Source organism: Noviherbaspirillum pedocola (assembly GCF_016632335.1).
Lineage (GTDB): Bacteria > Pseudomonadota > Gammaproteobacteria > Burkholderiales > Burkholderiaceae_D > Noviherbaspirillum_A > Noviherbaspirillum_A pedocola.
Map to the genome: position 1 here is coordinate 344,556 of NZ_JAEPBG010000004.1, position 55,956 is coordinate 400,511.

At 62.9% G+C, this 55,956-nt stretch carries 53 protein-coding genes and 1 pseudogene (1 of these 54 cut by a window edge); 32 read left to right on the forward strand and 22 right to left on the reverse strand.

Annotated elements, in window-relative coordinates:
* Window positions 1–493, forward strand: partial view of a sensor histidine kinase gene (locus tag JJB74_RS12475; RefSeq protein WP_200592329.1) — the final stretch only. Its footprint begins 1,373 nt before the window's first position; 493 of the gene's 1,866 nt are visible here — the last part of the coding sequence; the start codon falls outside the window, past its left edge; it ends in the stop codon at window positions 491–493.
* A complete protein-coding gene (locus tag JJB74_RS12480; RefSeq protein ID WP_200592190.1) occupies window positions 481–1,818 on the forward strand; it encodes a sigma-54-dependent transcriptional regulator in 1,338 nt (445 codons plus the stop codon). Before JJB74_RS12475 ends, JJB74_RS12480 begins: the two co-directional genes overlap by 13 nt.
* Window positions 1,819–1,851: 33 nt before the next feature.
* Here JJB74_RS12480 and JJB74_RS12485 read toward each other — a convergent pair whose 3' ends face one another.
* Window positions 1,852–2,106, reverse strand: a complete 255-nt coding sequence (locus JJB74_RS12485) for a hypothetical protein (protein WP_200592191.1) — start codon at window positions 2,104–2,106, stop codon at window positions 1,852–1,854.
* A gap of 757 nt (window positions 2,107–2,863) precedes the next feature.
* On the opposite strand from JJB74_RS12485, the gene JJB74_RS12490 reads away from it, so the two are divergent.
* The 3 genes from JJB74_RS12490 to JJB74_RS12500 all read left to right on the forward strand — a co-directional run bounded on the left by JJB74_RS12490 (window position 2,864) and on the right by JJB74_RS12500 (window position 4,618).
* Window positions 2,864–3,436: a phasin family protein gene (locus tag JJB74_RS12490; RefSeq protein ID WP_200592192.1), complete on the forward strand. Its 573-nt coding sequence runs from the start codon at window positions 2,864–2,866 to the stop codon at window positions 3,434–3,436.
* 291 nt (window positions 3,437–3,727) lie between these two features.
* Window positions 3,728–4,159, forward strand: coding sequence for a PRC-barrel domain-containing protein (locus JJB74_RS12495; RefSeq protein ID WP_200592193.1), 432 nt, complete (start codon window positions 3,728–3,730; stop codon window positions 4,157–4,159).
* A gap of 36 nt (window positions 4,160–4,195) precedes the next feature.
* Entirely contained in the window at window positions 4,196–4,618 is a 423-nt protein-coding gene (locus JJB74_RS12500) for a hypothetical protein (protein WP_200592194.1), read from the forward strand.
* 114 nt (window positions 4,619–4,732) lie between these two features.
* Here the strand turns inward: JJB74_RS12500 and JJB74_RS12505 are convergent, their stop codons facing one another.
* From JJB74_RS12505 to ggt, 3 genes are all read right to left on the reverse strand, one after another.
* Window positions 4,733–5,269 carry a DUF1097 domain-containing protein gene (locus JJB74_RS12505; RefSeq protein WP_200592195.1) on the reverse strand — a complete coding sequence of 179 codons (537 nt, stop codon included), beginning with the start codon at window positions 5,267–5,269 and terminating at the stop codon, window positions 4,733–4,735.
* Window positions 5,270–5,337: 68 nt separating this feature from the next.
* The gene (locus JJB74_RS12510; protein ID WP_200592196.1) at window positions 5,338–6,639 is read right to left on the reverse strand and encodes an amidohydrolase family protein; all 1,302 of its coding nucleotides are present in this window, start codon (window positions 6,637–6,639) and stop codon (window positions 5,338–5,340) included.
* Between the two features lie 51 nt (window positions 6,640–6,690).
* Window positions 6,691–8,322, reverse strand: a complete 1,632-nt coding sequence (gene ggt, locus JJB74_RS12515) for a gamma-glutamyltransferase (protein ID WP_407672342.1) — start codon at window positions 8,320–8,322, stop codon at window positions 6,691–6,693.
* 131 nt (window positions 8,323–8,453) lie between these two features.
* On the opposite strand from ggt, the gene JJB74_RS12520 reads away from it, so the two are divergent.
* Window positions 8,454–9,407, forward strand: coding sequence for a LysR family transcriptional regulator (locus JJB74_RS12520; protein WP_200592197.1), 954 nt, complete (start codon window positions 8,454–8,456; stop codon window positions 9,405–9,407).
* A gap of 118 nt (window positions 9,408–9,525) precedes the next feature.
* A complete protein-coding gene (locus JJB74_RS12525) occupies window positions 9,526–10,788 on the forward strand; it encodes a M20/M25/M40 family metallo-hydrolase (RefSeq protein ID WP_200592198.1) in 1,263 nt (420 codons plus the stop codon).
* A gap of 1,178 nt (window positions 10,789–11,966) precedes the next feature.
* Here JJB74_RS12525 and JJB74_RS12530 read toward each other — a convergent pair.
* Window positions 11,967–12,383, reverse strand: coding sequence for a secondary thiamine-phosphate synthase enzyme YjbQ (locus JJB74_RS12530; protein ID WP_200592199.1), 417 nt, complete (start codon window positions 12,381–12,383; stop codon window positions 11,967–11,969).
* 242 nt (window positions 12,384–12,625) lie between these two features.
* Here JJB74_RS12530 and JJB74_RS12535 point away from each other — a divergent pair, with 242 nt between their 5' ends.
* The gene (locus JJB74_RS12535; protein WP_200592331.1) at window positions 12,626–13,861 is read left to right on the forward strand and encodes an MFS transporter; all 1,236 of its coding nucleotides are present in this window, start codon (window positions 12,626–12,628) and stop codon (window positions 13,859–13,861) included.
* 102 nt (window positions 13,862–13,963) lie between these two features.
* On the opposite strand, the gene JJB74_RS12540 is transcribed toward JJB74_RS12535, so the two are convergent.
* Complete coding sequence (locus JJB74_RS12540) at window positions 13,964–16,369, reverse strand: DUF6351 family protein (RefSeq protein ID WP_200592200.1); 2,406 nt, start codon at window positions 16,367–16,369, stop codon at window positions 13,964–13,966.
* 489 nt (window positions 16,370–16,858) lie between these two features.
* On the opposite strand from JJB74_RS12540, the gene JJB74_RS12545 reads away from it, so the two are divergent.
* From JJB74_RS12545 to JJB74_RS12555, 3 genes are all read left to right on the forward strand, one after another.
* The gene (locus tag JJB74_RS12545; RefSeq protein WP_200592201.1) at window positions 16,859–17,635 is read left to right on the forward strand and encodes a PEP-CTERM sorting domain-containing protein; all 777 of its coding nucleotides are present in this window, start codon (window positions 16,859–16,861) and stop codon (window positions 17,633–17,635) included.
* A 262-nt stretch (window positions 17,636–17,897) separates the two neighbouring features.
* Window positions 17,898–18,875, forward strand: coding sequence for an NAD(P)H-dependent flavin oxidoreductase (locus tag JJB74_RS12550; protein WP_200592202.1), 978 nt, complete (start codon window positions 17,898–17,900; stop codon window positions 18,873–18,875).
* A gap of 103 nt (window positions 18,876–18,978) precedes the next feature.
* Entirely contained in the window at window positions 18,979–19,866 is an 888-nt protein-coding gene (locus JJB74_RS12555; RefSeq protein WP_200592203.1) for a crotonase/enoyl-CoA hydratase family protein, read from the forward strand.
* A 6-nt stretch (window positions 19,867–19,872) separates the two neighbouring features.
* Here JJB74_RS12555 and JJB74_RS12560 read toward each other — a convergent pair whose 3' ends face one another.
* Window positions 19,873–20,163 (reverse strand): KTSC domain-containing protein, encoded by a 291-nt coding sequence (locus JJB74_RS12560; protein WP_200592204.1) that lies wholly within the window; start codon window positions 20,161–20,163, stop codon window positions 19,873–19,875.
* 189 nt (window positions 20,164–20,352) lie between these two features.
* Between JJB74_RS12560 and JJB74_RS12565 the strand changes: the two genes are divergently transcribed.
* The gene (locus JJB74_RS12565) at window positions 20,353–21,120 is read left to right on the forward strand and encodes a 5'-methylthioadenosine/adenosylhomocysteine nucleosidase (protein WP_234484135.1); all 768 of its coding nucleotides are present in this window, start codon (window positions 20,353–20,355) and stop codon (window positions 21,118–21,120) included.
* Window positions 21,121–21,243: 123 nt separating this feature from the next.
* Here the strand turns inward: JJB74_RS12565 and JJB74_RS12570 are convergent, their stop codons facing one another.
* Both JJB74_RS12570 and JJB74_RS12575 read right to left on the reverse strand, forming a co-directional pair.
* The gene (locus JJB74_RS12570; protein WP_200592205.1) at window positions 21,244–21,684 is read right to left on the reverse strand and encodes a DUF2147 domain-containing protein; all 441 of its coding nucleotides are present in this window, start codon (window positions 21,682–21,684) and stop codon (window positions 21,244–21,246) included.
* A 23-nt stretch (window positions 21,685–21,707) separates the two neighbouring features.
* Window positions 21,708–22,412, reverse strand: coding sequence for an alpha/beta fold hydrolase (locus JJB74_RS12575; RefSeq protein ID WP_200592206.1), 705 nt, complete (start codon window positions 22,410–22,412; stop codon window positions 21,708–21,710).
* A gap of 235 nt (window positions 22,413–22,647) precedes the next feature.
* Here JJB74_RS12575 and JJB74_RS12580 point away from each other — a divergent pair, with 235 nt between their 5' ends.
* From JJB74_RS12580 to JJB74_RS12605, 6 genes are read left to right on the forward strand one after another with little or no spacing between them, the layout of a single operon-like run.
* On the forward strand, window positions 22,648–23,115 hold the full coding sequence (locus JJB74_RS12580; RefSeq protein WP_200592207.1) for a sterol desaturase family protein: 468 nt from the start codon (window positions 22,648–22,650) through the stop codon (window positions 23,113–23,115).
* A complete protein-coding gene (locus JJB74_RS12585; RefSeq protein WP_200592208.1) occupies window positions 23,112–23,828 on the forward strand; it encodes a fatty acid desaturase in 717 nt (238 codons plus the stop codon). Before JJB74_RS12580 ends, JJB74_RS12585 begins: the two co-directional genes overlap by 4 nt.
* Entirely contained in the window at window positions 23,825–25,099 is a 1,275-nt protein-coding gene (locus tag JJB74_RS12590; RefSeq protein ID WP_200592209.1) for a glycosyltransferase, read from the forward strand. Before JJB74_RS12585 ends, JJB74_RS12590 begins: the two co-directional genes overlap by 4 nt.
* The gene (gene crtY / locus JJB74_RS12595; protein WP_234484136.1) at window positions 25,092–26,237 is read left to right on the forward strand and encodes a lycopene beta-cyclase CrtY; all 1,146 of its coding nucleotides are present in this window, start codon (window positions 25,092–25,094) and stop codon (window positions 26,235–26,237) included. Before JJB74_RS12590 ends, crtY begins: the two co-directional genes overlap by 8 nt.
* Complete coding sequence (locus tag JJB74_RS12600) at window positions 26,234–27,739, forward strand: phytoene desaturase (protein ID WP_200592211.1); 1,506 nt, start codon at window positions 26,234–26,236, stop codon at window positions 27,737–27,739. The genes crtY and JJB74_RS12600 overlap by 4 nt, the downstream gene beginning before the upstream one ends.
* A complete protein-coding gene (locus tag JJB74_RS12605; RefSeq protein ID WP_200592212.1) occupies window positions 27,736–28,671 on the forward strand; it encodes a phytoene/squalene synthase family protein in 936 nt (311 codons plus the stop codon). The genes JJB74_RS12600 and JJB74_RS12605 overlap by 4 nt, the downstream gene beginning before the upstream one ends.
* Before the next feature lie 9 nt (window positions 28,672–28,680).
* On the opposite strand, the gene JJB74_RS12610 is transcribed toward JJB74_RS12605, so the two are convergent.
* The 3 genes from JJB74_RS12610 to JJB74_RS12620 all read right to left on the reverse strand — a co-directional run bounded on the left by JJB74_RS12610 (window position 28,681) and on the right by JJB74_RS12620 (window position 31,942).
* The gene (locus JJB74_RS12610; protein ID WP_200592213.1) at window positions 28,681–29,520 is read right to left on the reverse strand and encodes a polyprenyl synthetase family protein; all 840 of its coding nucleotides are present in this window, start codon (window positions 29,518–29,520) and stop codon (window positions 28,681–28,683) included.
* A gap of 922 nt (window positions 29,521–30,442) precedes the next feature.
* Entirely contained in the window at window positions 30,443–30,721 is a 279-nt protein-coding gene (locus JJB74_RS12615) for an H-NS histone family protein (RefSeq protein ID WP_200592214.1), read from the reverse strand.
* Between the two features lie 456 nt (window positions 30,722–31,177).
* Entirely contained in the window at window positions 31,178–31,942 is a 765-nt protein-coding gene (locus JJB74_RS12620) for a transporter substrate-binding domain-containing protein (protein ID WP_200592215.1), read from the reverse strand.
* A gap of 201 nt (window positions 31,943–32,143) precedes the next feature.
* On the opposite strand from JJB74_RS12620, the gene JJB74_RS12625 reads away from it, so the two are divergent.
* Window positions 32,144–33,052: a pirin family protein gene (locus JJB74_RS12625; RefSeq protein WP_200592216.1), complete on the forward strand. Its 909-nt coding sequence runs from the start codon at window positions 32,144–32,146 to the stop codon at window positions 33,050–33,052.
* Window positions 33,053–33,079: 27 nt separating this feature from the next.
* Here the strand turns inward: JJB74_RS12625 and JJB74_RS12630 are convergent, their stop codons facing one another.
* A complete protein-coding gene (locus JJB74_RS12630; protein WP_234484137.1) occupies window positions 33,080–33,664 on the reverse strand; it encodes a TetR/AcrR family transcriptional regulator in 585 nt (194 codons plus the stop codon).
* 170 nt (window positions 33,665–33,834) lie between these two features.
* Between JJB74_RS12630 and JJB74_RS12635 the strand changes: the two genes are divergently transcribed.
* Window positions 33,835–34,719 carry a sterol desaturase family protein gene (locus tag JJB74_RS12635; RefSeq protein WP_200592218.1) on the forward strand — a complete coding sequence of 295 codons (885 nt, stop codon included), beginning with the start codon at window positions 33,835–33,837 and terminating at the stop codon, window positions 34,717–34,719.
* A gap of 177 nt (window positions 34,720–34,896) precedes the next feature.
* Here the strand turns inward: JJB74_RS12635 and JJB74_RS12640 are convergent, their stop codons facing one another.
* The gene (locus tag JJB74_RS12640; RefSeq protein WP_200592219.1) at window positions 34,897–37,149 is read right to left on the reverse strand and encodes a xanthine dehydrogenase family protein molybdopterin-binding subunit; all 2,253 of its coding nucleotides are present in this window, start codon (window positions 37,147–37,149) and stop codon (window positions 34,897–34,899) included.
* Window positions 37,150–37,151: 2 nt separating this feature from the next.
* The gene (locus JJB74_RS12645) at window positions 37,152–37,622 is read right to left on the reverse strand and encodes a (2Fe-2S)-binding protein (RefSeq protein ID WP_200592220.1); all 471 of its coding nucleotides are present in this window, start codon (window positions 37,620–37,622) and stop codon (window positions 37,152–37,154) included.
* A 219-nt stretch (window positions 37,623–37,841) separates the two neighbouring features.
* Between JJB74_RS12645 and JJB74_RS12650 the strand changes: the two genes are divergently transcribed.
* Complete coding sequence (locus JJB74_RS12650) at window positions 37,842–38,405, forward strand: flavin reductase family protein (protein WP_200592221.1); 564 nt, start codon at window positions 37,842–37,844, stop codon at window positions 38,403–38,405.
* A gap of 6 nt (window positions 38,406–38,411) precedes the next feature.
* Here the strand turns inward: JJB74_RS12650 and JJB74_RS12655 are convergent, their stop codons facing one another.
* Entirely contained in the window at window positions 38,412–39,425 is a 1,014-nt protein-coding gene (locus JJB74_RS12655) for a cyclase family protein (RefSeq protein ID WP_200592222.1), read from the reverse strand.
* A 284-nt stretch (window positions 39,426–39,709) separates the two neighbouring features.
* Between JJB74_RS12655 and glpD the strand changes: the two genes are divergently transcribed.
* Window positions 39,710–41,218 (forward strand): glycerol-3-phosphate dehydrogenase, encoded by a 1,509-nt coding sequence (gene glpD, locus JJB74_RS12660; protein WP_200592223.1) that lies wholly within the window; start codon window positions 39,710–39,712, stop codon window positions 41,216–41,218.
* A 153-nt stretch (window positions 41,219–41,371) separates the two neighbouring features.
* Here the strand turns inward: glpD and JJB74_RS12665 are convergent, their stop codons facing one another.
* Window positions 41,372–42,433 carry a sugar-binding transcriptional regulator gene (locus JJB74_RS12665; protein ID WP_234484158.1) on the reverse strand — a complete coding sequence of 354 codons (1,062 nt, stop codon included), beginning with the start codon at window positions 42,431–42,433 and terminating at the stop codon, window positions 41,372–41,374.
* 53 nt (window positions 42,434–42,486) lie between these two features.
* Window positions 42,487–42,903 (reverse strand): VOC family protein, encoded by a 417-nt coding sequence (locus JJB74_RS12670; protein ID WP_200592224.1) that lies wholly within the window; start codon window positions 42,901–42,903, stop codon window positions 42,487–42,489.
* A gap of 190 nt (window positions 42,904–43,093) precedes the next feature.
* Here JJB74_RS12670 and JJB74_RS12675 point away from each other — a divergent pair, with 190 nt between their 5' ends.
* From JJB74_RS12675 to JJB74_RS12690, 4 genes and pseudogenes are all read left to right on the forward strand, one after another.
* Window positions 43,094–43,819, forward strand: a complete 726-nt coding sequence (locus JJB74_RS12675) for a ribonuclease activity regulator RraA (RefSeq protein WP_200592225.1) — start codon at window positions 43,094–43,096, stop codon at window positions 43,817–43,819.
* 37 nt (window positions 43,820–43,856) lie between these two features.
* Window positions 43,857–44,027: pseudogene (locus tag JJB74_RS33220) on the forward strand (2-hydroxycarboxylate transporter family protein); the annotation flags it as partial.
* A gap of 240 nt (window positions 44,028–44,267) precedes the next feature.
* Complete coding sequence (locus JJB74_RS12685; RefSeq protein ID WP_200592226.1) at window positions 44,268–45,323, forward strand: purine-nucleoside phosphorylase; 1,056 nt, start codon at window positions 44,268–44,270, stop codon at window positions 45,321–45,323.
* Window positions 45,324–45,360: 37 nt separating this feature from the next.
* Window positions 45,361–46,431 carry a purine-nucleoside phosphorylase gene (locus JJB74_RS12690; protein WP_234484138.1) on the forward strand — a complete coding sequence of 357 codons (1,071 nt, stop codon included), beginning with the start codon at window positions 45,361–45,363 and terminating at the stop codon, window positions 46,429–46,431.
* A gap of 60 nt (window positions 46,432–46,491) precedes the next feature.
* Here the strand turns inward: JJB74_RS12690 and JJB74_RS12695 are convergent, their stop codons facing one another.
* Together JJB74_RS12695 and JJB74_RS12700 are read right to left on the reverse strand one after the other, a co-directional pair.
* Window positions 46,492–46,920, reverse strand: a complete 429-nt coding sequence (locus JJB74_RS12695; RefSeq protein ID WP_200592227.1) for an organic hydroperoxide resistance protein — start codon at window positions 46,918–46,920, stop codon at window positions 46,492–46,494.
* Window positions 46,921–47,012: 92 nt separating this feature from the next.
* Window positions 47,013–47,471 (reverse strand): MarR family winged helix-turn-helix transcriptional regulator, encoded by a 459-nt coding sequence (locus tag JJB74_RS12700; RefSeq protein ID WP_200592228.1) that lies wholly within the window; start codon window positions 47,469–47,471, stop codon window positions 47,013–47,015.
* 142 nt (window positions 47,472–47,613) lie between these two features.
* On the opposite strand from JJB74_RS12700, the gene JJB74_RS12705 reads away from it, so the two are divergent.
* Both JJB74_RS12705 and JJB74_RS12710 read left to right on the forward strand, forming a co-directional pair.
* On the forward strand, window positions 47,614–48,846 hold the full coding sequence (locus JJB74_RS12705) for a M20/M25/M40 family metallo-hydrolase (protein ID WP_200592229.1): 1,233 nt from the start codon (window positions 47,614–47,616) through the stop codon (window positions 48,844–48,846).
* A gap of 1,935 nt (window positions 48,847–50,781) precedes the next feature.
* Window positions 50,782–51,090, forward strand: coding sequence for an EthD family reductase (locus tag JJB74_RS12710; protein WP_200592230.1), 309 nt, complete (start codon window positions 50,782–50,784; stop codon window positions 51,088–51,090).
* Window positions 51,091–51,147: 57 nt separating this feature from the next.
* Here JJB74_RS12710 and JJB74_RS12715 read toward each other — a convergent pair whose 3' ends face one another.
* Window positions 51,148–52,383, reverse strand: coding sequence for an ankyrin repeat domain-containing protein (locus tag JJB74_RS12715; protein WP_200592231.1), 1,236 nt, complete (start codon window positions 52,381–52,383; stop codon window positions 51,148–51,150).
* Between the two features lie 657 nt (window positions 52,384–53,040).
* Between JJB74_RS12715 and JJB74_RS33230 the strand changes: the two genes are divergently transcribed.
* From JJB74_RS33230 to JJB74_RS12730, 4 genes are read left to right on the forward strand one after another with little or no spacing between them, the layout of a single operon-like run.
* Window positions 53,041–53,190 (forward strand): hypothetical protein, encoded by a 150-nt coding sequence (locus JJB74_RS33230; protein ID WP_234484139.1) that lies wholly within the window; start codon window positions 53,041–53,043, stop codon window positions 53,188–53,190.
* Window positions 53,187–53,576 (forward strand): hypothetical protein, encoded by a 390-nt coding sequence (locus JJB74_RS12720; protein ID WP_200592232.1) that lies wholly within the window; start codon window positions 53,187–53,189, stop codon window positions 53,574–53,576. The genes JJB74_RS33230 and JJB74_RS12720 overlap by 4 nt, the downstream gene beginning before the upstream one ends.
* Window positions 53,573–53,830: a DUF5985 family protein gene (locus JJB74_RS12725; RefSeq protein WP_234484140.1), complete on the forward strand. Its 258-nt coding sequence runs from the start codon at window positions 53,573–53,575 to the stop codon at window positions 53,828–53,830. Before JJB74_RS12720 ends, JJB74_RS12725 begins: the two co-directional genes overlap by 4 nt.
* Complete coding sequence (locus JJB74_RS12730) at window positions 53,823–54,098, forward strand: DUF5985 family protein (protein ID WP_234484141.1); 276 nt, start codon at window positions 53,823–53,825, stop codon at window positions 54,096–54,098. Before JJB74_RS12725 ends, JJB74_RS12730 begins: the two co-directional genes overlap by 8 nt.
* A gap of 176 nt (window positions 54,099–54,274) precedes the next feature.
* Here JJB74_RS12730 and JJB74_RS12735 read toward each other — a convergent pair whose 3' ends face one another.
* Window positions 54,275–55,438 carry an MFS transporter gene (locus JJB74_RS12735; protein ID WP_234484159.1) on the reverse strand — a complete coding sequence of 388 codons (1,164 nt, stop codon included), beginning with the start codon at window positions 55,436–55,438 and terminating at the stop codon, window positions 54,275–54,277.
* Window positions 55,439–55,956 lie beyond the last annotated feature (518 nt).

Sequence of the window (55,956 nt, forward strand, 5' to 3'; positions counted from 1 at the left end):
TGCGCGCAAGTCTTCCGGCCAGCCGCGCGCCGTGCTGCTGCGGCGTGCGCTGGACAATGCGCTGTTCCTGCTCGAGCAGCGGCTGCGCCAGGCGCATATCGTGCCCTGCATCGACTTGCCGCAGGACGCGGTACAACTCTGGTGCGATCCGAACCGGCTTGAGCAGATCCTGGTCAACCTGGTGAGCAATGCGCTGGACGCGATGGAAGGCAGCCAGGAGCCGTTTCTCGAGATAGGCGCGCGCCTGCGCGAGCATCGCGCCGAGATCTGGGTGCGCGACCGCGGCCCGGGCATCAGCGCCGATGCCGCCGCGCACCTGTTCGAACCCTTTTTCACCACCAAGGACGCCGTCAACGGACTCGGCCTGGGCCTGGCGATTTCGGCCGGCATCGCCGCCGATTTCAACGGCAGCCTGGCCGGCGCCAACCATCCCGACGGCGGCGCGGTATTCACGCTCACCCTACCGATATGCGAGACCACATGCGCGACGTAACGCCGAATCTTGCGGTGCTGCTGGTCGAGGACGATGCCCATGTGCGCCTCGGCTGCGAACAGGCGCTGCAGCTCGAGGATATCGAAGTGCAGAGCTGCGACAGCGCCGAACGCGCGATGCGTCGCATTAGCGCCGACTTCTCGGGCATCATCGTCTCGGACATCCGCCTGCCCGGCATGGATGGCATGGCGCTGCTGGCCGAAGCGCGCGCGGTGGACCCGGAATTGCCGGTGGTATTGATCACTGGGCATGGCGATGTGTCGCTGGCGGTGCGCGCGATGAAGAGTGGCGCGCACGACTTCATCGAAAAACCGTTCTCGCCGGATTACCTGGTCGAAGTCGTGCGCCGCGCGCTGGACAAGCGCCGTCTCACGCTCGAAGTGCGCAGCCTGCGCGCGCAACTGGAAAACCGTGGCCAGCTCGAGGAAAGGCTGATCGGCCGCTCGCCGGCGATGGCGCGGGTGCGCCAGCTGGTGGCGAGCCTGGCTAACAGCGCCGCCGATGTGCTGATCGAAGGGGAAACCGGCACCGGCAAGGAATTGGTAGCGCGCTGCCTGCATGAAGCCGGGCCGCGACGCAGCGGCAATTTCGTCGCGATCAATTGCGGCGGGTTGCCGGAAACCCTGTTCGACAGCGAAATCTTCGGCCATGAAGCCGGCGCCTATACCGGCGCCGGCAAGCGTCGCATCGGCAAGATCGAGCATGCCAGCGGCGGCACGCTGTTTCTCGATGAGATCGAAGCCATGCCGCTGACCATGCAGACCAAGCTGTTGCGGGTGCTGCAGGAGCGCACGCTGGAGCGGCTCGGCTCGAACACGCCGATCCCGGTGGACTGCCGCGTGGTAGCCGCAACCAAGACCGACCTGAAGCTGCTGTCGGATGAAGGCCGCTTTCGCGCCGATCTGTATTACCGCCTCAATGTCGCCACCCTGCCGCTGCCGCCGCTGCGCGAGCGGCGCGAGGATATCGGGCTGCTGTTCGAGCATTTCCTGCTCCAGGCATCGGCACGGCATGCCCGGCCGGCGCCGGCGCCGGATGCGGCCCGGCTGGCGCGACTTGTCGCTTACGACTGGCCGGGCAATGTGCGCGAACTGCGCAATGTGGCTGACCGCTGCGTGCTCGGCATTGAAGCCGGTTATCCGCCGTTTGGCGACGCCACCGCCGCGTCCGCGTCCACACTGGCCGAATCGGTGGCCGCTTTCGAGCGCAATCTGATCGCGGATGCGCTCGCGCGCAATGGCAACAGTCTCGCGCGCGCCGCCGAGGCGCTCGGCGTAGCCAAGACCACGCTGCATGACAAGCTGAAGAAATATCGGCTCGGGTGAAATTGCGGCCTGATTTGAATGTCTCGAAAAGAGTTAATTCATCAAAAAAGCGTGACAGCTTTTACTAGCCATGAACTGAGGAAAATTCCCCTCTTTTTTATGTTCCTGAATTTCTTGGAACTCGACAGAAATCATTCTCTCCCTGCATACCCGATTCGGAAGTTTTCCGAAAAACCTGCGCCGATCTATGGATAGCCAATACGGCGCAATGCCAGCTTTATCTGACGCGCAAGAAATCGGAACAATAGATGCGAGTACCATGGCATAGATGGCTTTCGCTGAAATCATTCATATGTTCGCTCCACGACCTATTTTTCTTTCCCAAGATGCTGGCACCAAGCCGCATACCTGCGAATGAAACGATATTGGCAGGACATCTCTGCTTCCAATGATAAGACAGAGCGCTTCGCGGACTCTATTTCATTCTTCCATTCAAAACCGAAAACACGGCATTGACAGGTCCTGAATAAAGATATTGAAATGTATTAATGCAGGCCTCCTTATTTCCAAAAAAACGGCATGCCTCACCAAGGCCGGGGCGGCCGCATCGTTGTTTGCGACAGGGGCAGTAGTTTCCGCCTGGATTTACTCATTCCCGTTACGAGCTTTAGTTCTGCAATAACGGGCAGACACTGAATCAATAAGCTATTCAACAGCGATGACTTCCAATGAGCTCGGAAACTCCCGGATCACACCTTTCGCAAGCAATTTCAGGCAACAAACAAAGTTGACGAGAGCCTGCATAACAGGGGAAGACATCAACTTTGGCTTAACTCAAATATTTCGCAAACGTCGCTCCAGCCATAGAAATGGACTTCCATATTTTCGATTCAATTCAACGGTGGAATATTTTCCGAAACTCAGCAATTCCGCAGATAAAAATTTTCTTTGCACCGCTTCCATTATTGTAGAAGTGAAATATAAAAATTTGCGGAATCGGTTGCCATCTCATTTTTCATGCCTTAATCTATTTTCTCGGCGCGATACCGGACCGAGAATGTTAATAGCAGTGAATTTCTGAAATCAATTCTTACGGAGAATTAACATGCAGAATATGCCTACCGCTACACCAGCAGCTCGAGAGCACATCCAGGCACAAATGGATTTTTTGACAGACGTTTCCAAAAATTTTTTCCACACAGCTCAACGCTTCAATGAAGCGAATATGAAGGTGATGCAATCCATCTTCGCGGAAACCGTTAGCAAAACTCAACAAATTATGCATAGCAGTCCGCAACAAGCCTTATTGGTTGCATCGGAAATTGCTCAACCAGCCGCTGAAACAATTAATGCCTTTAATGCGAACATTGCGAATATTTTTGCGCAGGCACAGGAAGAGATAGCGAAAACGGCAGAGCAACATGTACCCAAAACAACGCAGGCGGCACGGACGTTGGTTCAGGATGTCAACAAAATGACTGAGGAAGCCAGGAACCAGGCATCCGAACGTGGAAAACAGGCTTATGAGCATATTTCCACACTCATAGACAAGACTTATTCAGCGATGCAGGCTAACGGACAGGCCGGCCAAGCCCGTTCTGCAAGTCAGCCTGTGACTTCCCAACCTGCATCGCACCCTGTCGCGGGTTCTGCTGGCGCAAGCAAAGCGGGAGCATAAATAGAAAAAATCTCCCCGCTTCTGGAGCGCGTTTCTTTATTTTTCTGCCCGCTCGTTTTTGCGGGCTTTTTTTCTTGCGGCGCCAGAACGTCATTATCAAGTTCACCGGATGAAATCCGGAACTTGAGCGCATCTGCCAAACGGACACTATTTTCTGCAACACTCGACCGGCCGCAGGCGCAACGCGAAGCGGCATGATGCTGGCGCAAGAACGCGCGCGCATGCCGGGCGCAGGATGATGGCGAGCGCGGACATCGTCGCCGCGTCCGTTTTCCGCAAAGGACATCTGCCATGAATACCCTTGTTGCTATCGCCGCATCCTTTCTCCTGCTTCTACCCACGGCCAGCGTTTGGGCGCAGGATACGCGCGCCGCTTCGGCCACCCAGTCCCAGGCCGAAGCGCAGAACGGCACCGATGTCGGCGTCATCCAGATCGACGTGATCACCGCTGGCTGGAGCGCACGCAAGGACATCATCGGCAAGCCGGTCTACAACGAGCAGGAGCAGCGCATCGGCAAGATCGACGACATCATCATCACGCCGGACAACGCTGTGTCCTTCGCCATCATCGGCGCCGGCGGCTTTCTCGGCATCGGCAAGCACGACGTGGTGATCCCGATCGACCATATCCGGTCCATCGACAATCGCTATGTGCTGCCGGGCGCGACCAAGGCGGCGCTGAAGGCGCTGCCCGCGTTCAAGTACAAGCGCGCGCAGCCCTGAGGCGTATCAGGACGACCATCCTTCGGGAAGGACGCGATGAAACGCCCGCTGCGCGCTGCCACATCGGTTCTCGCGGCGCTGTCGCTTGCCGCCTGCGGCGGCAGTTCCGTGGCCGTCGTATGGTCATCCGGCTCCGGCTTCATCGTCTGGGTCGGCAACAGCCGCGGCGACCACGTGGTGGATGGCAGGAACGAGAGTTTCGCCTTTACCACCGAAAGCCGCTGCCTCTACAACTTCCAGACCGGCCGCCGCAACGGTGCGTTCTGCCTGCTGCCGAATGACAACGCCTTTGCCTACGGGCCATATCGCGGCGCGATAAGAAATGCGTATGCCGCCGATGGCAGCTGCGTGGCGACGCTGACGGATGCGGGGGGAAACGTGATCGACATCGATCTCGATGCCTACGGCAGGGAAGTCGTGGTCCTTACCCCGCGGCATGCGCAGCAATGCGCGTCCTGATCGGCATGTGCCTGCAGCATCGTGGCTGAGTAGGGTGGGCGCCAGCCCACGCGGTGCGCGACGTGCCGCGTGGGCTGGCGCCCACCCTACGGTTACTTTCGTAGTGCTGCCCTCCTATGCCTGCCCCTGCTCCGCCAGACGCGGCAAGGCTTCGGCATGCGTCTCGGGCGCCGAGTAGCGATGCTTGAGCCACGCATAGACCGGGCCGAGCGCATTCATCGGCAGCACCGCCAGGAGCGCCATCAGCGGATCATGCGGCACCGGTCCGAAACCGCCGAAGACAGTGGCGAAATACGAAGCGAAACCGAAGAACATCCCCGGCAGAAAGCCCAGACCCGGAAGACGGGCCAGGAGCATCATCGTCGCGTTGAGGCAGAACAGGATCACCATCTGCGCGACGATGAAGGCGCCGCCCTCGAAATACTTCGATGCCGCGCCGAAGCCCAGCACGATCAGGAAAGCAAAGAAGGAGCCCACCGGCATGACCGGCCAGATGCGCTTCATGTTCTGCGGCGTCGGCCCGCCCATCGCGTAGGTCGCCGCCCAGCCGATGAAGATGGCCCATGGCGGCAGGTGCAGCGGCGGCAGCGAGATCAGAACGGTGGTAACTGCCAGCAGCGATGCGACGACTTCTCCGGGTAGCTTGCTCATGATGGTCTCCTTTTCCTCTTTCATTGGGATGGTGATGCCTGCTACGGGTGTGACGGGTGTCAAGGGTGCTACGGATGCGTTGAATGCGATGGCTGATGCGCATGCTCATGCGCGCCGCAGCCGCGGTGTATCGTGCAACGGTGCTCGGTGACGACGGTGATGCGTCCGCGCTTGATGACCCACAGCCGCGGCGGAATATCCAGCAGCGCGTCCGCAACCTGGAAGGTGTCGAGGATCACGAAATCGGCATTCCTGCCCACGGCAATGCCATAGTCGGCGCCCAGGCCGATCGCGGCGGCCGCGTTGCGCGTGCCCATGTCGAGAATCGCAGCCTGATGCTCGGGCGTGCCGAACTGCACTACATGCGCCAGCATGTTGCCGATCTGGAGCATGTCGGCCGTGCCGAAGGGTGTGAAGGCATTGCGGATGTTGTTCGACGAATAGGCTACGTTCACGCCGCCCTGGTGCAGCGCGCGCACCGGCGTCAGGCCGCGCCGCGGGTTGGCTTCGTCGCGCCGTCCGCCGAGGTAAAGATCGGTGGCGGGCAAGGTGACGATGCTGATCTGCGCCTCGCGCAGCAATGCGACGATGGGCTCGAGCTCGCTCGGCGGCAGGGCGCCCAGGCTGGTGACATGGCCCAGCGAAACGCGCCCCTGGTAGCCGCATTCGAGGGTTCTCCTGGCGATGTACTCGGTGGCGGCAAAGCGCTGGTCGGCGCGGTCGTCGGCGAAGTCGGCATGCATGTCCACCGGCGCGTCATAACGCAGCGCCATCTCGAAGACCAGGTCGATATGGCGCTGCGTGTCTTCCCAGTTCAGTTCGTTGTAGGGGCAACCGCCGACCACGTCCGCGCCCAGGTCCATCGCCTGTTGCATCAGCGCCAGCGTGCCCTCGGACTTCAGGATGCCTTCCTGCGGAAAGGCGACAATCTGCAGATCAAGCAGATCGGCATAGTCGTTGCGCAGCTCGAGCAGGGTTTCGACGCCGATCAGGCCCTGGATCAGATCGACATCCGGATGCGCGCGGATTGCGGTGGTGCCATTCTTCACCGCGCGATCGAGCACGGCGCGCGAGCGCTCCAGCACATCGCCGCGCTCCTGCTTGCCCTTCAGGATGCCGGTGACGCGGATCGCTTCCTCAAGCGTGCCGAAGCGCGACGGCAGGCGCCGGTGCAGCAAGGCCTTGTCCAGGTGCAGATGCGGCTCGACGAGCCCGGGTATCGCGGCGCGGCCGCCGGCTTCGATGAGCCTATCCGCCTCGACATCGATACCCGGCTCGATCGCGGCGATGCGTCCGTCGCGCACTGCGATGTCCACCAGCGGACCTTCGTCATCGATGCGCACCTGCCTGACCAGTAAATCGACTTTCATGCTTGTCTCCTTCGTTATGCGCCGCTTATCGCGGTCTTGGATCAAGGCGCGCTACAGCCCGAGCGCGCGGCCGTCGCTGCGTGGATCGTGCGCCCCGGTCATCGTGCCGCTGGCGCGATCGATCACGATGGCGCCAGGATGCCCGGCCAGCGGACTCTGCGCCGGCAGCACGCTGGTCTCATGGCCGCGGCTTTCGAGTTCAGCGAAGACATCGGCGCCGGCGTCGCGTTCCAGCTTCAGCGTGTCGCGGCTGTCCGAGAAGGTGCGGCCGAGCAGAAAGCGTGGACGCGACAATGCCGTGAGCGGGTCCATACCGTAGTCGATCATCCGGGTCAGGATGGCGGCAAGCGTCTGCGGCTGCCCATCCGCGCCCTGGGTGCCGTATAGCAAGCGCGGCGCGCCCTCGCGCAGGTAGATGCCGGGATTGAGCGTGTGAAACGGCCGCTTGCCTGGAGCGATGCAATTCGGATGCGCGGGGTTCAGGGAAAATGCCGCGCCGCGGTTGTGCCAGATGACGCCGGTGTCCCCGGCCATCACACCGCTGCCCCAGTCGAAATAAATCGTTTGCAACATCGACACCGCGTTGCCATGCTCATCCGCCGCGGCAACGAAGGCGGTGTCGCCGGGACGGAAGGGATGCGGCCATGGCCGTGCGCGGGCCGGGTCGACGCGCGCGGCGGCGCGATCCAGCGCATCGGCGCCGAGCAGACGCTCGCATGGCACCGCAGCGAAGTCGGGATCAGCCAGGCAGCGGTCACGATCGATGAAGGCAAGTTTCACCGCCTCGACCAGCAGGTGGTAATAGTCGGCGCTGCCTTCCGGCACCGAGGCCAGGTCGAAGCGTTCCAGGATGCCCATGATTTCCAGCGTGGTCACGCCCTGGGTCGGCGGCTGATGCGCCAGCAGCAGGCCGCCGCGATACGGCTGCGCCAGCGGCGGCTCGATGCGTGCACGGGTGGCGGCAAGGTCGGCAGCGGTGAGCGGCGAACCGGCTTCGCGCAAGCCCTGTGCCATGCGCTCGGCAAGCTGACCCTCATAGAAATCACGGTAGCCGCGCTCGGCCAAGGTTTCCAGCGTGCGGGCCAGTCGAGGTTGGCTGAACGCTTCACCGACCCGGGGCGCCGCGCCTTGCCCATGAAAGGCAGTGCGCACGCCGGGCAAGGCATCGAGTTCGCCTGCGCGGTAGCGCAGCCAGAAATCGGCGGAAGGCGTATGCGGGAAGCCGTCGCGGGCCAGCGCAATGGCCGGCGCCAGCAGGTCCGACCAGGAAAGCTTGCCGCCGAGCCGATCCCGGCTGTATTCAAAGGCCTGGCCGAGCGCATCGACATTGCCGGCGGTGGTCAGCATCGATTGCGGCCCGCGTTGCGGTATTGCCTCCATGCCATTCAGCCACGGCGGCAACCTCGATGCGGCCTGGCCGATGCCGGAAATCGTCACGACCTTGCCGGCGGCATCGCTGATGAGCAGAAAGCCGTCGCCGCCCAGGCCGGTGAAATGCGGATACGTCACCGCCAGGCAAGCGGCGATGGCAATCGATGCCTCGACGGCATTGCCGCCAGCGGCCAGCACATCGAGGCCGGCCCGGGACGCCAGCTCGTGCGGGCTGGTCACCATCGCCCGTTGCGAGCGGGCCAGCCGCGGCGCTGCTTCGGACTGCGGCGTCGTTACTGCTGCGCGGTCCATGACTACGTTGTCTTCGATATCGTCGGCTTGCATGGCGTTTTCCATCAGATGCGTGATTGAACGTATGACGCAATGTAGGAAACCGGGCACTATCTGTCTACGCGCGCAGGCATATACGCCGCATTCACCGCATGAATGGGGATACTGCCGCGGCGCGCATTACCGATATCATCGCCATGAACCTCAGTTCCGTAGACCTCAACCTGCTGGCAGCCTTCAATGCGCTGGCCCGGGAACGCAATGTCACGCTGGCAGCCAACCGCCTTGGCCTTTCCCAGCCGGCGATGAGCAATGCGCTGGCACGCCTGCGCAAGCTGTTCAACGATCCGCTGTTCGTGCGCACCGTTGCCGGCATGCAGCCCACGCCTTATGCGCAACAGCTGGAAGACCCGATCGCGCGCGCCTGCGAACTGCTCGAAGCCGCGCTGCAGATCGATGCCGGCTTTGACCCGGCAACGACCACGCGCAAGGCTTTCACCTTCTATCTTTCCGAGATCGGCGAAATCGTGTTCCTGCCGAAGATCCTGATTGGCCTGCAGCAGCGCGCACCGGGCATCAGCGTGAAGGTCAGCCGCGTGCCCGAGCACGGGCCGCAGGCGGCGATGGAAGCCGGTGAGGTCGATCTCGCCATCGGCATCTTTCCCGGCCTCAAGGCCGGCTTTTATCAGCAGCGGCTTTATGGCGATCGCTTCGTGTGCATTGCGCGGCGCGGCAAGACATCGCGCAGGTCGGCGCTGAGTCTGGAGGAATATGTCAGCGCCGCACATGCGGTGGTGGCTTCGACCGGCACCGGGCACGATACCGCGGTGGAGCGCATTCTCTGGAAGCAGCGGCTGCATCGCAGGATCGCGGTGACGGTGCCGCATTTCATGGCGTTGCCAACCATCGTGGCGCAGACCGATGCGATCGCCACCATCCCGTCGCGCATGGCGGCGGCATTGACCGGATTGACGAACATCGAGGTGCTAGAGGCGCCGGTTCCGTTTCCGCGCATGGAGATACGGCAGCACTGGCATGAACGCTTCCATCACGACGCCGCCAACCGCTGGCTGCGCGAACTGATCAACAGCCTGCTCCGCGAATAGCCGATCGCTTGCCCTTCGCCCCGCGCAAGCCGCGCACGAGTTCATTGCGCTGCATTTCATCTACGGGCACTACAATGCCAGCGCCCGTCACAACACATACCGAAAAGGAGATGACCGCATGACCCTGCCCACCGCTTCCCTCGCACGTTTTTCACGCCTGGTACGTACTCTGCCCGCGCTGCTTGCAGCAGGTGTCCTTGTTTCCGCGCATGCCGGCCAGCCGGACGACAAGCTGCTCGGCGCGGCGCGTGCGGCCCAGCCGGCACTGATCGCATCGCTGAAGGACATGGTGATGATCGAATCCGGCAGCAACGATGCGGCCGGCCTGGCGAAGATGGCGGCCTACACCGAGAAGCGCCTGCAGGCTCTGGGCGCGCAGACCGAGACGCGCAAGGCCGGCGAAGGTCCGGGCAGCATTGTCATCGGCCGCTTCACCGGCACCGGCAAGGGACGCATCATGCTGATTGCGCACATGGATACGGTGTACCGCGAAGGCGTGCTGCAGACACAGCCGTGGCGCATCGAAGGCAATCGCATCTACGGTCCCGGCATCGCTGATGACAAGGGCGGGATCGCGGTGATCCTGCATGCGCTGCAAATCCTCAACGATGCCGGCTGGCGCGATTACGCGAAGATCACGGTGCTGTTCAATTCCGATGAAGAAACCGGTTCGCGCGGATCGGGCGAGCTGATCGCCACGCTGGCCGCCGAGCATGACGAGGTGCTGTCCTGCGAGCCTTCGTCGGCGGCGCCGGAATCGCTGCTGCTCGGCGCCAGCGGTACCGGCACCGTGCATCTGAAGGTGCATGGCAAGAGCGCGCATGCCGGCGTGAATCCGCAACTGGGCCGCAACGCGCTGATCGAGTTGTCGCATCAGTTGCTGCAGACCGAGGACGTCGCGAAGTCGGTGCCCGGCACGCAGCTGAACTGGACGCTGTCGCGCGCCGGCAGCGTGGTGAACCAGATTCCCGAGAACGCGTCGGCAGAAGGCGACATGCGCCTGACTGCGCCGGACGGCTTCGACCGCATGGAAACGGCGCTGGCGCAACGCATCAAGAATCGTCGCGTGCCCGATACCGAAACCACCGTCACCATCGATCGCGGCCGGCCGCCCTTCCTCGGCAACGCGGCTTCACGCGCGCTGGCGCAGCAGGGCCAGGCCATCTATGCCGAGCTCGACCGGCCATTGACGCTGGTGGACATGATCGGCGGCGCGACCGATGCCGGCTTCGCCGCGCGCTCGGGCAAGGCGACCGTGCTGGAGAGTTTCGGCCTGCCGGGCGCCGGCTATCATGCGCGTGATGAATACATCGTCACCGACGGCATCGTGCCGCGCCTGTACCTGATGACGCGCATGCTGCAGGAGCTGGGCAAGCGCTGAGGCAGGTACGGCGCATCGCCTCGAAGACTGGAACGATGGAATCATCACCTCGGAGCTTGGGCTGACGAAGGAAGCCCAATATGCTGAAGGCCCGCAGGCGTTTGATGTTGCGCTTGACAGCCAGCCCTTTCAAGGTCCACGCTCGGCAACTGCTGATTGGCTGTAATGGCACTACGCTGCAGGGGCGCGTCGCTACGGCCAGGGTACGGGACATTCAGGTCTAATGCGTTTGGCAGCAGGCAAAGTTCGCAGGTATAGGGAAGCGGCTTACGTACTGATACTGGTCCTGCCTTTGCAGTTGCCGTTGCAGTTGCAGCTGGTTTTGGCTTTTGTCGTTGCTTTCAATCCCGTTGATCGCGCCGTGGCGCCGGGCCCTGAAGCGGATAAGGTGCGGCGTCTGTCTGAGCGAAGCGCAGCGCAGCGTAGCGAGTTTAGCCGCGCCCCGCTTCAGGGTTCGGCGACACGGGTACCCCCGAAGGGGGCGCGATCTCCGGGTCGCCTTTTCTTGGTTACTTCTTTTGGCGAGCAAAAGAAGTAACCCGGCTGCTGGGCCGGGACCCGGCTAGTTCGCCAAGTGCGATGTCCTTTTTGGGTCATCGGGCCTCGGATTTCGACCGGGCGGGCCTTTCAATCCAAGCCTCGACCAACGCGACGACGAGCAAGGCAAGAGCCTGCCCCTTCAACGGCATCACTCCGGTGACGCAAAACGTTCAGCGCCGCCTCGACCTAGCCGGGTCCCGGCCCGGCAGCCGGCCTACTTCTTTTGCGCGCCAAAAGAAATAGGCAAGAAAAGGCGCCCCGGAGATTGCGCCCCGCTGCGCGGGGTTCCCGTGCCGGCGATGCCCGGAGCGGGGCGCGGCTAAACTCGCTACGCTGCGCTTCGCTCAAACAGACGCCGCACCTTTTCCCGCTCCGGGCATCGCCGGCACGGCGCAATCAACGGGGGTTAAAAGCAACGACAACAGCAACAGCAACAGCAACAGCAACGGCAACGGCAACGGCAACGGCAACGGCAACGGCAACGGCAACGGCAACGGCACCATACCCTTACTTCGCCCACCCGCCCTCATGTCGCACTACCGACGTCCTGAAAAACAATTCAAGGTCACTTTGAAAGGACTGGCTTGTCAGCCCAACCTGCGCAGCCTGCAGTGCGAAGGCGTGACGCTGAGGCACGCTCATGCGCCCAGCACCGTCACCACCACGGAGCGCCGCTGCGGCGCGTCGCGATGCTCCCACAGGAAAATGCCCTGCCATGTGCCGAGCATCAGGCGCGCGCCGCCGACGGGCACGACAAGGCCAGTGTCGGACAACACGCTGCGCGCATGCGCGGCCATGTCGTCGGGCCCTTCGAGGTCGTGCCGGTAAGCCGGGTCGCCATCCGGCGCAAGCCGGCCCATGACGGTGTCGAGATCGCGCCGCACATCGGGATCGGCATTCTCGGTGATGGTCAGCGAGCAGCTGGTGTGCTGCACAAAAACATGGGCCAGACCGCATTGCAGCCCAGACTGCGCGACAGCTTTCGCAACTTCGCGGGTGATATCGCGAAAGCCGCGTCCGGTGGTGTTGAACTGGAGTATCGATTGATGTGCCATTGCTGCCATCGCCTTATCTATTGCGCATTCATGCATGCGCTGTTCCCAAGCCGGTGCGGCGCGCTTTGATCAATATCGTGCGCTGCTACCGCGGGTAACATGTCCCGGCCTCTTCCATGGCCCGCGCTTGCCAGCCATAAAACGACAAGGCGCACCATACCGCAGAACCACCAGCCGAAGCGCCGTCCACGCCACCATGCCGCGGTCGCCCGGTGTCGACGGAGCATTTCGTGTATCGATTCATCAAGGGCACCTTCCGTTCCCTGGCCGGCTACAACTACCGGATGTGGGCCGCCGGCGCCCTGATTTCCAACATCGGCACCTGGATGCAGCGCACCGCCCAGGACTGGCTGGTGCTCACGCAGCTCACGCATCAGAACGCCACCGCGGTGGGCATCGTGATGTCGCTGCAGTTCGGACCAGCCTTGCTGCTGCTGCCGTTGACCGGTTATGTCACCGATCGCTTTTCGCGGCGCCGGATACTGTTCGTCACCCAATTCGCGATGAGCCTGCTTGCGCTGGGGCTGGGCCTGCTTACCCTTAGCGGGCATGTGCAGCTTTGGCAGGTTTATGTATTCGCGCTGCTGCTCGGTACCGTTACCGCCTTCGATGCGCCCGCGCGCCAGACCTTCGTCTCCGAGCTGGTCGGCGAAAGCGATCTGGCCAATGCGGTGGCGCTGAACTCCACATCCTTCAACGCCGCGCGCATGATCGGCCCGGCCGCGGCCGGCCTGTTGATCGCCTCCACCGGCACCGGCGCGGTGTTCCTCATCAATGCGGCCTCATATGGAGCGGTGCTGGCCTCGCTGGCGCTGCTGCGGCGCGGCGAGCTGCATCGTCGCGACCGGAGCCAGCGCGCGCAGGGCGGGCTGATGGCCGGGTTCCGTTATGTCGCCGGCAGGCCGGATCTGAAGGTGCTGCTGCTGATGCTGTTCCTGCTCGGCACCTTCGGCCTGAACTTCCCGATCTTCATTTCCACGATGTCGGTATCGGTATTCCATGCCGGCGCGCGTGAATACGGTTTGCTGACTTCGGCCATGGCAGTCGGCTCGGTCACTGGCGCCCTGCTGGCGGCGCGTCCGGGAAAACCCGGCATACCGCGCATCATCGGCGCGGCCGCGATTTTCGGCATCGGCTGCGCCGCGGCGGCCATGGCGAGCGCCTATGCATGGTTCGGCGCAATCCTGGTCGCCATCGGCATCTCGGCGCAGATCTTCACCACCTCGACCAACAGCCTGGTGCAATTGGCTACCGAGCCGGGCATGCGCGGCCGGGTGATGGCAATACTGCTGGCGATCTTCTTCGGCGCGACACCGCTGGGCGCGCCAACAGTTGGCTGGGTCGCGGATCGCTTTGGTCCGCGCTGGGCCTTGGGCGTCGGCGCGGCATCGGGCATTGCGGCAGCCATCGTCGGCCTGCGCTATTTGCGCCTGGTGCGCGAACGCTCGGCCAAGGTACAAGCGCCATCGGGCGAATGAGCGCGGCGTCGATATCCGCAAAAGAAAACCGGCAGCGCAGGGCTGCCGGTTTCACTTACATGTTGAAACGGGCGGGACGGCATGCCATCCCGCCCTGCCGTCTTACTGCGGCTGCGCCACCGGCGCGGCCGGGATCGGCGTGCCGCCCGCAGTGGTAGCGAAGCTCAGCGGGCTGACGGCTTCCTGCTGGCCGACGCCCGGCTTGCTCCAGTCACACACGCCGCTGGCAAACACCGCCTGCAACCGGTTCAGCTGCGTAGAGCTAAAGCTGACTGGCGCATAGTCGGCAGCGGAGAACGGCTTCAACTGGCACTTCAGCACGTTTTCCGACAGTGGTCCGCCAGCGACCTGGCGCGGCGACGAATGCGGCGCCAGGAAGCGATCGGCATTGCAGGCGGCCGGGTCGGTGACCTTGGTGCTCTGCGTGGTGTCGGTGCTGAGGTAGCAGAAGTCGGTGGCGTCTGAAGGCTTGGACTTGGCGATCTTCTGCTCCAGCGACAGGCTGCTGGTGTCGGCCTTGATGTTGCCGACCCATTTGTCGATGGTCAGGAAGGATTGCACCGCCAGGCTCGTGGTCGGGTTCAGCGCATAGCCGAAGCGCCACATGACGTGGTTGTCATGATTGCCGTTGGCCTTGTCCAGGCGATCCCTCAGCGAGAAGCTGCGCCAGGTGTGATGGATGCCGAAGTTCGTGACGTTCTTGATCGAGCCCGGCGGCACGTTGCCCGGCAGCGTCGAATCATCATAGCCGCGCAGATCGAGGATCGCCGTCTTCGCCAGTTGCTTGCCGCTGGAAACGATGCCGGCCTTGTAGGCAATGGCAAGGGCTTCCGTGTCGCCAACCGCGCGTGGCGCGGCGCCGGTGGTGCCGGGGGCGGTGGCATTGTTGTCGAAGTCGAAGGCGCCGATGCGTTCGTTCAATGTCACGAACTCTTCCGGCGTGATGACTCCGGCCATCATCGCCTTCAGGCCATACTGCACGCCGACGTTGTCGCGGGTGTCGCGCGCACGGTTGGTGCCAGGCACCTTGCCCCAGATCGCAACCGCCGCATCCGCGCCGTCACAGCGAATGCCGGTCGGATTGGTGGTCGGGTCGTAGACCAGCGAGGCCGGAAGCTGGCAGTTGTTCCTTGGCGCACCGAATGGCGCAGTCGCTCCCGTGACGTCATCCGTCACGACCACCGGAACGTAGTTGCCCGGACGGTCGATGTTGGAGAACAGGTTGGTCCAGGCATGGCAGCCGGTCTGATCGACGTGGCCGTTGATGGCGGCCTTCTTGTCGTTGATCTGCTGCTGCGTCAGGCCGGCAGTGAGCGTCTTCCACTCGGTCGAGTTGTAGAAGTTCACCAGCAGCGCGCAGTCCTGCACTTCCAGACCGGTGGTCTGCGAATCCGGATAGGTGCAGCTCGGCTGGATACCGTCCACCAGTCCCGGCATGATCGACGCATTGGTCAGCTGGTTGATCGAACCGCCCGAGCAGCCGTTGCCCAGCGTGTAGCGGATCGGACCATAGGTGTCGACGATGTGTTCCTTCATCATCATCACGGTTTCGCTCATCAGCACCCGGTTCGAGTTGTACAGAGAATCGGTCATGCTGTTGTCGACGACCATGAAGCCGCGGGCCAGTGCGGCTTCAGCCCTGTCGTCGGCCCAGTTCTGCTCGGAGCGGAACTGCTTGCGCGGCTGGCCGGTGGAAGCGCCGAAGCTGTAGAGCAGCTTGCCGTTCCAGGCCTTTTGCGGCGCATACGGCTGCCAGTCCGATTTCGGGTCGAACAGCACCGCGATGTCGTAGATGCCGCGGTTCATCGTGCCGCGCTCGACGCGGACGATGTAGGGCACGGTCACGCCGGCGTCGGTGGTGGTCGTGGCCAGATCCGCAGGCGCGGCGGCGCTCGGGTCGTAGGGCTTGAAGCAGGCGTTGGCCGGCGCGGTCGTTCCGGGGTTCGGATCGGGCAGCGCGGCGTTGGAGCAGCCGGCTGCGGTCGTGTGATAGAACAGCTTGTACTCGGTCTTGATATTGCACTGCGCATCGACGGCCGTGGTCGTCAGGCCGCTGGCATTCGTCGACGGGGTCGACCCGCTTTCGGCCTGCGGGCTCGGCGTGGCGCACACCCAGGGCTGGATCTGTGCGCCGGAAATGATCGGGCCGCCGATCGGGAAATTGGTGATCGTCAGTTTCGCGCTCTTGGCGCCGTCGGCGCTCGCGGTGACGGTGTTGTCGCCATTGGCAAGTCCGGTCAGCACGCCGGTGACGCGGCCGTCGGCGCGCACCGCGAAACTGGTGCTGACATCCTTGCCGTTCAGGTTGACCTTGATGGTCTTGCGATCAGCGCCGGTTGGCGCAGCGATCTCAACGAAGGCATCGCCGCCGCTGACCATGTCGGCGCGGTTTGACAATACCTTGATGTCCATTGGGGCATTGTTGTCATCGTCGCCTCCACAGGCGGCGAGCAACAGGGCAAGCGAAGCCACGGGTAATACCCGCAGCCATGGGGTGTGGCTGTGCATGAAAAGCGTCTCCTCGGTGTTTTTTGTCGAATCGTGGTGCTCATGCTGCTGTTACGGAAAGGCTGGGTGGCTGGTCTCCTTCCTGGCGTACAGGTTTCTATTGGCTTCTAAAACCGCAGTGCAGAACTTGATTTCAGTTTTTCAGGAAACCTTAAGCCGACGTGTCCGAAAAGTAAAGTTAAAACTCGGCATGTACTTTTTGCATGCAGCGAAGTGTTCGCGGCGCTGCAACCTACGCTGCCTGCAGGAGACGTGAACGACCGAACTTGGGCGTAGCGAAAGCCGATTTCTGTTATCAATTTGTTACAAGTAACTGTCGACGCAATTTACAGATGCTCCAAATCATCACCATGCTTATGTGCAAGATATAAAAAAAACAAAGGCTTACAAGCTCGGCACGCAAATTGCTCAAGAAGCCTTGCAGGGAGCAGTACTGCCGGCATTGCTGGGGAGCATGTGTGCCGGTAGCGTAATAGGAAGATAGCAACGATGGACAAAACCTCCTTCATCAGGAAGGGCCTGATCGGGCTGGGTTTGACGATAGCCGCGGCTTCGAGCCACGCCGCACTGATTCTCGATACTCCGTCGACCGCGAATCTGTCCGGTACCGGTATCGGCAACGTCAACACCATCCTCACCATTCAGAGCCCGGGCAGCACCACGACCGAGACCGGCAGTGTCGGCTGGAATGGCACGGCTACTACGACGAGCGGCAACGTCATCAGCGGCGGCAACGGCACTTCGCAGAATCAGGCAGTGACCTTCGCCAGCGCCGGTTTCACCAGTGCCGCCAATCTCGCCTCGGACCTTTCGGCGCTGCGCCTCGTCTTCAATGCGCAGGAGCCGGGAAACACCGCTGAGAACGGCATTAACCTGAGCAATTTGGTGCTGAGCTTCTTCAGCCCGACCGGAGCGACGCTGTTTACCTCTGGCGCTTTCAACGCTCAGGCCAACGGTAATTTCCCCACCACGCAGACGGGTGTGGGCAACTCGGGCTTTGTGTTCAAGCTCGACGGTGCGGACATCACGGCCGCAACCACGGCGCTTTCCGGCGCCAACTTCAGCCTGAACGACCGCATCGGCCTGACGGCCAGCGCGCTCAACGCCACTGGCGGACCGGATACTTTCTTCACGGTCCGATTCCAGAACGGCGCAACTGGCGGCGGCGGCGGCGGCGCCGGCATCCCGGTGCCGGAACCGGCAACACTGGCCATGCTCGGCCTGGGCATCGGCGCACTGGGCTTTGCGCGCCGGCGCAAGAGCTGAACCGCCTACCCGCATACAGGCAGGCGACGCCGGCAATATCGGCGTTGACAAGCCCGCGGCATCCTGAGGATGCCGCGGGCTTTTTCCTGTTGGCACCCGGTTTCGTATTCCTCAGCGCTTGGGGTACAGTTTCGGCGTCTTCGCGCACGACGAAGACAAGCGGATGCCGCGACGATGCGAATCGCGGCGCCCGACGCGACATTCCCGTCGCTGCATTCCTCTCAAGAAGAATGCACGCCTACCAGCTGGAGGAGACCACATCATGCGCACTCGCATTACTGAACTTTTTGGCATACGCCACCCGATCATCCAGGGCGGCATGCATTATGTCGGCTTTGCCGACCTGGCCGCGGCGGTGTCCAACGCCGGCGGCCTGGGCATCATCACCGCGCTGACGCAGCGCACCCCGGAAGCGCTTGCCAACGAGATACGCCGCTGCCGGGAAATGACCGATGCGCCCTTCGGCGTGAACCTGACCTTCCTGCCGGCGCTGGCGCAGCCCGACTATCCAGGCTATATCCGGGCCATCATCGAAGGCGGCGTGAAGATCGTCGAGACGGCGGGCAACAATCCGCAGAAGTGGATGCCGGTGTTGAAGGAAGCCGGCATCAAGGTGATCCACAAGTGCACGTCGGTGCGCCATGCGTTGAAAGCCGAGGCGATCGGCTGCGATGCGGTCAGCGTCGACGGCTTCGAATGCGGCGGGCATCCCGGCGAAGACGACGTGCCCAACTTCATTCTGCTGCCACGCGCCGCCGAGGAACTGCGCGTGCCTTTCGTCGCCTCGGGCGGCATGGCCGACGGCCGCTCGCTCGTGGCCGCGCTGGCACTGGGCGCCGAAGGCATGAACATGGGCACCCGCTTCATCGCCACGCGCGAAGCGCCGGTGCATGAAAACGTCAAGCAGGCCATCGTCGCGGCCAGCGAGCTCGACACCCGGCTGGTAATGCGGCCGCTGCGCAATACCGAGCGGGTGCTGACCAATACCGCGGTCGAGCGCCTGCTGGACAAGGAACGCCAGCTCGGCAGCGCGCTGCGCTTCGAGGATATTGCCGCTGAAGTCGCCGGCGTGTATCCGCGCATCATGAAGGAAGGCGAGATGGATGCCGGCGCCTGGTCCTGCGGCATGGTCGCCGGACTGATCCACGATGTGCCGACCGTGCAGGAGCTCATCGATCGCATCATGGCCCAGGCCGAGAGCCTGATTCGCCAGCGGCTGGGCGCGATGCTGGAGCAATAAGCGATGCCTGCACGAGCGGCCCGGCGCTGCGGACCGCTCGTCAAAGCAGACCGATCCCGAAGCGCCCGAATGCGGGCGCCACATTTACAGAACAGGAGACGCCGTGCCTTTACCCGAATTGCAGACCACTACCTACAGCGTGGACGATGGCATTGCCACCATCACGCTGAACCGTCCCGAAAAGCTGAATGCGTACAACGCGAAGATGCGCGAGGAATTGCTCGCGCTGTTCGATGAAACCGATGCCGACGACCAGGTTCGCGTGGTGATCGTCACCGGCGCCGGCCGGGCATTCTGCGCCGGCGCGGACTTGTCTTCCGGCGGCGCCACCTTTGACCGCCAGGCCAATCCCGGCGATCTGTCGCGCGCATCGCTGAAGGTCGGCGATGTCTACCGCGACGGCGGCGGCACCAACACGCTGCGCATTTACCAGAGCCTAAAGCCCGTCATCGGCGCCATCAATGGCCCGGCGGTGGGCATAGGCGCGACCATGCAATTACCGATGGACATGCGTCTGGCATCGACCGAAGCGCGTTTCGGCTTTGTCTTCGCCCGGCGCGGCATCACGCCGGAAGCGGCATCGTCCTGGTTTCTGCCGCGGCTGGTCGGCATGCAGACGGCGCTTGAATGGTGCATGACCGGTCGCGTCTTCGGCGCCGACGAAGCCTTATCGCGCGGGCTGGTGCGCTCGCTGCATGCGCCGGATGCATTGCTGCCGGCGGCGCGGGCGCTGGCACGTGAAATCGCCGACAACACGGCGCCGGTATCGGTGGCACTGGCGCGGCAGATGCTGTGGCGCATGGCCGCCGCGCCGCACCCCATGCATGCGCACCGCATCGACAGCCGCGCAATCCAGGCGCGCGGGCAATCGGCTGATGCGCATGAAGGCGTGTCCGCCTTCCTGCAAAAGCGCCCGGCGGCGTTCCCGAACCGGGTGTCGACCGACATGCCGCCGTTCTTCCCGTGGTGGGATGAGCCCCCGTTCGAGTGAGCGGAGTCAGGCTTGGTCGTCGTCGCCGGGCGGCTTGAACAGGTCTGCGAGCGCCTGCGATTTGCCGGCGCTGCGCGCCGCGGGAGACGATCCGCGCCGGCCGGTGAATTCGTCTTCGATGTTGTCGCGGTAATAGCTCCAGGCCGCGCCCGAGCTCGATAATCTGGCCCAGACGTCAGCGCCCACGCCTGAATACTCGATCGCGCTGCCGTCTTCGAATTCCACCCGCAGCAGGCGCTGGCGCGGATCGTATCCGGCGGCGCGCAGCTTGCCGGAACGAATCGTTTTCATTTCCATGGCTTTCTCCATCGATACGGCGCGCAGCTCACTGGCATATTGCCGCGCGCACCGGTTCAGCGGCGGAATATAGCAGTGGGCTGCGCGATACGGTCTCCAAATCGCGCGGCGATCGCTTGTTGTGCCGGTATCGGTCGCCGGCATTTGCTAAGCTGGCCGCCCTCCACGTCACATGCCTTGCGAATCAACATGCCCACACCGGAAATGCATCTCGGCCTCATCAGCGCCATGGAACAGGAACAGACCGGATTGCTCGCGCTGCTGCAATCGCCTCGTCGCGAAACCTGCGGCATGCGCGAATACGTCACCGGCATGCTCGGCGGCACGCGATGCACTTGTGTGCTGTCGCGCTGGGGCAAGGTGGCCGCCGCAGCCACGGCAACAATGCTGATCGAGCGCTTTGGCGTCACGCACATTCTCTTCACTGGCGTGGCCGGCGCCGCCAGCCGTGGCGTGGCGGTCGGCGACATTGTGATCGCCAGCAGCCTGGTGCAGCACGACATGGATGCTTCGCCCTTCTTTCCACGCTTCGAGATTCCGCTTCTGGGCGTGGCGCAATTTGCCGCCGACGCGACACTATCCGAGCGACTTGCGCGCGCGGCGCAAAGATTTGTGGAACAGGACGCGCCCACGCTGCTGAGCGCCGATGAACGTTCGGCATTTTCGATGCGCGAGGCGCGCGTGCATCACGGCATCATTGCCAGCGGCGACCAGTTCATCGGCAGCCAGGCGCGTCTGGATATGCTGCGGGAACAGCTTCCCGGCCTGCTGGCGGTGGAGATGGAAGGCGCGGCGGTGGCGCAGGTGTGCCACGAATTCGGCTTGCCGTTTGGCGTGGTGCGCACGATTTCCGATGATGCGAACGAGCACGCGCCGGTCGATTTCATGCGCTTCGTCGAACGCGTGGCGTCACGTTATACCTTGGGTATCGTCACGCGCTTCTGCATGCCGGGCTGAGCGCGATGACACGTCGCATTCGTTCGACAAGGACTCCGTAGCGCCGATGGCCCACGCCGGCATGCGCGGCAAGCGAGCAATGGACGCCCGGCTCGCTGCCGCGATTCCGGCCGCAAGGAAGCCCTACTGCTCGCGTATCCAGGTTTGGGTGCGCCCGAACGCCGGCATGCCTATGTAGCCGCGCACGTCGAGCTTCTTGCCGCCGTCGGCGAGACGCATCTTGCTGCGATAGGTCTTGCCGTTGCCCGGGTCGAGGATCTGCCCGCCATTGAATTCGTCGCCCTCCGGTTTCATGCCGGAAAGGATGGTCATGCCAACGATGGGCTGATCGCGGCGCGCGCCTTCGCATTTGTCGCAAACCGGATCGGTCGGCTCGCCGGCCGCGCGGAACAGCTTCTCGATCTTGCCGTTCAGTTCGCCGCCGGTCTCGCTGATGCGGATCAGCGCCGTCGGCTTGCCGGTGTTGTCATCGATGGTTTTCCACAAGCCGACCGGCGAAGCGGCATCGGCCCAGGCTTGCCCCCACAGCAGCATTGCCGCCGCCGCGAATAATCGAATCTGCATCGTTCTCTCCCTTTGGTTGAATATCAGTGTTGCGCCATCGCCAGCAGCATGTGCAGCAACGCATCCGGCGCGCTGATCATCGGATCATGTCCAGTGGCGACTTCCAGCACCTGCCAGCCCGGCTCGGCGCGCACGCGCGCGCGCATCGGGTCGATGGTAGCCAGCGCCGGCGCATGGCAATCGATGAAGCTGCGCGGCAATGCGGCTACCCGCGTGGCGTCGAAATGCAGCGGATCGTCATATACGCCGCCGGGCTGCGGCCGCATGCGGCGAGAGATCCAGTTCGCATCGTCGCCGGAAAGCCCGAACAGCGCGGGATCGCTGGGTGGAATCGCGCCGGTGGCTGCGATCGCCGCGCGCCGCTGCGCGCGCGTGGATTCCGGATGACCGCTCGACCAGCTTTCCCCAGGCAGCGGCACCACGGCATCCACATACACCAGCCGGGCGATGCGCTGTGGCATGCGGTCGGCCAGGCCGGTGATGATCAGGCCGCCATAGCTGTGGCCGACGACGATCGCCTCCTGCAACTCCTCAGCCTCCATCACCGCTGCCGCATCTTCGATGTGATCGGCAAGCCGGATATCGGGCGCGAGCTGATGCGCGCGTTCCCCGGTGCCGGTCAGCGATACCGCGAAGGCACGGTGCCCGGCACGCCACAAGCCGGGCAGTATGCGCTGCCAGCACCATGCGCCATGCCAGGCGCCATGCACCAGGACGAAGTCCGCCATCGCCGTCTCCTGTCGTTATGAAATTGCGAGCGATTCTATCCGCATTGTGCCCGCCAAGGCAGACTGACGTGTTCGCGCAAGCCGCGTTCCAACGTGCGCAACACGAACGGCAAACCCAACGTACAATAGCGCCGTTTTGACCGAAAGTTGCTCCAGGTCAGGATGCACCGCCGCGTTTCCTGTAGTGCCTTCGTACGCATCGAACTCTCACGGATCGGGATATCTGCTTGCAGCCATGAACGTTTTCCACGTCATTCTCGCCCTCGTCACGCTACTGGCCATGGAGCTTGCGGTGACCTTCATTCATCGCTATGTGATGCACGGCTTCGGCTGGGGCTGGCACCGTTCGCATCATGAAGCGCGCAAGACGCCGGGCTGGGAACGCAACGACCTGTATGCGCTGGTATTCACCGCGGCAACCATTCCCCTGTTTGCGCTGAGCAGCCCGAGCGAGCCGCTGTGGTGGATCGCCAGCGGCGTCACCGGCTATGGATTGCTGTATGCGCTACTGCATGATGTGCTGATCCATCGCCGTCTGCCGCTGAAGTGGAAGCCATCGCATCCCTATATGCAGCGCCTGATGTCCGCGCATTATCTGCATCACGCCGTCAAGACACGCGAAGGCGCGGTTTCCTATGGTTTCCTGTACGCGCCGCCGGTCGAGGCGCTGCGCGCGCAATTGCGCAGGCGCAAAAAGCCATGAAGCCGGGAAGGCAAGGCGCGCTCGGACTGCTGCTGGCCGCGGCCATCATCGCCGCCTGGCTCGCCATTCATGTGGCGGCCATCTTCTTCCTCGATGCCTCGTCGATCCTGCGTACGCTGGCGTTGATCGTGGTGCAGACCTGGCTATCGGTGGGCCTGTATATCGTGGCGCACGATGCGATGCACGGCTCGCTGTGTCCGGGCCATCGCGGGCTCAATCGCCGCGTCGGCGCGCTGGCATTGTGGCTGTACGCCGGCTTTTCATTCGACAAGCTGCTGCCGATGCATCATGCGCATCATCGCGCGCCGGGAATGCCGGAAGATCCGGACTTCGCGCCGATGAGCCCGGACCGTGCGCTGCCCTGGTATCTCGGCTTCATGCGCACCTATGTCGGGCGGCGTGAAGTGCTGATCATGCTGGCGCGGGTGGGCTTGTACATGCTGGCCGGCGCGCCGCTGCAGAACATCGTGCTCTTCTTCGCGCTGCCGGGATTGCTGTCCTCGCTGCAGCTGTTCTGGTTCGGCACTTTCCTGCCGCACCGGAATGTGAGCGATGCCGAGTTCGTCGATAGCCACCGTAGTCGCAGCAATGCTTACGGCACGCTGCTGTCGCTGATGACCTGTTTTCACTTCGGCTATCACCACGAGCATCACCGCTTTCCGGCCGCGCCGTGGTGGCGCCTGCCCGCAATACGGCGCGGGAGCCAGGCATGAAGCCGCGCCGCATCGTGCTGGCCACTGCCGGATCGCTCGGCGATCTGCATCCGTTTCTCGCGCTGGGCGTGGAGCTGCGGCGTCGCGGACACCAGGTTGTCGTCGCTACCAACCATGCTCATCGCACGCCGGTCGAGAATGCCGGCCTGGCCTTCCATCACATGCGCCCCGACCCGGAACACACGCCGGAATTCCATGCGCGTTTCATGGACCCGAAGCGCGGCGGCGAATTTGCCTTTCGCGATTATCTCGCGCCGGCCATACGCACGAGCTATGCCGATCTGCTCGAGGCCACGCGTAATGCCGATTTGCTGGTGAGCCAGTCGCTGATGGCGCTGGCCGCGCCGCTGGTGGCGGCGAAAACCGGCATCCGCTGGGCGTCGGCGGTGCTGCAGCCGATGTCCTTCTTCTCGCTGCACGAGCGGCCCAACTATCTGCCGATCGCGCCGCTGGCCTGGGCCTGCGGCCGTTATCCGGAGCTGCATGCGCAAGTCTTTCATTACGTCAGGAAGCACACCGAGTCCTGGGTGGCGCCGGTGCTGGCCTACCGGCGCGAACTTGGCATCAAAGGCGATGCGCATCCCATGTATGAAGGCCAGCATGCGCCGCGTCGTGTGCTGGCCATGTTTTCGCCGCTCATCGGTCCGCGGCGAGCAGACTGGCCCGCCGCCGCGGTACAGACTGGCGCGGCGCTGTTTCGCGATGCGCGTGCCGAACTCACGCCCGAGTTGCGCGCCTTCCTCGCGCGCGACGATGCGCCACTGGCGGTATTCACGCTGTCTTCGGCCGCCAGCAATGCCGCCGGCAGCTTCTATCGCGAAAGCCTGGACGCCGCGCGCGCGCTCGGGCTGCGCGCGCTGCTGATCATGGGCGGCCTGGCGAGCAAAGCGGCGCTGCCCGAACCCTTGCCCGCTTCGGCAATGCGCATCGCCTATGCGCCTTTCGAGCTGGTGTTTCCGCATGCGGATGTGATCGTGCATTCCGGCGGCGTGGCGACCTGCGCCAAGGCCCTGGAAGCGGGCCGGCCACAGATCGTGGTGCCGCATGCGCATGACCAGCTCGACAATGCGCTGCGCCTGTCGCAGGCCGGCGTGGCGCGGCTGCTGCGGCCCCGGCGCGCAAGAGGCGGTGCGTTGCGGCGCGCGCTGCGCGAAAGCCTCGCCGACGCCGGCCTGCGCGAACGCGCGGCGAAACTGGCACTGCAGGCGCAGACCGAGGACGGCGTTAGCCGGGCCTGCGATGCGCTGGAGGAGATGTTCGCCGATGCATGACCTGCTCCTGATTGGCGGCGGACTGGCCAACGGCCTGATCGCCTGGCGCCTGAAGATGCGCCATCCCGAGATGCGCATCCTGCTTGTGGAAAAGGATGGCGCACTCGGCGGCAACCATACCTGGTCCTTCTATGGCGACGACCTGACGCCGGAGCAGCAAGCCTGGATCGCGCCGCTGGTGACGCACGCTTGGCCAGCATATGAAGTCCGCTTTCCCCGCCATGCGCGCAGGCTCGAGTGCGCCTACCACAGCATCAGCTCGGAACGCTTTCACCAGGTGCTGCAGGACACGCTTGGCGCTGATGTGCTGCTCGACGCGCGCGTGACCGACATCGCGGCCCGCTCGCTGCGCATCAACGGCCGCCGCTATGAGGCGCGCGCCCTGATCGATGGCCGCGGTCATGCGCCTTCGCCACATCTGCGCGTGGGATATCAGAAGTTCCTTGGCCAGGAACTGGTGCTGGCCGAGCCGCATGGCCAGGCGCTGCCGATCATCATGGACGCTACCGTGCCGCAGCACGACGGCTACCGTTTCGTCTATACGCTACCCTTCGATGCGAAACGCATCCTGGTTGAAGACACCTATTACAGCGACGGCCCCGAACAGGACCCTGCGCATCTGCGCGAGCGCATCGCCGCCTATGCCCGCGAGCGCGGCTGGAAGATCGACCATGTAGCGCGTGAGGAAGTCGGTGTGTTGCCGATTGCGCTGTCCGGAGATATCGAGCGTTTCTGGGAATCGAAGCCGGCTGGCCTGCCCTGCAGCGGCCTGCGCGCTGCGCTGTTCCATGCGACCACCGGCTATTCGCTGCCGCATGCAGTGCGTCTGGCCGACGAGATCGCCGCCATCGAAGACATCGACGAATTCGCCAGCGCCGCGCTGTGTGCGCGCATCCGCGCTCATTCGACGCGGCAGTGGCACAGCCAGGCCTACATGCGCATGCTCAACCGCATGCTGTTTCATGCCGCCGCGCCGGATGAGCGCTATCGCGTGCTGCAGCGTTTCTACACGCTTCCAGCCGGCCTGATCGCGCGTTTCTACGCCGCGCGCCCCACTTTTCTCGACCAACTGCGCATCCTGTCCGGCAAGCCTCCCGTGCCGGTGCTGGCTGCCATCAAAGCGATACGTTCCCCATGAAAGACAATGTGAGCAAGGCCGTAGTGATTGGCAGCGGTTTCGGCGGCCTGGCGCTGGCGATACGACTGCAATCGGCGGGCATCAATACGCTGCTGCTGGAGGCGCGCGACAAGCCTGGCGGGCGCGCCTATGTGTACGAGGACGAGGGCTTCATCTTCGACGCCGGGCCGACCGTGATCACCGATCCGAGCGCGCTCGAGGAATTGTTCGCGCTGTCGGGACGGCGGCTGGAAGACTATGTGAAGCTGCTGCCGGTGTCGCCGTTCTACCGGCTGTGCTGGGAAGACGGCTACAGCTTCGACTATGTGAACGATCAGATGGAGCTGGAGCGGCAGATCGGCATGAAGTCTCCGGCTGATGTCGCGGGCTATCGCCGCTTCCTCGAATACTCGAAGGCGGTGCTGCAGGAAGGCTATCTGCGGCTCGGCCATGTACCCTTCCCGGACTTCCGCAGCATGGCACGCGTTGCGCCGCAACTGATCCGGTTGCAGAGCTATCGCAGCGTGTACGGTATCGTCGCGCGCTTCATCCGCGATGGGCACCTGCGCCAGGCCTTCAGCTTTCATTCGCTGCTCGTTGGCGGCAATCCCTTCGAGACCTCGTCGATCTATTCGCTGATCCATGCGCTCGAACGGCGCTGGGGCGTGTTCTTTCCGCAGGGCGGCACCGGCGCGCTGGTTCGCGGCATGGTGCAGCTGTTCCAGGACCTCGGCGGTGAAGTGCGCATGAATGCGCCGGTGGACGAAATCGAGACTACGTCCAATCGCGTCACCGCGGTGCGCCTGCGCTCGGGCGAGCGCATCCCCTGCACGCTTGCGGCCAGCAATGCCGACGTGGTGCACACCTACGAGCGCCTGCTGCGCGACAACGCGCTCGCGCGGCGCCGCGCGGCCAGCCTGAAGAAGAAGCGCTTCTCGATGTCGCTGTTCGTGATCTATTTCGGCCTGAAGGGGGTGCGCGAAGGACTGCAGCATCACACCGTGCTGTTCGGCCCGCGCTATCGCGAGCTGTTGAAGGACATCTTTCACGGCGATGCGCTGCCCGAGGACTTTTCGCTGTACCTGCATGCGCCCACGGTCACCGATCCCTCGCTCGCGCCGCCTGGCCACAGCGCCTACTATGTGCTGGCGCCGGTGCCGCACCTGGGCAATGCCGACATCGATTGGGAAGTCGAAGGGCCGCGCTACCGTGACCGCATTCTCGATTATCTCGAGCAGCGCTATATCCCTGATCTGAAGCGTGACCTGGTGGTGTCGCGCATCTTCACGCCTTTCGATTTCCGCGATGAGCTCGGCGCGCATGTCGGCTCGGCATTTTCGCTGGAGCCGGTGCTGTGGCAAAGCGCCTACTTCCGCACGCACAACAAGGATGAGGCGATCGACGGCCTGTATTTCGTTGGTGCTGGCACGCATCCGGGCGCCGGCATACCGGGCGTGGTCGGTTCGGCCAAGGCCACGGCGGGCGTGATCGTCAGCGAGCATGCAGCGCGGAGCAGCGCATGAACGAGGATGTTGCCGCCTACAGCCGGGATGCGATCCGCCAAGGCTCGAAAAGCTTCGCCAAGGCGGCGATGCTGTTCGATCCTGCCACGCGCGACAGCGTCATGATGCTTTATGCCTGGTGCCGGCATTGCGATGACGTCATAGACGGTCAGGTGCTCGGACATGAACAGCATGCGCTCAGCGTAGACGAGAAGCGGCAACGGCTGGCTGAGCTGCAGCGGGAAACCGAGCGCGTGTGCGACGGCTACGATAGCGACATTCCTGCCTTTGCTGCGCTGGCTGCCGTGCTGCGCCGCCATCCGATTCCGCGTCGCTGCCTGTTCGAGCTGCTGCAGGGTTTCGAGCTCGATGCGATCGAAGCCAGTTTCCCGACGCTGGATCACACGCTGCGTTACTGCTATCACGTCGCCGGCGTGGTCGGCGTGATGATGGCCGCGATCATGGGCGCGCAGGAAGAAGACACGCTGCACCGGGCATCGGATCTGGGCATCGCTTTTCAGCTCACGAATATTGCACGCGACGTGATCGACGACCTTGAAGTCGGCCGCTGCTATCTGCCGCAATCCTGGCTCGAGCATGCCGGGCTGAAACGGGAGAGCATGCATCTTCCCGAGCATCGCGCCACGCTGCATGCGCTTGCCGCTGATCTGCTGACTCTGGCCGAACGCTATTACGACTCGGCGAAGACGGGCATGGCACGGCTGCCATGGCGCTGCTCCTGGGCGATCGCCAGCGCTCTGCTGATTTACCGCGACATTGGTCTGCTGCTGCGCGCGCATGGGCCGGCTGCCTGGGATGCGCGCATTGCAGTGTCGAACCGCAGAAAGCTATGGCGCCTGTGCCATGGCAGCTGGCTTGCCACACGCACGCGGCTCACGCTGCGGCGCACAGCGGCCGCGCCGCGCATGGATCTCTGGACCCGGCCGCTGTAGCGCCGGTGATCAGAAAAAGTCCCTGACGAATCCCTGCAATACGGCCGCATTGCGCTCGCCGTCGATGGCGGCCAGCGCGCCGTCGAGATAGTCGCGCAGCTTGCGCCTAGCTTCGGCTGCGCCAATGCGGGCAGCCATGTTGACGCCGTCGCGGTCCATGTCCCGGATATCGTCACGCAGCTGGAAGGCCAGGCCGATGTGCCGGGTGAACCGCAATACCTTGTTCTCCTGCTCCGGCGTAGCGCCAGCTACCACGCATCCGGCTCGCGCCGCGGCGAGAAACAACACACCGGTTTTCAAATGGTGCATGTCGGTGATTGCTTCGAGACTCGCAAGCGCGCCGCCCGCATGCAGGTCGATGTATTGACCCAGGGACAAACCGTGCGGACCAACGGTTTCGCACAGCAGTTGAATGAGCGCCAGGCGTCGTCCTTCGGGCAGGGCGTCGTGGCTGGCGACGATGCACTGGCTTTGCGTGAGCAATGACACCGCCGCCAGGATTGCCAGGCTTTCGCCGTACTGCAGATGCGTGCACAGGCGACTGCGGCGCTCGCGGTCGTCATCCATGCAGGGCAGGTCATCCAGAATCAACGACGCGCAATGAATCATTTCGATCGCGCATCCCACCTGCAGCGCGGACTGACGCGGACCGTCAAGAAATTCGGCAACGGCCAACGCCAGCAATGGCCGGATCCGCTTGCCCGGCGCAAGCACGCTGTAACGCATGGCTTCGAGCACCGGAGAAGGCGGTGCATGGCCGAGCAACTTGCCCAGGTGATCGTCGACGAGTTGCCTGGCCTGGGAACTCCAGCTGCGACTTGCGGATGGGATAGCTTCGGTAGCAAACATGTCGACTCACGATTCGGTGGATGACTACGGTACGGTAGGCATGACTGCATGCGCACGGTGTGCAGCTGGAGAGCCGTGCATCTACAGCCAGATGGCAATATTGCAAATGCCCAAGGATGATAACGGCTTCCGCGAGTTTCTGCCGAGCCACCTTCAACTTCGCTTGACTGTCAATAATGTTTTTGTCTGCAACCGCAGGGAATCACCCGGCAACGGCGAGAATGCTCTGCCTGTGAAGAATCTGATTCCGTTGAAGCGACTCAGGTGCTTGAAAGACGCCGGAAAGAATATCGAATAATCCGATCAAATCGATGATATCGCCGTGGAAACCGAAAGCACCATCGAATTACCTGTATCGATGAGATGGCGTGAATACACCATATCAAAGATATTTCCGTGTTCCTCCCAGTTCACGAAGGTCTTAGATATCAGAGCGCGGTGTGATGGAAACGAGCGACACGGAAAACGGAACGACGAGCGAAGCGATATCAAAGTGGAAACATTAACTTATTGAACCGATGCAAGCGCTGTACGGCATGCCAACCAATCCGCCGTGAAGGGCCTATCGACACGGATAACTATCGCTGTCGTGCATAAATGGCTCGGGCTAATTCAGGTATCGTCATACGCGATGGATATTGCGCACGCTCAATACGGCCTGACCGAGATTAAGTGAGCGAAGGGACAGGCAGGGGTATTGGAGGCAACCGTCGTATATCCGATTTACATCGGAGCATGCATGCCGAATTGCGATGCGAAGGAGGGAGGAGAAAAAAAAATCGGCGCCCGCAGAATTCGCCGTGTTTGGCGAGCGGACGCCGTTTCGGTCAGCGTTGGTGAATGCAGGAGTTTCGGTATCGAACTCGACAAAGTCTATCGTTGCCAGTCCATGCCGAAATTCCCGGTACGCTGAATGCCTGCGTCAGATACGGAACTGTTCGGCATCCTTGCCATGGAGCCAAGCCGGTTTGCGACCGCGGCCAGACCAGGTATTTCCATGTTCGTCGCGATATTTCGCTGCGCCAGCAGGCTTTTTCGCCCCTTTTTTCCTTGTTTCCTGCAGATCGTCAACAGAAATGCCGTAATCAGCCATCAACGACTTGATCTGCTGAATTGCGCCGTCGATTTCCGATTGGCGCTGCTGTTCAGCCTGACGCTGCAATTCCATGATTTGAGCCTGTATTTCCTTGTAGGTCGCCATATGTCGTACTCCTTTTCGCTATGAATATAGCCAGGGATCCGGCTACAACGGGCGTAGACTATATTAATTGGATTCTTTTTTCAATCGCATTTATCGGGAATAAATTATTCTCTTGATCAAACACTGCGTATTTCCACCGGGATGAAGCTTTCAATATGAACCTTTTGGTCAGTGCAATTCGGATGCAATCGGGAAAAGGTGAGAATCGGTCGATCAGAGGATTGCACTGCGAAAATTGCACTAAAATTTGAAACGAATTTTTGCTTCGCTCGTAGCCAATTCGAAGCAACTTAATAGAACATTGCGATGAAACGTATGGACTTACGGACTTAGCCAAAATCCCGGCGGAATGAAAGAAGGAAACGCATCATCAGCAATTCGCGCTGCGAAATTTGTGCAATGCCGTGATGTGATCGCATGGAAAGGACAAACCTGAGGCTCTTTCGGCCTGGGACATTATTCCTTTCCTAACCAAGTCTCATACACGTGCCGATATTCCCCGCTGCCGCGCGCCAGTTGCAACCAGGTGTCGACGAAAGCCTTCAGGGTGACATCGCCCCGGGGCAGCATGTAGGCTTTCTCCGCGTATTGCAGCGGCTTATCCGGATGGATAGGGCAAAGCTCGGGATGCTGCCTGGCCTGCCAGCGCGTTTCGCTGGCGTCGGTAATCATCACATCGGCGTCGCCGCGGACGATCTTATCGAAAATCGTCACGTTGTCTGAATGCACGGTGAGCTGTGCTCGCTTCAAATTGGCTTTTGCAAAGCGCTCATTCGTACCACCAGGATTGACAATGACACGCGTGCCGGGCTGATCGATATCAGCAAGCGATGCAAAGCGTCGCACATCAGCGCATCGCGCGATCGGTGCCTTGCCGTCGATCAAATGGGATTGCGAGAAAAAAGCCTTTTTCTGCCTTTCCAGCGTTACCGACACGCCGCCCATGGCGATATCGCATTTCTCGAGAAAATCGTTCATCAGCGTCGGCCATGTCGTCTTGACGAATCGCGCCTGTACGCCGAGAGCCGTGGCCAGGGAATGGGCCATGTCGATATCCATGCCTTCGAATTGGCCATCGGGACGCAGATACGTAAAGGGTTTGTAATCTCCAGTTGTGCAAACGCGCAGATAGCCGGTCTTGATGATGTCATCAAGACGGGAGGCGTCGGCATGCGCAGCACATGGCAGCACGAGCGCAAAAATGATGAACAGGCGTTTCATCGGGTCTCCTGATTGTCGTAGGCGGTTAGCGTCGCGCCATTGTAATTGGGCAGGCTAATTGTCCCGTGCGCAGAACAATGTTCCTTGCGAAATGCGCTATTCGCCGCAATTTCCGCCATTTAGAATGCCCCGGCGTTTTGCCATTACCCGCCGTTGCGCATTGCAATGGCGCTGACGCCTGATCCATCACAAGGAAAGTCCATGTCCACAGCAGAAACTCATCCCGCGCAACCTGTCACGGCGCAGACCGCCCTCAAAAAGCCGCGCAGTATCGAGCGTCTCGTTACCGGCATGGGCACTTCGGACGGCGCTGGCGTAAAACTTACCCGGGTGCTGACCCAGCCGTTGCAACGCCGTCTCGACCCTTTCCTGATGCTGGATGCCTTCGGCACGGATAATCCGCAGGATTACATCGGCGGCTTTCCCGACCATCCGCATCGCGGCTTCGAAACCGTCACTTACATGATCGCCGGCCGCATGCGTCACCGCGACAGCGCCGGTCACGAGGGCTTGCTCGAGAACGGCGGGGTGCAATGGATGACCGCGGGACGCGGCGTGATCCATTCCGAGTTGCCCGAGCAGCAGGACGGCCGCATGGAAGGCTTTCAGCTTTGGCTGAACCTGCCGGCGCGCGACAAGATGTGCGCGCCCTGGTATCGCGATATCAATAGCGAGGCGATACCGGAACTGCGTACCGACAGCGGCGCGACGGTACGCGTGATCGCCGGCGCAAGCCATGGCGTTTCCGGCGCAGTGCAGCGCGAGACGACGCAGCCGCTGTATCTGGACGTGCATTTCACGGAGACAGGCGGCAGCTTCGCGCAGGCGCTGCCATCTGGCCACAATGCCTTCATCTATGTGTATCGGGGCGCCATTGATATTGGCGGCGGCAACGTCGCTGCGGGTCAGATGGCAATACTGAAGAACGAGCGCGACAGCGACGGCGTCCTGCTGCGCGCGGCTTCATCGGCGCGGCTGCTGGTCATCGCCGGCAATCCGCTCAATGAGCCGATCGCGCAGTACGGCCCGTTCGTCATGAATACCAACGAACAAATCTTCCAGGCGGTTGCCGACTTCAACGGCGGCCGTTTCGCCACGGCCGACGACTGAAAGACACCACCGCGCGGGCGTCTGCCTTCACGGCGCGGATTGCCTGGCCGGCGCGCCCGGTGCGCCGGCGCCGGCAAAGAACCCGAGCACGAGCCGCACGAGCGCTTCTTCGATGGCTTGCCTATCCTTCGGCTCGGGCAGATGAATCAGCGCCGCGCGCACGACGCCGGCGAATGCCTGCGTCAGCACAAAGGCCTCAATCGTCGTGAGCTGGCGGCGCCCGCCGTCATGGGTGGTGACGCCGGCGCCACTGAGCAGCGCCGTGATCAAGCCGTGGGTCATGTTGCCCGGCAGTGCCGTGCCCGGACCGAGCGCGCGCTCGAGCAATTGCCGCTGCACCTGCGAGCGCGCGCCGAAGACGCCAAACACCGCCCGCACGATGGCGCGCACCCGGTCTCCAGGCGCGGCCGGCGCCGGCCCTGCCAACACTGCCAGCACCTGCTGGCTGACTGCAGCGATTTCGCGGCGCGCCAATGCCGCGAGCAACGCATGCTTGTCCGGGAAATATTGATACAGCGAGCCGATCGACACGCCCGCCAGTTCGGCAATGCGGTTCGTATTCAGCGCATCCAACCCGTCGCGCTCGATCAGGCGGCTGGCGGCTTCCAACATGAGTTCCACCTTTGCCCGAGACCGATCCTGCCGCGGCAAGCGACGCGCAAGTCTTTGATTTTGCGATGGATTTCCAGGCATGAGGAGCAACGCGAAAAGCGAGTTTGGAAATGTGAAGGATGCTCATATCATACCCCTCATCCGTTCCATAACCGCACGCAAAACCTGCGATGAACAACCTGCTGAAATTCCAGCTTTATGCCACTGCTGCCGTGGTGGCAATCTCGATGATCGAGGCCGTGGTCCTGGCGCGCCGTAACCGCGGCTTCGACTGGCGCGAGACCCGGCTGTCGCTGCTCGACCTGGTCGGCCGGCGTATCGTCCAGCTGATTCCGCTCAGCCTCGCCGGCCCGGTGATGAGCTGGGCCTGGGCGCATCGGATCCATACGATGCCGCTCGACGGCCCGGCCGCCTTCGCGCTGCTCTTCATCGGCCAGGAGTTCTGTTATTACTGGTATCACCGCGCGGCGCACCGCATGCGCTTTTTCTGGGCGACGCACCAGGTGCATCACAGCCCGAATCAATTGACGCTTTCCACCTCGTACCGCCTGGGATGGACCGGCAAGCTCACCGGCACGGGCATGTTCTTCGCGCCGCTGGTGTGGCTCGGCTTCCCGCCGGGGGCGGTATTCGCGACGCTGTCGATCAATCTGCTGTACCAGTTCTGGCTGCATACGACCTGGATACCGAAGCTGGGATGGCTGGAATATGTATTCAATACGCCGTCCGCGCATCGGGTGCACCATGCGTCGAATCTGTCCTATCTCGACCGGAACTATGGCGGCGTGCTGATCATCTTCGACCGGCTGTTCGGCACCTATGCCAGCGAACGCGACGAGGAGCCCTGCGTCTATGGCCTGGTGAAGCCGCTGCGCGAAGCGAGTCTGTGGCGCATCGAATTCCATGAATGGCGCTCGCTCGGGCGCGACATGATGGCCGCGCGCAATCCGGTCACTGCAGTAAAGCTGCTGCTGATGCCGCCGGGCTGGGCGCCGGATGGGCAAGGCACGCGCACCGAGGATTTGCGCGCGGCGGCAACGCCACAGGAAGGTTGATGGGGCTGTAGGGTGGGCGCAGCCCACGTGTCTCTCCGCATGCCGGCGAACGCGTGGGCTGCGCCCACCCTACCAATGCGGCTGGTTCGTGGGTCGGCTGACAAGCCGGACGGAATCCCGAAGAACCGCAAGCATGCCCGTTGGGTTTCCTTTATCAGTCCGACCCGCGTCTCCCCGTTATGCCCCCTTCTTCAACTGCTCTCCCACCGGCAGCTTGCGTATGCGCTGCCCGGTCGCGGCAAAGATCGCATTCGTCAGCGCCGGCGCCGTGGCCGAGGTGCCCGGCTCGCCGATGCCGCCCGGCTTGTCGTTGCTCTTCACGATATGCACTTCGATGCGCGGCGCTTCATTGATGCGCATCATCCGGTAGTCGTTGAAATTACTCTGTTGCACCCGTCCCTTGTCCACCGTAATCTCATTCCACAGCGCCGCAGTGATGCCGAAGTTCACGCCGCTTTCGATCTGCGCGACCACGGTATCGGGGTTCACCACCTGGCCGCAATCGATGGCGCACACCACGCGGTGCACCCGCACATCGCCATCCGCGCCCACCGACACTTCCGCCACCTGCGCCAGATAACTGCCGAAGGCAAACTGGGTCGAGATGCCGCGCCCCATGCGACGTCCGTCGACCTTGGCCAGCGGCTTGCCCCAGCCAGCCTTTTCGGCCGCAAGCTGCATCACCCGGCTGATGCGCGAGCCGTCGTCCAGAAGCGACCGGCGATATGCCACCGGGTCCTGGCCCGCAGCGGCCGCGAGTTCATCGATGAAGCTTTCCACCACGAAGATGTTGTGCGTCGGGCCGACGCCGCGCCAGAAGGCGGTCGGCAGCGGCGGCTCGTGGCGCAGGTATTCCACGTGCACGTTCTCGATGCGGTAAGGCACATCCTTCGCGCCTTCGACCGCATCCGGGTCGACGCCATTCTTCACCAGCGGCGGCGCGAAGCGCGCCATGATCGACGAGCCGGTGATCTTGTGCGACCAGGCTACCGGCATGCCCTTCTCATCCAGCGCCGCGGCCAGGCGGTCGTAGTAATACGGCCGGTACATGTCATGCTGCACATCCTCTTCGCGGGTCCAGACGATCTTGATCGGCACATCCGGCATCTGCTTGGCGAACTGCACCGCCTGGATCACCGCATCAGCCTCGAGCCGGCGCCCGAAGCCGCCGCCGATGTAATGGTTGTGCACCTGCACCCGTTCGTCCGGCAACCCGGTCAGCTTGGCGGCCGCTCCCTGTGCAATCGTCGGTACCTGGGTGCCGAGCCACAGGTCACAACGGTCTTTTGACACCTTCACGGTGCAGTTCATCGGCTCCATCGTGGCATGCGCCAGGAAGGGCGCCTCGTACACCGCCTCGATCTTGCGCTTGCCGCCGGCGATGGCCTGCTGCGCATTGCCGTCGTTGCGCGCCACCGCCCCCGGCTTGGACTTCGATGCCGCGGCCATGTCGTCGACGATCATCGCCGTCGTCAGATTCGCGTTCGTGCCTTCATCCCAGGTCGGCGCCGCCGCGGCCAGGCCCTGCTTCGCAGCCCACATGTGCTCGCCCAGCACCGCCACCGCGCCTTCGATCTTCAGCACCCGCTTCACGCCCGGCACCGCCATCGCCTTCGCTTCATCGACCGATTTCAACCGCCCTCCCGGCACCGGGCAGGCGGCGACCGTGGCAATCAACATGCCGGGCAGGCGCACATCAATGCCGAACTGCGCCGAGCCATCGACCTTGGCGGCGGAATCGAGCCGCTTCATCGGCTTGCCGATCAGGCGGAATTGCGAAGCCGGCTTCAGCGCGACCTGCTCCGGCAAGGGCAGCTGCGATGCGACGTCGACGAGTTCGCCATAGCTCAGCTTGCGGCCACTGGCCTGGTGGATGACCGCGCCATCGCGCGCCATGCAGGATGCCGGGTCGACTTTCCAGCGCTGCGCCGCCGCCGCGATCAGCACGGTGCGGGCTTTCGCGCCGGCCTGGCGCAAGGGCTCCCAGGCGCCGCGCACCGAGGTCGAACCGCCGGTCACCTGGCCGCCGAGCAGCGGATCGCTGTACAGATTGTTGTCGGCAGGCGCCTGCTCCAGCTTCACCTTGGCCAGATCGACTTCAAGTTCCTCGGCCAGCAGCATCGGCATCGAGGTAAAGGTGCCCTGCCCCATCTCCACCTTGTGGATGATCAGCGTCACCGTATTGTCCCGATCGATACGAATGAAGGCGTTGTGCGCCAGCCCCGGCGCCTGGTTCGACATGGTCGTTGCCGCATGGCCGACCGCGGTCTCCGGGGGACGCTCGTTGCGCGCGCGGTCCTCGGCGCGCGTCGGCAGATGCACGCCGATGAGCAGGCTGCCGCCCAAAGCCGCGCCGGCGCCCAGCCATTTGCGCCGCGCCGGCGATTGCAGTCCCTGGTGTTCCGCGAGGCCGTTCTCCTGCTTGTCCATGCTCAGGCCTCCTTCTTGCCGTTGTTGCCGGCGGCGATCTTGATCGCGGCACGGATACGCGGATAGGTGCCGCAGCGGCAGATGTTCCCGGCCATCGCATTGTCGATGTCCGCATCGCTGGGCTTGGGTGTTTTCTTCAACAGCGCGGTCGCGGACATCACCTGGCCCGACTGGCAGTAACCGCATTGCACCACGTCGATCTGGCGCCATGCCGCCTGCACCCGCTTGCCCACCGGATCCTGCGACATGGACTCGATCGTTGCCACCCGCTTGCCGGCGACGGCGGAGACCGGCGTGACGCAGGAGCGCACCGCCTGGCCATCGACATGCACGGTGCAGGCGCCGCACATCGAAATGCCGCAGCCGAACTTGGTGCCGGTCAGTCCGGCGACATCGCGCAGCGCCCACAGCAGCGGCATGTCGTCGGGCACATTGAGGTTGGTGGATCTTCCATTGATGATCACGGTAGGCATTGCGAATCCTTTGAGAGACGGGGAACGGGTCACGCGCGCGGCACTGCCGCGAGCGCGCAACCTGATTGCGACCGTTGCCGCCTACCAAGGTTCTTGCGGAAAGGACAAAGCTTGATGCAATCGGCGCGCATGCACGGACCGAACGCTGCAAAGGCGACGCCATGGCGCCACCCGTCATACAATCGCGCCTTTTCCCCGCAATGCAGCCCGGTGTCCGCCATGCCCGATCGTCTCCCTGTCGACCTCGCCAAATGCTATCGCCTGCTCAACCATGGCCCTACCGTCATTGTCGGCAGCGCCCATGCGGGGCGCATCAATCTCATGTCAGCGGCGTGGTCGATGCCGCTGGATTTTTCACCGCCCAAGGTCGCAGTGGTCGTCGATCGCAACACGTACACACGGCAGCTGATCGAGGCATCCGGTGAGTTCACCCTGAATGTGCCGACGCGCGAACTGGCGAAGCTGACGGTGGACGTGGGTTCGGTATCGGGGCGCGATGTCGATAAGTTCGCCAAATATGGCATCGCCAGCCTTGCCGCGGAGCGCGTCGACGCGCCACTGATTGCGGGCTGCATCGGCTGGCTGGAGTGCCGGGTGATTCCCGAGCCGCATATTCAGGACACCTACGACCTGTTTCTTGGCGAAGTCGTCGCTGCCTGGGCAGATCCTGCGGCTTTCAGCGACGGGCATTGGACCGAGGAACAGGGCGGCCGGCGCAGCATTCATTACATCGCCAGCGGCCACTTCTTCGAGACCGGACCGGCTTTCGAAGCGGAAAAATAAAAGGCTTCAGAACATCGCCAGCGGATTCACCGGCGACGCGGTCGCGCCCTTCATGCGCCAGGGCGCAATGCTGACCAGGAAAGCCCAGCGCTTTTCGCGTGCGCAGCGTGCGGCCAGCGCCTCGAGTTCGGCATTGTCGATCAGGGGCATGCCGAGATAGGGAATCGCCACCATGTGTATCGGCTCGACCCAGCGGGTGTAGCCCGCGGGCGACGGCCGCGCTTCATTGTCGCCATCGGCCGACAGCGCCGCCACGCGCCGTTCATGCAGCCATGGCAGGCAGGAAGCGTGCAGACCGGTCGAATGCTGCACCGAATTGCGCGTGCCGGCGCCGCTGCGGATAAACAGGATGTCGCCTTCGCCCACTTGCACGCCCTGCGCCTTTTCCGCGGCTTCGAGATCGGCCGGCAGGATGGCGCTGCCCAGCGGCAGCGCACGGCCCTTCTGCGCGGCGATGTCGAGCAGCACGCCGCGTCCGACGATGCCGGTCGCGCCCATGACTTCCACGCCCAGCTTTTCCGCGCCGCGCAGCGTCACCGCGTCGATCGGCAGACCGTTGTACATGCCCTGCTTGCCGCCAGGAGTAAAGAAGTGGCACAGCGCATCGACATGGGTCAGCGCCAGGCCATGCACGGACATGCCGATGTAATCCATGCTGCCCGACTCGGCCGGCAGGCGGTCGACATAGCGCTTCATTTCATAAGCCTGCCTGCGCACACCCTCTGCCTTGGCCACCGGCACCTCGCGCGCCAGCGGCACGACTTCACCGCGCTTGACCAGCGCCATCGCCGCCAGTCGCAATGCCGGCGTGATGTAGTTCAGCGTGCCGAGCTGATCCTTCGGTCCCCATTTGCCCCAGTTGCTGATCTTGGGCAGCAGGCTTTCGATCTCGATATCACCAGGTCCCGGCGGCACCACGCTGCGCGCGCCAGTCCCCGCAGAGGCAGCTTGCGCCGAGGGAAGCGTCAGCGCTGCCGCGCTCGACAAGGCGGCACCAAGAAATTGCCTGCGGGTGGACATGAGAAATCCTTTCTGAATGTGCGGATAGCGGTGGAATCGCCGCGCTTTCATCAACTGCCGAGCGCGTGGCACGCAATTCTGGCACAGCCGGCACACAAATAACGCGACAGCGCATCGATGACGATTCGAAACGTGGCCATTGCCATGCACTCGCATCTTTGCACATCGTTTCACGCATATTGCACAAACGTGCAATTCGGCCTATAGTGAACGTCCGAACATGCTCGCGTCGCAATGACGCGCGCCGCGGCAGCAGCCGGCGGCGTTAATCAACGAATGGACCGATGCAAATTCCTGCCGAGCTGGATCTCTTGATTGTGGGTGGCGGCATCAACGGCGCCGGCATTGCGCGCGATGCCGCCGGGCGCGGGCTCAGCGTCGCCCTTTGCGAACAGGCCGACTTTGCCAGCGGCACGTCCTCAGCCAGCACCAAGCTGATTCATGGCGGTCTGCGTTACCTGGAACACCGTGAATTCCGGCTCGTCGGCGAAGCCCTGGCCGAACGCGAAAAGCTGCTCGGCATTGCACCGCATATCGCCTGGCCGATGCGCTTTGTGATGCCGCATCTGAAAGGCTTGCGACCGGCGTGGATGATACGGCTCGGCCTGTTCCTGTATGACCGGCTTGGTGGAAAGACCACCCTGCCGAAATCGCAGGCGGTCTCGCTGCCTGGCAGCATATATGCGTCCGGCCTCAAGCCCGAGTATCAGCGCGGCTTCGTTTATTCCGATGCCTGGGTCGACGATGCGCGCCTGGTGATCCTGAATCTGCGCTCCGCCGCCGAGCATGGCGCGCTGATCCTGCCGCGCACCCGTTTTCTCGGCGCCGAGCGCGAAGGCGCTGTATGGGTCGCGCGCCTGGAAGATGTGCGCACGGGCGAAACCCACGCGCTGCGCACGCGGCTCCTGATCAACGCGGCCGGCCCATGGGTCGGCGGTGTCGACAATGCGCTGGGCGCGCGCGGCGGCAAGGCAAGCGTGCGTCTGGTCAAGGGCAGCCACATCATCGTGCCGCGCCTGTTCGAAGGCGAGCATGCGTACATCGTGCAGGATGCCGGCAAGCGCATCATCTTCATGATTCCGTACGAGCGCGATTTCACGCTGATCGGCACCACCGATGTCGTCGTCGATGCAATCGCCAAGGGCGCAAGCATCAGCCAGCAGGAAATCGATTATTTGTGCAGCTCGGTCAGTCGCTATACCCGCCAGCCGGTCACGCCCGACATGGTGGTATGGAGCTACAGCGGCATTCGTCCGCTGTATGACAACGGCGTCGACGATCCCTCCGCGGTGACGCGCGACTACACGCTGATCCTGGATGGCGACAAGGATGCCGCGCCGCGCTTATCCATCTTTGGCGGCAAGATCACGACCTATCGCCGGCTCGCCGAAGCGGCGCTGGACAAGCTGCAGCCCTGGCTGCCCGACAAGCGCGGCAAATGGACTGCCAGCGAAACGCTGCCGGGCGGCGACCTCGGTCCGGGCGGGCAAGCCGCGCTGCTCGCGAAGCTGCGCGCAGCCTATTCCGCCCTGCCCGAAGAGCTGCTGCTGGGCCTGATGCGCCGGCACGGCACGCTGGCCTTCGAGGTGCTGGGCGAGCGGCGCACACTTGCCGACCTTGGCCGCGACTTCGGCGGCGAGCTGTTCGAATGCGAAGTGCGCCATCTGGTTGAACACGAGTGGGCGTATGAGGCGGACGACATCCTGTGGCGCCGAACGAAGACCGGCCTGCACATGAGCGAAGACCAGCGCCTCGCCTTTCATGACTACATGGCCGAGTATGCGCAGGCGTAGATTGAGCTGACGAAGAAAGCCCAACAAGCTCGCGGCTCGCGCAGGCATGATGTTCGACTTGTCCGCGCAAGCTGTGTACCGACTCGTAGGGTGGGTGAAACCCACGCGTTCAATCGCACCCGCTCAGGTCGCAACACGCTTGCGCCATGCGCCCTACCGCTCTTCCGCGCTCGCCTGCGCCAGCAACAGCCGCGCGGTCGGCTCATCGATGATCAGTTCATTCATGAAGCCGCCGCGCAGCGCCGCGCGCAGGCTTGCGACCTTGCCGGTACCCGAGACCACGCAGATCGCATGCTTCACGCTACGGAACAGCGCCAGATCGGGGCCGCTGGTGCGCGCATTGAGCGCGATGTCCTCATAGCTGCCATCGGCGCGGAAGAACACGGTGGCGATGTCGCCGACAGCGCCGTCCGCGGTAACCGACTCGATATCCTGCGGCTCCAGGTAGCCGCCGCTGTGCACGTGGCTGGGCACACCGGCCGATGGCGCGCCCACGCTGAACAAGGCGATGTCGCAGCGCTGCTGCAGCGCCAGCAGCGCGCGCACGCTGCGCTCGCGCCACAGCGCCGTCCTGGTCTCGGCAAATTCGAAGAAGGCGGGCACCGGAAACGGCTGCGGACGCGCATCGTAGTTCGCCGCGAAACGCATGATGATCTCGCTGCTGAAGGCCGTGGCCATGCTCAGGGTATTGCCCGAGCCGTTGAGCTGCACCACGTCTACATTCACCGTCGCCTTGGGTGTGAGGCGCGCGACGATCTCGTTGACGGTATTGCCCCAGGCAATGCCGATCACCATGTGGGACGCGACGATGGTATTCAGATATGCCGCCGCATGGCTGGCCACGCGCTGCAGCCATTCGGTTTCGCCGGCCATCTCGGGCACGGAAACCACCTGCGCGCGCGCCAGACCAAAACGGCTCCTGAGTTGCGATTCAAGCTGGCGCGCATGTTCACGCGGATCGTGTATGCGGATTTCCACCAGCCCGTTGTCGCGCGCATAGCTCAGCAGGCGCGACACCTTCGAGCGTGACAGATCCAGCTCGCGCGCGATGTCGGTGGTGGTCATCTGCTGGTAGTAATAGAGCCGGGCCACGGTGATGGCATTGGTGAGCAGATCCGGCTCTTCATTCGGGTTGGGCTGGTCTTCCGCTTGCATTGCGCGTTTCGCTTCCTTCTTCACCGCGATGGCGCGGCATGCATGGTTAGGGGAATGCATCACTGAGCGGCATCATTGCATCGGCCGTCCCGATGCTGCCGCTCTTGAACGGATCACGCGGCGCTGATCATCCAGCCGATGCCGAAGCGATCGGTCAGCATGCCGAAACATGGCGACCAGAAAGTTTTCGTCAACGGCATGCGTACCTGACCGCCTTCGCCCAGCAGAGCGAATACGCGCCTGGCCTCGTCCTGACCGGTCAACGACAGGGACAGCGAAAAGCCGTCGAAACGCGCCCCTTCCTCGCAACCGTCCGAAGCCATGATTACCGACTGCCCGATGCGGAAGGAACAGTGCATCACCTTGTTCTCGAACCCGGCCGGCACCATGCCGGGCGGCGGCGGTTCGGGATTGTCGCTGTAGCGCATCAGCATTTCGGTCTGCGCGCCAAGCGCTTCGCCATAGAACGCGAGCGCTTCCTCACAGCGGCCATTGAAGAACAGATAGGGTTGCAGCAACGCGTCTGACATGAGGCCTCCTTGCCCAGTTGGTGAAAACGGAAATGGAACGTCGGCATGCTACCTAGCGTTTGCGATAGCGTCCATGGAAACCGTCGGCCGCCACGGTCTGTCTCATCCACCACCGCGCTGCGCCGCTCGAGGATCCCCGCAGTGCTACAGTTCCCATAACAATTTTTTCCAACCCCCACGAAAGGCCACCATGGACGTTTCTCCGCTGCCACTCGATGCCGAACTGATGCGCGTGCTGTCCGGCATCACCACGGCGACCCTGACCACCGTGCTGTTGAAGAAGGGCTTGCGCAATGTCTGGATGCGCGGCGCCATGCCGCTGCGCGCCGATACCCCACGGCTGGTGGGCCGCGCCTTCACGCTGCGCTTCGTGCCGGCGCGCGAAGACCTGGCCACGCCCGCTTCCTGGGGCAACCCGATCTCAACGCGCGCCGCGATCGAAGCCATGCCTGCGGGCTGCATCGCAGTGGTGGATGCGCTCGGCGTCACCGATGCCGGCATCTTCGGCGACATCCTGTGCATGCGCATGCGCAAGCGCGGCGTGACCGCGCTGGTAACCGATGGCGTGGTGCGCGACATCGCCGGCGTCGAAGCCACCGGGCTGCCGATCTGGTGCGCCGGCACGGCCGCGCCGGCATCCGTGACCGGACTCACCTTCGTCGGCTGGCAGCAGCCGGTGGGCTGCGGCGGCGTGGCGGTGTTTCCCAACGACGTAATCGTCGCCGACCGCGACGGCGCGGTGCTGATACCGGCGGCGCTGCTCGAAGAAGTCGTCACCGCCGCGGTGGAGCAGGAAAGACTGGAGACCTGGATCATGGGCGAAGTCGATGCCGGCGCTGCGCTGCCAGGCCTGTACCCGCCGAATGCGGACAACCTGGCGCGGTATGAGTCCTGGAAGCGAGGCCAGCCGAGCTGATGCAGGTATCCATGCGCTGAAAGCCGATTGAAAGATTGTGTATCCGATCGAAGCGGCGATCGTCAACGCCTGCCACAGCGGCCAGAGCGGCACCGGCGACGTCGCGATCCTGACCCCGGCCAATCGCGTGCCGTTGATGCCCTTCGCGCAAATTGCCAGCCGCATCGGCGGCGCCATCACGGTTGCGCTGACCTTGCTGGCGCTGTCACGGCTCGTGCAACACTGCTGCGCCATCGCAGGGAATGAAGGCCGCGCTTGCACACAGCGCGGCTATTCTCATTGCGCGATTCGGCGGCAGCTTCTGACGCTTGCGCACCGCGACGGTGAGCCGCCCCTCCTTTTGTCGGCCAGTTTCCGCCGGCACAGCATTTGCTCCTTTCTGTCCCGCCGTCACGAACAACACTGGCTTGTGTGCCAGGAGTTGTAACAACCACGACAGGGGAGATCGATGCGCAAGATACCCGGCCCGCGAGGGCGCCTCATTCCCGCCTACCTGAAACTGGCCTGCGCGCTCGGCGTTGCCTGCTACGCCGGCGCCGGCGCGCAATCACCGGCGCCGCGTCAGGTCAAGGTGCTGATCATCAGCATGTTCGCGCCCGAAGCACAGCCCTGGATCGACAAGATGGCGCTGACTCAGGCCATCACCGTGCCCGGCCTGTCGGCGACCTATCCGCAGGTGCGCTGCAATGCCGCCGACGTATGCCAGGTCACTACCGACATGGGCAAGGCCAATGCGGCATCGACGATGTCGGCGCTGGTCTACAGCAGGCAGTTCGACTTCAGCCGCACCTGGTTCCTGGTAGCCGGCGTCGGCGGCGTCGATCCGCGCAAGGGCACGCTGGGCAGCGCTGCCTGGTCACGCTGGCTGGTTGACTGGGATCTGTCCTGGGAAATCGACGCCCGCGACAAGCCTGCCGCCTGGCCCACCGGCTACCTGGGTATCAATACCGACGCGCCCGGCAGGAAGCCGCCGCCGGACTATGGCTCGGAAGTATTCCGTCTCGATGAAGCGCTGTTGCAGAAGGCGTTGGCGCTGTCGAAGACGGCGCAGCTTGCCGACTCGGCGCAGGCGCAGGCTTACCGGGCGCGCTACGGATCCGCGCCGGCGAACGCGCCGCCGGCCATCATGCAATGCGATTCCCTGACCGGCAACAACTGGTGGCATGGCGAGCTGCTCGGCCAGCGCGCCCGAGACTGGGTGCGCCTCTTGACCGACGATGCCGGCGACTACTGCATGACCGCGCAGGAAGACAATGCCACCTACAAGGCGCTGCAGCGCGGCGCGCAAGCCGGCAGGCTCGACATCGCGCGCGTGGCCGTGCTGCGTACCGCCGCCAACTTCGACCGCCCGTATCCGGGCCAGACGCCGCTGCAATCAATACAGGCCGACTCGGGTGGATTTGCGCCGGCCGTAGCCAACCTGGTCGCGGCAGGACGCCCGCTGGTGGACGACATCGTCGCCAACTGGGAGGCATGGAAGGATGGCGTACCGGCTGTGCGCTGAAGCGCCCGGATCAGCGAAGGACCACCGGAGATCACCCATGCGCAAGACATCCACACAGTCGCCGCACCGTAAGGCAAGCTCGCTTTGCACTGCTGTATTGGCCGCCGGACTGGCACTGCTCGCCGGCTGCGGCAGCAGCGAGAACGCGCAGTCGGCCGCCATGGCGCCGAAGCTCATGATCATCAACATGTTTGCTGCAGAAGCCGCGCCATTCCGTCAATCGCTGAACCTGACGCAGCGCATTACGGTCGGCGGCTTATCGAGCCGCTATCCCGAAGTGCTGTGCAGCGAGGATGGCGTGTGCCAGGTCGTCACGGACATGGGCTATGCCAATGCGGCCTCGTCAGTTGCGGCGCTGCTTTACAACAGCGCTTTCGACCTGCGTAACACTTACTTTCTTATCGCCGGCATCGCCGGCATCAATCCGAACCAGGGCACGCTCGGCTCGGCTGCCTGGGCGACCTACCTGGTTGATTATGCGCTGTCGCATGAAATCGATGCGGGGGAAATGCCTACGGGCTGGAACACCGGCTACTTCGGCATCGGCAGCGCATCGCCGCAGCAAAAGCCGCCCTTCGATTACCACACCGAAGTCTTCCAGCTCAATGCGGCGCTGGCGAATCGGGCTTATACGTTGTCAAAGAATGTGGTGCTGTCGGATTCGCCGGAAGCACAGGCTTTCCGCGCGCGCTATGCACAGGCGCCGGCGAACCAGCCACCGCGCGTGATCGCCTGCGACAGCGTCTCCGCCGATACCTGGTTCGCAGGCAAGGCACTGGCCACGCGCGCAGAGGAATGGGCAAAGCTGCTGACCGATGGCGCCGCCACCTACTGCACCACGCAGCAGGAAGACAATGCCACGCTCGAGGCGCTGCGGCGCGGCGCGGCCGCCGGCAAACTCGACCTCAAGCGGGTCATGGCGCTGCGTAGCGGATCGGACATGGACCGTCCCTATCCCGGACAAAGCGATGCGGATGTGCTGGTGAACTATGCGTCGCAAGGCGGCTTTGCGCCGGCCACGCGGAACCTGGCGCTGGCGGCTGCGCCGGTGATACGGGAGATCGTGAACAACTGGGATACGTGGAAAGCGGGCGTGCCCGCGCAGTGAAGGCGCGCAGGCCCGGGAGAGATGGTCCATGGCATGGACGCCACGGACCATCGATTGCGATCAGGTCCTCACATGCAGGCGCACGTCGATGTTGTTGCGGGTGGCATTCGAATACGGGCAGACGATGTGCGCCTTGTCCACCAGGCCCTGCAGCTGCTGCTGGTCCATGCCCGGCGCGGTGATGGTCAGGTCGACCTCGATGCCGAAGCCGGTTGGAATCTGGCCGATGCCGACGTCGCCGGTCACGGTCAACTCCTTCGGCAGCTGCACCTTCTGCTGGCCGGCGACATATTTCAGCGCGCCGAGGAAGCATGCGGAATAACCGGCTGCGAACAGCTGCTCGGGATTGGTGCCGTTACCGCCGCCGCCGCCGAGCTCCTTCGGCGTGGTCAGCTTCAGATCCAGCACGCCATCCGAGCTCTTCGAGCTGCCCTCACGGCCGCCCTGCGAAGTTGCCTGAGCGCGGTACAAGACTTTTTCGATTGCCATTGCGTTTTCCTTTTTCATGATTCCGGCGGATTTCCATGGCTCCCGGGCGCCGGCTTGTCGGGAGCGCAGTGTCTGCTGCCAGGCTGCGCAGCTCATTGCGCCTGCGCGACCAGGCGGTCACGCAAGGCGATCAGATCGTTTTTCATTTGCGCAAGTTCCGCATTCGAGCATCCGGTGGCATCGATGACCGCGGCCATGATGCGCTTCGCATGCTCCTTCATCGCCGCGCCTTCATCGGTCAGGCCGATGACGACCTGTCGCTCATCGCTGCGCGATCTGCTGCGCGTGACCAGACCTGCTGCCTCCATGCGCTTCAACAGCGGTGTCAGCGTGGCCGAATCGAGCAGCAGCGGCTCGCCGAGCTCGCTGACCGTGCGTTCATCCTGTTCCCACAACAGCATCAGCACCAGGTACTGCGGATAGGTGATGCCGAGCTCCTGCAATAGCGGACGGTAGACCTTGGTCATCGCCAGCGAGGCCGAGTACAGCGCGAAACAGAGCTGCTCCTGCAGCACGGGCACGCGGCGGCTTGCGGTTTTGTTCTTGCTCATGCGGATGCATATTAGATAGCACGCGATCTAATTGCAAGCGATTTTGATAAGGTTCATTGATCCAGTCGTGAGCGGCCGCGCGGCAAGCCATCGCGCCAGCGGCGATAATGGCCGCCTTCAAGAGCGCAAGGAGAGCATTGCCATGGCTGCAGTTCAGGACCGCATTACCGCGTGGATAGACGCGCACTTCGACGAGGAAACCGCCTTCCTGCAGCGCCTGGTGCAGATTCCCACTGACACCCCGCCCGGTGACAACGCGCCACATGCGCACGCCGTCGCAGCTGAACTTGAAGCTTTGGGCTGGGAAGTCGAGCGCCATGCGGTGCCCGAAGCCGAAGTCAGGGGCTACGGCCTCGCCAGCCTCACCAACCTGATCGTGCGCCGCCGCTATGACGCCGGCGGGCCGACGATTGCGCTGAATGCGCATGGCGACGTGGTGCCGCCCGGCGAAGGATGGAGCAAGCTGCCGTACGGCGGCGTGATCGAAGATGGCAAGCTGTATGGCCGCGCCGCGGCGGTGTCGAAATCGGACTTCGCCACCTACATTTACGCCTTGCGCGCGCTGGAGGCGGCCGGCGCGCCGCTGCAGGGCACGGCCGAACTGCATTTCACCTACGACGAGGAATTCGGCGGCCTGCTCGGTCCGGGCTGGCTGCTGAAGCAGGGCCTGACCCGTCCGGACTACCTGATCGGCGCCGGCTTCAGCTATGCGGTCGTCACCGCGCATAACGGTTGCCTGCAATTCGAAGTAACCATCCACGGCAAGGCCACGCACGGCTCGATTCCCGAAACCGGCCACGACGCGCTGCGGGCCGCGACCGCCGTGCTCGATGCCATCTACAAGGCCGCGGATGGCTTGAAGGTGAAGCGTTCATCCATCGCCGGCATCAATCATCCGACCATGATCGTCGGCCGCATCGATGGCGGCACCAATACCAACGTGGTGCCCGGCAAGGTAGTGCTGCGCATGGACCGGCGCATGATCCCGGAGGAAGACCCGGTACAGGTGGAAGCCGAGGTGCGCGCGCTGATCACGCAGGCAGTGGCTGGCCTGGCAGGCATCCGCGTCGAGATCCGGCGCCTGCTGCTGGCCCATGCGCTGCGGCCACTGCCGGGCCACGAGCGGCTGTCGGCAAGCCTGCGCCGGCATGCGAGCGAGATGTTTGGCGAAAGCATTGACGAGATTGGTTCCGCGCTTTACACCGATGCGCGGCTCTACAGCGAGCGCGGCATTCCGGCCGTGTTATACGGCGCAGGGCCGCGCACGGTGCTGGAGTCGAATGCCAAGCAGGCCGATGAGCATCTGGTGCTGGAAGACCTGCGCGGCGCGACGAAAGTGGTGGCCCTGACACTGCTCGATCTGCTTGCGGCATGAACCGCGAGGGACGATGTCGCCGAGGCGGCTCTTCCGCTCTTCACTGCCGACGTCTTCACGCTCGACGCCCGTTCAGGAGCTGGACTCTTCTTCGTCTTCGTCATCATCTGGGGGCAGCTCGGGAATGGCGTCAGCGGTAACGGCGGATCATTACGCGCCCCCTCATGCGATGCCGCTGTGCTACGCGGCGCTTCGATGCCTGCGGCGGTGTTCGTGGGCGCGGAGCCAGACGCTGTGGAAGTCGGAGCCAATTCCTTCATCGATGCTTCGATCAGGGCAATGATTTCCTCATCGCCGGTTTCCTTCGCCATGTCGAGCGCGGTTTGGCCGTTTGCATTGCGTATCGTCAGCTGCATCGGCAAGGTGTGCTTGATGGCGAGCAGCTCCTTCATCACGTTCGGCATACGGAAAAAGATGGCAGACATTAGCGCAGTGAATTTTTTCAATCCTGTGGAGGCAGTGACCTGCTCTAGCGCAACGTCTGCAAGAAGCAGCTTCACGACCGCTGCACTTGCGCCGAAGGATATAGCGTGATGAATCGGAAGCCCGCTGTTACCATCTGCCGCGCTCAGTCTTTGCTCCCTGCTCCTGAGACTCAACAGCAAGCCGGCGACCTCAACAGCGCCTGATATCGCAGCACGGTGCAGCGGCAGTAAACCCTTGTTCGAGCTCTGCATTCTCAATGCACCGTCTTCATCGTCGAACTGCAGTATCAGCTTTGGAGCCGCTGCGTCGCCATAGCACGCGGCATGATCCAGCGGCCTCAAGCCCTTATCGTCCGCGAGCAAGAGCGAGTTCTTTCCCGTTTCGGTTTGCAAAACCTTACCGAGCATTTCGTGCAGGTGAAGCCGGATCAGCACCGAAGTGAAGGCTTGGCCGTTGGGCCATCGCTTTGCCATCAATCTTTCTGCACCCACATTCGTGCAGACAAGATGCAGCATGGCGGTCCATTGACGCCTCACATCCTGTTCGGGCAGCTCACAGGCAGCATCGATGCTTGCCACGCCAAACCGGATTTTTTCCTCTTGGCTCAGCTCCTTATAAACCTTCATCCATGCGTTGTAGTTCCGGATGAGTTGCTTTGCCCGCGAAAACACTGCTTCGCCCTCAAGGGAGCGCGCCTCGCCGGCCCCTATGGAAGACGCTTGTGCCCCTGAGCTCGTCTGCCCCGGAGCGGCTGGCTGCAGCGCCGGCGCACCAGTGTAGCGATCTGCCGTCGCGGTAGACACAGGCATAGGCCCAAAGTTGGTTTTGGGTTCGGGCACGGCACGGGGATCATGCGAAGCGCTCGACGTGATGGAAGGACGGCGTGTGACGGAAACCCTAGGGATCAACGGAGGTTGCGGCTCGGCAGGCTGCTGTAGCGTTAATGCCATACCGGAAGAATGCGCAGTGAATGGAAAATTAAAAGACCCCGGGGCAGGAGTGCTAGTCGCAGGTGGGAAGAGAACTAAACCTGGGTTCGGACCGCCACCAGTCAGGAACAGCGAAGCGTTCGCCGGTGTATTGATGGCCGCAGTGCCGCCCGGACTGGCATTGCGGCTATTCTCTGGCTGCCGATTGTTAGAGTCGCCGTATTGCTGGTATCGAGATTCAGTGTCGGAAACCCCTGAGGTTCGCTTCATTGCTTGCCAAGCCTCTCGAAAAAGTAAAAAGCTCCAGTAACACGTTAATCCGCAATGTTCCGTATCACTGATCCCGGTACCGGGGTTCAGTGTTCGCCAGTGCGTGTGCCGCGTCTGGCTCCTACGACCGCCAGCATGCGCGAGCCGCAATTGGCAACGGCAATACTTCGATCAATATCGCGATGCCGTGGCGGAATTCCATGTTGTAATCGCGTTGGCCGTATTTGCGAAGCGTGCGCAGTTTGCGGTTCGCAGCCCGGCGCCCAAGACCCTGGCAGAAAAGGGATACCCAACCGAAGAGGAGGATGACATGGCAAAGCTGATCGTGTTGTACAAACAGCCGCAGGATGAAGCGGCATTCATGCGGCATTACTTCGATGTGCATGCGCCGCTGGCCAAGCGCATACCCGGGCTGCGTTCCTATGAGGTGAGCGAAGGCGGCGTCGCCGCGCCCGGCGGCGCTTCCGGCGTGTTCCTGGTGGCGATGCTGGAATTCGATTCGATGGCGGCCCTGCAGGAGGGCATGGGTTCATCCCAAGGCCAGGCCGCGGTAAACGACCTGCCGAACTTCGCGGGCGCCGGTGTCGATATCCTGATGTGCGACACCAGGAAGCTGTAGGCCGGCACGGCATGCCGAGCGTTGTCCGGGCGCTCGGCAGCGCAAGCGATGTGCGGATCAGAACAGGTCAGCACCATATGTCGCAGGGTCGAAGTCATCAGGCTCCGGCATCGGCGTTTGCGGAAACGGGGTCAGCGGCACCGGCTTTTCGGCAGGCCCCTGCTGCGCGGCGTTGCCGGCATTCGAGGAACTTGCGCTCGCGTTGCTCATGCCGGTGCTGGCAGAGCTTGCCGAGGAGGATGGCAATTCCTTCATCGCTTCGTCGAGCAGCGCAATGATCTCGGCATCGCCGGTTTGTTTCGCGACGTCGTACGCGGAATGGCCAGCGGCATTGCGCATCGTTAGCTGCTGTGGCAATGCGGGTTTCACAGCGAGCAGCACTTTGACTGTTTCAATATCGCATAGCTCCACTGCGCACATCAGCGGAATGGACTTGCTTATGTTCTGAGAGAGAACCTGTTCCACCGCACAGTCTTCGAGAAGCTTTCTGATGATCGCGCCGCTCGACCCGCTGTTGATTGCGCTATGCAGAGGCAACCCACATCTCGCACTGGCGAGTCTCTGTTCCCTTCCCATGCAACTCAGCAACAGGTCGACCATATCGTCCTCCGCCATTGCTGTTGCCGTATGAAGCGGTACCTGCCCACTGCGAGCTCTTTGCACCCTGAGCGTTCCATGTTCGTCGTCACAGTTCAGGATCATCCTGACCGCATCATGATTACGAGCCTGGAGTGCAAAAATCATTGACGACGCCTTGGAGACGGAGACATCTACGAGAGACTTCTTCACGGCTTCAATCTCGAGGACCCTCGCCAAAAGATCGTTGAGATGAAATGACGCTAGGACGGTGACCAAAACCTTCGCTTTCGATGAGTTGAGCAGAAGCGCCTCGGTGCCGATATCACGGAGCATCCGCTGCACCCTCCCCCTCCATTGAGACTTGACTAGTTCGGATGAATCGCAGAGCAGCAGAAAGGTGGCTATCCCATATCGCTCACGCTCCTTGCCTTGCAATTTTGAATAGGTGGCCCAGTAGCCATTCCAGTCTTTCATCGCACTAGCTACGCTGTGCATCAGCGCCTTGTCCAGAAATACGTCTGTCTCCGCGCCGGCTGGAACTGCTGCGCCCGACGGCGCGGGTGGTAGCGCAACGTTGCGGTTGACAGGCGTTGGCATACTGCTGCCATGCGATCCCGCGGGCGTGAAGCTGTTCGGCGCGGCAATCGATATTGGGGGGGCGCCATCGGCGGCATACGCATGGTCATGCCGGGCGGTGACGCGTGCAGCATCCAAGGCGGCTGCAGTGCAAGCATTCCAGGCCCTGTAGCCGATGGAGCCGATCTGAAATGCGGGAAGGGGTGGGGAACGACAGGATACATACCGGCTGGCGCAGCCGGCGCAACCGGCGGAGGCGGCGGGAAGGACGGCAAGCCTGAAGTCGCCCTCTCGCCGGGCTCAGTTTTGATAGTCGGGAGGCCGACGCGTACATTGCCCTGCACGCCGCCGTTCTGTCCAGTATAGGTTGAATCAGGGCTCTGCCCATTCCGATTCTGATACGGCTGGCTGTTGCACGGATTTTCTGACTCCGGTCCGGTTCGCTTCATCGCAGTAGATTCCTTTATGGAAAAGAGCCGGTTTCGTAACGCAACACAGTAAGCGGTTCTTTCCACTCGGCAGCGAATCGCATGGCCGGCGTGGCGCATCCGAAAGAAGGCAATGCCCGCCGTGCCGGCGTCGTAGTGCCCTTCCGCGATGAAGGCAGCCAGAATCCAGGTCCAAAAGCTTGATTCAACGCAATGGCCTTCCGTGAGCGAGATGCGCTATAGCAACAGACGCCCTATACTCGCAGCCCGCGCGTCGCCAATTCGCGCCGCGCCCGCGACTCGGCCGCAGGCACTAGCCCTGGGCCCGCAGAAGTCCACATTGCAAGCCTCTTTGCAGACCAGCCTCATGCACGACACGGAAAAGCTCCACACCGCTACCGGCAACGATGCCTTTTGCTCCCCGCGCATGGACGTGGAAGGCTTGCCCTTGTCCGGCACGGTGCGCCGTGCTCGTCCCACGGTACGCTTGCGGCGCTGTACACCGGTGCGCCCATGAGCCCGAATGCCCTGACCGACGACTTGCGGCGCCTGATCTTCGCGATACCGTCGATTCCCCATCTCGAAGCGCTGCTGCTGATGCGGCGCGAGCCGCAGGACTGGGAAGCGCCGAGGCTGGCCCAGCGCCTTTACCTGCCGACCGAGCGCGCCGCGCACATCCTCGCGGACCTGCTCGCGGCGCAACTGTGCAGCCCGGTAGAAGACGCGGCCGGCGCTTACCGTTACGCGCCAGCGCCGGAAACCGAAGCGCTCGTTGAGAGCCTGCAGCGCTACTACAGCAGCCATCTGATCGAAGTCACCAACATGATCCACACGAACTCGCGGCCGCATTCCCGCATCCGGGAATTCGCCGACGCCTTCAAGTGGCGAAAGAGGAAGCCATGATGCAAGCGTTCATCTACGGCCTGTGCGGCCTGACTTCGCTGCTGTGCGCCGCGCTGCTGTGGCGCAGTTATCGCAACAGCGGCTACCGCTTGCTGTTCTGGAGCGCGCTATGCTTCACCGGACTGACGCTGACCAACGGCGTGCTGATGCTGGACAAGTTCATTTTCCTGGAAACCGACCTGCTGCTGGTGCGCTTGTCCTTCGGCTTGCTGTCCCTGCTGCCATTGCTCTATGGGCTGATCAACGATGAATGACTACACCGGCATCGCGCAGATGATGATCGGCGCCATCGCCACGGGCGCCTTTGTCATCGGCGCCTTCTTCATGCGCTTCTGGCGGGTGACGCGCGATCGCTTCTTTCTGCTGTTCGCGCTGTCCTTCTGGATCGAAACCGTCAACCGCGTGCTGCTCGGCGCGGTGCCGATGTGGCGCGAAGACACGCCGGCTTATTACCTGTTGCGGCTGCTGTCCTATGCGCTGATCCTGTTCGCCATTCTTGACAAGAACCGCAGGAAGGAATGAGCCACGCCATTCGGCAATGGAGGGGTTGGGCTCGTAGGTTGGGCTGCCAAGCCCAACGGAACTTCTAACGCCCGCGGGCTTCATCGCTGAGGATTCTTCCGTAGGTTAGGCTGCCAAGCCCAACAGAAAGGTCGATCCCGTGCGAACTCACGTTGGACTTCCCTCGTCAGCCCAAGCTACCGATTCACCGTCTTCGCCGGCAGCAACAGCACCAGCGCCGCGCCGATCAGCAGCGCCGACGAGGTGAACATCAGTCCTGCCTGCTGCTTGCCCGTGATGTCATTGAGCCACCCAACCACCGAAGGCGACACGAAACCAGCGAGATTGGCGATGCAATTGATCGCCGCAATGCCGGCCGCCGCGGTCATGCCGCCGAGGAAGGCGGTGGGCAGCGACCAGAACTGCGAGCTTGATGCCATGCTGCCGATGGCGGCAATGCTGAGCAGACCGAGCGCCATTGCCACGCTGCTCGCATGGGGAATCCCGAACAGCGCTACCGCGGCCAGTAGCATCGGCAGCGCGCAATGCGCGCGCCGGGCACGTGTGCGGTCCGCGCTAAAGCCGATGAAGGGCAAGGCCGCCAGCGCGAAGCCGTAGGGAATCGCCGAAAGCAAACCGACCGATATCATGTCGCTCACACCGGCATTCTTCACGATGGTCGGCAGCCAGAAGGTGATGCCGTACTGGCCCATCACGACGCAGAAATAAATCGCCGCCAGCAGCCACACGCGCTTGTCGCGCAGGAAGGAGGCCACGTTGGCATGTTCCACCTTTTCTGCCGCCTCGCTGGCGATATTGGCTTGCAGCAGCGCCTTCTCGTCCGGACTGAGCCACTTGGCCGCCGCGATGCTGTCGTCGAGATAGCGCAGGATGGCGATGCCGAGGAACAGCGACGGCACGGCTTCGAGCATGAACAGCCACTGCCAGCCCTGCAAGCCATGCGCGCCGCCCATCGTCTGGAGGATATAGCCGGACAGCGGCGCACCGACGATATTGGCCAGTGGGATCGCCATGAAGAACAGCGACAACACCTTGGCGCGGCGCTTGCTCGGGAACCAGTAGGTGATGTAAAGGATGACGCCGGGCGCGAACCCCGCCTCGGCCGCGCCGAGCAGAAAGCGCATCGCATAGAACATGGTCGGCGTCGATACGAACGCGAAGCTCGCCGAGATCGCCGCCCAGGTCAGCATGATCCGCGCCAGCCAGCGGCGCGCGCCGTACTTGTGCAGGATCAGGTTGCTCGGCACTTCAAACAGGAAGTAGCCAAGAAAGAAGATGCCGGCGCCCAGGCCATAGATGGTGTCGCTCCAGGAATTATATTTCCAAGGAAAACTAGACAGTGAGTGCGTGAGTGAGTGGGTGAGTCGGGTCCATCGAGGCAAAAGGCCTAACTGTCGCTCAAGCTAGCATGGTCCACTAGACACCATTCTTTTCGACATACTGTCGATTTCCCACTTTCATTTGGGTCGCGCGGCCTGTTCTAATCAACTAAACCTTTATCTAGTCAGAGCGCGTTTCGCGAGTACAAGCGCAGGGCTAGCATACCGGTGTTAAGAGGACGCGGTGCAGCTTGAAACGGCAAGGCGTGCGCCCGGTCTGCATGCGCTCGTACCGGGTGAGACTCGCTTCCGCGTGAAGCTTGCCGGTGGCGCCAAACCTACGAGACCGGCGTTTCAATGGCTGGCAGCCAAGTGTCACCTCTGGGCCAGCGATGTCACTTTTCTCGCGACTGGAGAAGGATGGCGATCAGCCACGTTGGACTTGGCTAACCGACGCATCGAAGGCTGGTCGCTGCCGGATCAAATGCCGAATGACCTCGTCTGACAGCACTTGCGCAGCGCTTACTCACAGCGTGAGC

Coding starts and splice junctions, on each gene's coding strand:
- JJB74_RS12480 (WP_200592190.1), top strand. CDS start 481: ATGCGCGACGTAACGCCGAATCTTGCGGTGCTGCTGGTCGAGGACGAT.
- JJB74_RS12485 (WP_200592191.1), bottom strand. CDS start 2,106: ATGATTTCAGCGAAAGCCATCTATGCCATGGTACTCGCATCTATTGTT.
- JJB74_RS12490 (WP_200592192.1), top strand. CDS start 2,864: ATGCAGAATATGCCTACCGCTACACCAGCAGCTCGAGAGCACATCCAG.
- JJB74_RS12495 (WP_200592193.1), top strand. CDS start 3,728: ATGAATACCCTTGTTGCTATCGCCGCATCCTTTCTCCTGCTTCTACCC.
- JJB74_RS12500 (WP_200592194.1), top strand. CDS start 4,196: ATGAAACGCCCGCTGCGCGCTGCCACATCGGTTCTCGCGGCGCTGTCG.
- JJB74_RS12505 (WP_200592195.1), bottom strand. CDS start 5,269: ATGAGCAAGCTACCCGGAGAAGTCGTCGCATCGCTGCTGGCAGTTACC.
- JJB74_RS12510 (WP_200592196.1), bottom strand. CDS start 6,639: ATGAAAGTCGATTTACTGGTCAGGCAGGTGCGCATCGATGACGAAGGT.
- ggt (WP_407672342.1), bottom strand. CDS start 8,322: ATGGACCGCGCAGCAGTAACGACGCCGCAGTCCGAAGCAGCGCCGCGG.
- JJB74_RS12520 (WP_200592197.1), top strand. CDS start 8,454: ATGAATGGGGATACTGCCGCGGCGCGCATTACCGATATCATCGCCATG.
- JJB74_RS12525 (WP_200592198.1), top strand. CDS start 9,526: ATGACCCTGCCCACCGCTTCCCTCGCACGTTTTTCACGCCTGGTACGT.
- JJB74_RS12530 (WP_200592199.1), bottom strand. CDS start 12,383: ATGGCACATCAATCGATACTCCAGTTCAACACCACCGGACGCGGCTTT.
- JJB74_RS12540 (WP_200592200.1), bottom strand. CDS start 16,369: ATGCACAGCCACACCCCATGGCTGCGGGTATTACCCGTGGCTTCGCTT.
- JJB74_RS12545 (WP_200592201.1), top strand. CDS start 16,859: ATGGACAAAACCTCCTTCATCAGGAAGGGCCTGATCGGGCTGGGTTTG.
- JJB74_RS12550 (WP_200592202.1), top strand. CDS start 17,898: ATGCGCACTCGCATTACTGAACTTTTTGGCATACGCCACCCGATCATC.
- JJB74_RS12560 (WP_200592204.1), bottom strand. CDS start 20,163: ATGGAAATGAAAACGATTCGTTCCGGCAAGCTGCGCGCCGCCGGATAC.
- JJB74_RS12565 (WP_234484135.1), top strand. CDS start 20,353: ATGCCCACACCGGAAATGCATCTCGGCCTCATCAGCGCCATGGAACAG.
- JJB74_RS12570 (WP_200592205.1), bottom strand. CDS start 21,684: ATGCAGATTCGATTATTCGCGGCGGCGGCAATGCTGCTGTGGGGGCAA.
- JJB74_RS12575 (WP_200592206.1), bottom strand. CDS start 22,412: ATGGCGGACTTCGTCCTGGTGCATGGCGCCTGGCATGGCGCATGGTGC.
- JJB74_RS12580 (WP_200592207.1), top strand. CDS start 22,648: ATGAACGTTTTCCACGTCATTCTCGCCCTCGTCACGCTACTGGCCATG.
- JJB74_RS12585 (WP_200592208.1), top strand. CDS start 23,112: ATGAAGCCGGGAAGGCAAGGCGCGCTCGGACTGCTGCTGGCCGCGGCC.
- JJB74_RS12590 (WP_200592209.1), top strand. CDS start 23,825: ATGAAGCCGCGCCGCATCGTGCTGGCCACTGCCGGATCGCTCGGCGAT.
- crtY (WP_234484136.1), top strand. CDS start 25,092: ATGCATGACCTGCTCCTGATTGGCGGCGGACTGGCCAACGGCCTGATC.
- JJB74_RS12600 (WP_200592211.1), top strand. CDS start 26,234: ATGAAAGACAATGTGAGCAAGGCCGTAGTGATTGGCAGCGGTTTCGGC.
- JJB74_RS12605 (WP_200592212.1), top strand. CDS start 27,736: ATGAACGAGGATGTTGCCGCCTACAGCCGGGATGCGATCCGCCAAGGC.
- JJB74_RS12610 (WP_200592213.1), bottom strand. CDS start 29,520: ATGTTTGCTACCGAAGCTATCCCATCCGCAAGTCGCAGCTGGAGTTCC.
- JJB74_RS12615 (WP_200592214.1), bottom strand. CDS start 30,721: ATGGCGACCTACAAGGAAATACAGGCTCAAATCATGGAATTGCAGCGT.
- JJB74_RS12620 (WP_200592215.1), bottom strand. CDS start 31,942: ATGAAACGCCTGTTCATCATTTTTGCGCTCGTGCTGCCATGTGCTGCG.
- JJB74_RS12625 (WP_200592216.1), top strand. CDS start 32,144: ATGTCCACAGCAGAAACTCATCCCGCGCAACCTGTCACGGCGCAGACC.
- JJB74_RS12630 (WP_234484137.1), bottom strand. CDS start 33,664: ATGTTGGAAGCCGCCAGCCGCCTGATCGAGCGCGACGGGTTGGATGCG.
- JJB74_RS12635 (WP_200592218.1), top strand. CDS start 33,835: ATGAACAACCTGCTGAAATTCCAGCTTTATGCCACTGCTGCCGTGGTG.
- JJB74_RS12640 (WP_200592219.1), bottom strand. CDS start 37,149: ATGGACAAGCAGGAGAACGGCCTCGCGGAACACCAGGGACTGCAATCG.
- JJB74_RS12645 (WP_200592220.1), bottom strand. CDS start 37,622: ATGCCTACCGTGATCATCAATGGAAGATCCACCAACCTCAATGTGCCC.
- JJB74_RS12650 (WP_200592221.1), top strand. CDS start 37,842: ATGCCCGATCGTCTCCCTGTCGACCTCGCCAAATGCTATCGCCTGCTC.
- JJB74_RS12655 (WP_200592222.1), bottom strand. CDS start 39,425: ATGTCCACCCGCAGGCAATTTCTTGGTGCCGCCTTGTCGAGCGCGGCA.
- glpD (WP_200592223.1), top strand. CDS start 39,710: ATGCAAATTCCTGCCGAGCTGGATCTCTTGATTGTGGGTGGCGGCATC.
- JJB74_RS12665 (WP_234484158.1), bottom strand. CDS start 42,433: ATGCATTCCCCTAACCATGCATGCCGCGCCATCGCGGTGAAGAAGGAA.
- JJB74_RS12670 (WP_200592224.1), bottom strand. CDS start 42,903: ATGTCAGACGCGTTGCTGCAACCCTATCTGTTCTTCAATGGCCGCTGT.
- JJB74_RS12675 (WP_200592225.1), top strand. CDS start 43,094: ATGGACGTTTCTCCGCTGCCACTCGATGCCGAACTGATGCGCGTGCTG.
- JJB74_RS12685 (WP_200592226.1), top strand. CDS start 44,268: ATGCGCAAGATACCCGGCCCGCGAGGGCGCCTCATTCCCGCCTACCTG.
- JJB74_RS12690 (WP_234484138.1), top strand. CDS start 45,361: ATGCGCAAGACATCCACACAGTCGCCGCACCGTAAGGCAAGCTCGCTT.
- JJB74_RS12695 (WP_200592227.1), bottom strand. CDS start 46,920: ATGGCAATCGAAAAAGTCTTGTACCGCGCTCAGGCAACTTCGCAGGGC.
- JJB74_RS12700 (WP_200592228.1), bottom strand. CDS start 47,471: ATGAGCAAGAACAAAACCGCAAGCCGCCGCGTGCCCGTGCTGCAGGAG.
- JJB74_RS12705 (WP_200592229.1), top strand. CDS start 47,614: ATGGCTGCAGTTCAGGACCGCATTACCGCGTGGATAGACGCGCACTTC.
- JJB74_RS12710 (WP_200592230.1), top strand. CDS start 50,782: ATGGCAAAGCTGATCGTGTTGTACAAACAGCCGCAGGATGAAGCGGCA.
- JJB74_RS33230 (WP_234484139.1), top strand. CDS start 53,041: ATGCACGACACGGAAAAGCTCCACACCGCTACCGGCAACGATGCCTTT.
- JJB74_RS12720 (WP_200592232.1), top strand. CDS start 53,187: ATGAGCCCGAATGCCCTGACCGACGACTTGCGGCGCCTGATCTTCGCG.
- JJB74_RS12725 (WP_234484140.1), top strand. CDS start 53,573: ATGATGCAAGCGTTCATCTACGGCCTGTGCGGCCTGACTTCGCTGCTG.
- JJB74_RS12730 (WP_234484141.1), top strand. CDS start 53,823: ATGAATGACTACACCGGCATCGCGCAGATGATGATCGGCGCCATCGCC.